This window comes from Deltaproteobacteria bacterium, from assembly GCA_021737785.1.
Taxonomy (GTDB): domain Bacteria; phylum Desulfobacterota; class DSM-4660; order Desulfatiglandales; family Desulfatiglandaceae; genus AUK324.
This window is the reverse complement of record JAIPDI010000033.1, coordinates 1-57,671: the sequence shown is the minus strand read 5'-3', so window position 1 is coordinate 57,671 and position 57,671 is coordinate 1. Positions and strand designations below refer to the sequence as shown.

Genomic DNA, 57,671 nt, shown 5'->3' with positions numbered 1-57,671 from the left:
AATAGTAACGGCATCCGGCGCGAACCGCCGCTTCTCCCACTGTTTGGGAGCCGTTCATTAACATCTTTTCACTTGGCACGATACACCTCGATAGCTACATCAGGGCAGACCGTTGCGCACTGGGCACACCCAGTGCAGCCCTTCTCGCCCTCATTGACGGTTTCCTTGAATCGGGCCGGAGAGTAACCCTTCTTATTGAGCGACGCATCGACTTCGATTCGTTTGCTGGGACAGACGTCGATGCACAGATGACACCCTTTGCACCGCTCCCTGTCGATAACTATTTTTCCCTTTTTTGTATTCTTGGCCATGTTCTTTGTACCGTTTCCCCGTTGATTTTCCCCATTCGGATGACCCCGCCGTCTCAAACGGAAGGGATATGCGAAATCCGGGAATTGCAAATTGAGACCCCCGTGAAATCATATGAAAACCTGACCTTCACAAGGGAGCATGGTGACCTTCGGCCGCGGAACTTAGAGGGCCCTTGAGAAATTCCCCTTCATTCGATGGAATGAATTGTAATCTTCTCTGAGCGTCTCGATACCGTGTTGTTAAGGATTCATGCGCCCTGCGTGAAACGGGGGAGTCCGAAACGAATGCCTGAAAAACTAAAGATAATATCCATGCTTCTATTTTCTGTCAAGATTTTTTTTGTATTCTTCAAGCGCTTCTCTCTCACCGGACAAAGCTGTCTGTCCCCTTAAAAGGCGCCTATCCTTCCCCTCTTCCCGGCACAACGCATATGAACTCGAAGGATTCATTGCCCCGGTTTTTGAAGCAGTGGGGCTGGTCGTCGTGAATATACACGTAATCCCCCGGTTCTAACGGATGTTCCTTGCCTTGGGGATCAATGACGATCCCCTTTCCGGATTCCACCCTGACCAGATGAGGAAAATCGTGGTGATGATGCGGGCTGGATCCTCCCGGGGCCACCTTAAAATAGCGCAGAACAATTTCTTCGGAATTATCGTCCGGGCCGATGACGATCTGCTTGGTAATATTATCGAAGCCTGTCATGTCTGCAAAAGGGATGTCAGCAAGTTTTTTGATGATCATAATCTCCTCCATTCGGCACGTGAGGTGCGGGATTGGTCTATCCAAAGATGATCAATAAAATAAAAAAGTACTCCTACAGCCGTGCAAGAAAAGGCCTGTCGGCTGTGAGGTTCGGCGGGCCTCCGGGGGTTAAGTAGTACCCGAACGGAAACCCGGAAAATCAAGAAACAGTGAAATATGAGAAGAGGTTCTGTTAATGTAAATTTTGTTCCATCAATTTTCAATTCTTGAATATTCAATTGTGCCTGAATCACGCCAAGGCGTGATTTTCGTTCAGGCACTGCTAAGTATCGCCGAATACCCGTCTTAACAGGTCCGTGGTGCGTTTGGCGGGGTTTGTTCGGATCGCCGCCTCTTCCTCGGCAACGTAATAAAAGATTCCATCCATCCCTTTTTCCACAACATAATCCGTCAAGTCCGCCTTCACGTCCGGCACAAACGGAACAGAGCGATATTTATTCATCAGGCTGTCGTACGCCTGAACAGCCTCCACTTGTTGGAGGCTGTTTTCAACAATGGGTTCCATCTCTCTTGCCAGGGTTGGAGACATCTTGCTTCTGAAATATTGGGTGGCCGCATCCTTGGGGCCGTTATAAATGGTCTTCACATCATCAAAGCGCATTTCCGTGATGGCCTGGATAAACAGCTCCTTTGCCTTTGGGGTTGCCGCTTCCGCTGCCCTGTTGAGTTTCAGCTCGAGATCTTCAAGCTGAGCGGACATGCCGATTTTACCCATTATCGACTTTACGGCCTCCAGCTGTTTCGGCAACGGGATATGAATGACCGGATCGCTATTAAACCCATCCACACGTCCCAATCGGCTCACCACATTTTCGGTACCCACGCGCAATGCATCTTTGAGGCCCCCGCCGATTTCTTCAACGCTCAAACTGGAATGCCCGGCGCCCTTACTGTAATTATTCAGTAATCCTTTTCCTTTATCCCACCAGTTATTCCCGGCGTGAGTCAGGTCCGAGCTCAAAAAAATTGCGGCAGAACAGATGGCCCACGCCATCAAAGAAAAATAAACAGAAGTTCTCAAGGGCTTTTTTTTCATCAACCTGACCTCCCCTCAAATATGGCGAGCACCAAAATTTGACGGAGTGTCTGAATGTTCCGGAAGACTGCGTGAATCTGTATACCATTTTGTAGTGATATTGCCCCCTGATGTCAAGGAGATCGACAAAAGGGCGGCCCGTGGGATATGGATCTGATCTTGATCGGGGGTTGTCTTGAGCGCCATGTGGGGAGCCGGACATGCCCGGAGACCAGCGGAAACAGGGAACTCGCACGGAAATAATATCTTGCCTCCTTACCTCTATCGGACTAAAATGATGGATATTGTTATTAAGCAAGGAGGGTGAAAATATGAAATCCATCCCATACCACATCCATCTGCTCGTGTTTATGATCTTCCTGTTGGCGTCATGCAGTACGGTCCCTGTGACCGGGAGGAAACAGCTGGCCCTGATTCCCAGTTCGACCATGCTTTCCATGAGTTTCCAGCAGTATGATGCGTTCCTGGAAGAAAATAAACTCAGTACGAATCAGGAACAGACCCGAATGGTCAAGCGGGTGGGCCACAATATTCAGAAGGCCGTGGAACAGTATATGGCCGACAACAACCGTTCCGATGCCCTCAAGAACTACCATTGGGAATTCAACCTGGTGGAGAGTTCGGAAGTCAATGCCTGGTGCATGCCCGGCGGCAAGGTGGTCATCTATTCGGGAATCCTTCCCATTACCCAAGACGAGGCCGGATTGGCCGTGGTGATGGGTCACGAGATCGCCCATGCAGTGGCGCGGCATGGGGATGAGCGAATGAGCCAGGGCCTCCTTGTCCAGACCGGCGGACTGGCCCTCTCCACAGCCCTGGCCACCAAACCGGAAACCACCCGCCAGCTATGGATGGCCGCCTTCGGTCTGGGTGCTTCTGTAGGGGTGATGCTTCCCTACAGTCGCCTGCACGAGAATGAGGCGGATCGCCTGGGACTGATATTCATGGCCATGGCTGGATATGATCCCCGCGTGGCGGTGGAGTTCTGGAAACGGATGTCCCAAGAGAAAAAGGGGGGCGCTCCGCCCGAATTTCTGAGCACCCACCCGGCCGATGAGACCCGGATACAGAACATCACGGCTCGGCTCCCGGAGGCTATGAAATATTATCGAAAAGCAGACGGGTAGGGCACCCTTATAGGTGCTGTCCCTTCGGCTGCGGGATCGCCTTTGCAGGGACCATGGCGGTGATTCGTAACCCTTGAACCTTCTGAATCCTTGGACCTTTCCTGGAAGATCACCTCTGGCCGGAAAAAGGACGGTCAGCCCGGGCGAAACCTTTCCGACGGACGAATATTGAATTGCCCTCGCGGCGGGGGATGTCCAGCAACCAATCAAAGCGGTGAAATGGGCCGGCTGACGACATGAGAAGCCGGAGATGGGTGGTCTGAAGCCAAGGGGTCGGGAGGGGCCCTTTTCCCGGCCCGTCGAAACCATGATTGCTCTTCGGAGCGCTAGATGATCCTGCTGAACACGAACGCTTCGACCGGCAATCAGTCGATGTTTCATATGAGTTGTCATAATTTTGTTGTTGTGGTAATGGACGGGTGGTCGGTTTAGCGTGAAGTGAAGGAGGACCCTTACCATTCGGCCCCGATACCCTCTAAGACCCGCTGCCTTATGCGCGATCGTAGTCCTGTGTCTGCTCTTGAGTGCGGGCAACCTCTTTGCACAGAACCTGCAAACAAAAAGGGGGCTGCTGGACGATGATGCGATTCCCTGGAATATCACTGCCAACTCCCTGACCTATAATGAAAAGGAAGGCACTTACCTTGCGGAAGGGGATGTGGTGATTACCAAGGCGGGGCAGACCCTCTTTACAGAGCATGCCGAGTTCAATGTGAAGACGGGGATCGCCAGGGTCTCCGGCGGCTTGCGGTTGGAGACAGAGGGGGACGTGGTGACGGGTAGGGAAGGGACTTTCAATCTCAATACCCGGACCGGAGAAATCGTGGACGCCTCACTTTTCCTGAGGGCCAATCATTATTACATCCGGGGGAGTCACATGGAGAAGGTGGGGGAGGATACCTATGTGGTCCAGGAATGCAGCCTGACCACCTGCGACGGCGCCAATCCCGACTGGACCATCACCGGTTCCGAGGTCAAGGTAACCATCGAGGGCTACGGTGCGGTCAAGCATTCTGCATTCCGTGTGAAAGGCCTGCCGATTATTTATGTCCCTTACATGATTTTTCCCGCCAAAACCAAACGCCAGTCCGGGTTGCTCCCTCCCCGTGTGGGCTACTCCACCCTCAACGGCGGTGAACTGGAGATCCCCTTTTATTGGGCGATTTCAGACCAGACCGATGCCACCTTTTATGGCCGCTTCATGAGCAGCAGGGGATATATGCAGGGGGTGGAATTCCGTTATATTGAAGATGAGGATTCAGAGGGCGTTTTGGAGTTCGATATCCTTTCGGATATGGAAAAAACCAAGAACATGACGGATAAGGATGCCTTGGAGATCAGCCCGTTTGCCCGCACCAACAGCACGCGGTACTGGCTGAGGGGCTGGGCTGACCAGGCGCTCCCGTTCGATGTGTCGGCGCGGCTCGACGCGGATTATGTGAGCGATCAGGACTATCTGAGGGAATTTGAAGAGAAACTTTTCGGGTTTTCCTCCAGGACGAATATGGATGAGAAATCCAATCGTCCGTTTCAGGAAAAGCGATCGCCCACTCGGAGGTCCGCTCTCAGGCTCAGTCGTGACGGCGAATCCTACAGCCTTCAGGGCATTGGGAGTTATTATCAGCCATCGGAAGATCCTGCCGACAAAAATATGATGCAGGAACCTGTGGGAGGTCTCAATTTCATGCTCCTCCCCGAGCAGATCAGAAGCTTGCCCGTATTTTTCAATCTTGAATCCAATTATGATTACGTATGGAGCGATGAGGCGAATAAGGGCCACAGCATCTCTATTTCTCCCCAGGTAAACTTTCCGTTGTGGATCGGACCCTATGTCCAGTTTGAGCCGTCCTTCAGTTATACATATAACGGCCTATGGGCCGAAGACAATGAGGGGAAGAGGGAGAACCAATACCAGACGGTCTATGAGGCAAGCACAAGGCTGGCCACCAATGTGGAGCGGGTTTACGATCTTCAATGGTTCAATGCCGATAGAGTGCGGCACAAGATCTCTCCGGTGCTCACCTACCTGTACAGGGGATACCGAACAAATGGAGATAATATCCCATGGTTTTCTCCTATTGACAGGGGCGGATATGAAAGTCCGTGGTTTGATTCCATCCACCAGGAGGACGATGAGGATAAGAGCAGAAACCGTATCGCCTTTGCCCTCGAAAATTTCCTGGATGCCCGTTTTAAAGACAAGAAGGGAAGAGTCACTTACAGTCAATGGGGTACCTTTAAACTGTACCAGGGCTATGATATTGATACCGCGCGCCAGGGCGATGAAGGTAGACCTTTCACCCCCCTTTTGGCAGAACTGATCGTGAGACCTTTCTCGTCTCTGGACCTGCGGGGGAGCGCAGGGTGGGATCACTACGACAATACGTTTTCCCGTTCCACCCTCTCAGGGAGTCTCTCTTTCAGCCGGGCCGGGGGGAGAACGGATACCTACGAGGTGAACTATCAGTATTTTAAAGATGCTCAAGACGGCCAGACAAACATCAACTTCCGTGCCGACGTGAACCTTTTCCATGGGTTTTCCGTGGGAGGCTCCTTTCAAAGGGATATGGAGGCGGGGCAGACCATCTCGAGTGCCGGGTGGATAGGATACCAGAGTCAGTGCTGGGGCCTGAAATTGGGTGCTGCAAAAGAGGACGGCGACACCAATGTTATGGTTCTCATACGCCTGGTCGGGCTGGGAGACACAGGGCGTTGGTAGGCGTTTCAGACATTTTGTTCAGGATGATGTTCCAGAAAGGAGGGAGTAGGGATGAAAAACAATCAAATGAGGTCTGCTCTTTTTTGGGGACTTCTATTCGTCAATATCCTGATGTGGGCGTCCTGGTGCCCGGCCGAGACCTATTATGTGCGGACTGACGGGGGTACGGCGGGCCAGTGTACGGGACTGTCCGATGCCCCCTACCCGGGATCGGGCGAGAACCAGGCCTGTGCCTGGTCCCACCCTTTCTGGGCGCTGGATGCATCCGGCAACTGGAAGATCCAGGGGGGGGATACGGTCCTGATCCATTCGGGGAGCTATCGGATGGGTTTCGGCGCCCCCAATACAGGATGGTGTGATGCATCGGGGGCCTATGAATGCCACCTGCCCCCGCTCCCTTCAGGGCAGGACACGTCACACCCGACGCGCATCCTGGGGGTCGGCTGGGAACAGGGATGCACCAACCCCCCGGAGTTGTGGGGGGCGGAGAGGCCATGGCAGATCCTGAGCCTGGATGGTACGTCCCACGCAGTTATCGGGTGTCTTGAAATCACGGACCATTCCGGCTGCGTGGAAGGCCATCCGGATCCGGCCATGAGGTGTGAGAGGGATACCGATCCTTTCGGCGATTGGGCGCCTGTTGGGATATACGCGGCAGATTCTTCACAGGTGGTCCTGTCCCACCTCAATATCCACGGCCTGGCATGGGCCGGGGTGCATGCCGGGCGCATCTCGGACTGGACCGTGGAGAACGTGAGGATCGCGGCCAATGGCGGGGTCGGATGGGACGGAGATGTGGGGGAGAGCACCAGCGCCGGGAATTTGATCTTTCGCAGTCTCACGGTTGAATGGAACGGATGTGGAGAGACCTACCCGCAAGGGGAGCCAAACGGCTGCTGGGGACAGACGGCCGGCGGCTACGGCGACGGCGTGGGTCTGGGCGCCACGGGCGGGAACTGGGTCTTTGAAGACGCGATCTTTCGGTACAACACATCGGACGGCCTGGACATGCTGTACGTGCGGCTCCCTCCTTCCAACATCCAGATCAGGAGAACCCGGTCCTATGGAAATGCAGGAGATCAGATCAAGGTCAATGGGCCGACCCGCATCGAAAACACCCTCATGGCAAGCAGCTGTGGCTTTTTTGAGGGAAAGCCCTTCACCTATCACGTAGACAACTGTCGCGCCGGAGGGAGCGCACTGGCCCTCAACGCGAGGAGAGGCAGCCAGGTCTCGGTGGTCAATTCCACCATTGTCGGCCAGGGGGATTGCCTGTGCCTCATTGAATGCGACAGCGGGGACTGTGACGGCTCCGAAACCATTATTTTGCAGAACAACATCTTCATGGGCTACCCTGAATTCCATGATCCTTCGGACAATGCCTGTTACATCTGGTTCGAGCCGGCCGTTTTCGGCTCGGTCAATACGGATTACAATGTGGTTTTTAACGCCAAGATGGGGAATGTGGGGCTTTCGGCCCATGACCTGGAACAGAACCCACTCTTTGTCAATTCAAACCTGGATGCCTTCGATGGGCACCTTCAAGTGGGCAGCCCGGCCATGGACAGCGGCCTGGCAGTGGGAAGTTTGGGCGGTCTCGTGCCTGACCATGACCTGGAAAACAATCCGCGGCCCGGGGGTCCGGGCGTGGATCGGGGGGCCTATGAACATGGGGGTCAGCCGACTCAGGACCCGGTTCCCGACATCAAGGCAAACGGCTCGGATGGGCCCCTAACCCTTTCCTCGTCCCAGGCCCTTTCCGTAAGGGTGGCCCTTGATCCCGGAATACATGGAGGTGACCCTGCAGACTGGTGGGTGGCCGCCTCAAGCCCCTTCGGCTGGTTCCATTATGATGTCACGGGGGGGGCCTGGACCTGGGTCCCCGGCCTTTCCGTCACCTACCAGGGTCCATTATTCAGCATCCCGGGAACGGCCATATTGAGCCTGCCGCAAAGCATCCCCGGGACCTATGTGTTCTATTTCGGGATTGACATGGCGGTGAACGGTTCAATCGATTTTGACCGGTTGACCTATGACAGCGTGCAGGTGGATGTAAAATAAAAGAGGCAAAAGAGAGAGAAGATGCGGATTCAACCGGAATGCATTCCCTGTATCTTGACCATGTCCATCACCGCCATGAGGGAACTGGGACTCCAGGGTGACGCAGAAAAAGAACTGTATGGCAATATCTTGGACATCCCGTGGTTGAGGGGCCGGTCGTGGGATATCACCAGCCCTGAAGTCCTTGAGAGGGTCATGCATGTGATGATGGATGCGACCGGGAGAAGGGATCCCTTTCAAGAGGTCAAGACCCTTCAGAACAGGCGGATCATGGGGATCGTCCCGTTTCTGAAAAGCATGCTGAAAGCGGCCTCTGATCCGCTTCATACGGCCGTAAAACTGGCCATTCTGGGAAATACCATCGATCTTATGATGGGAAACCGGCCCACCGACATTGAAAACTCTATTGCCGAGAGGCTGAGAGAGCCTGTCTCCGATATAGAGTATCAGAAATTCCGAAGGCGGCTGGACAAGTGTCGTTTTCTGGTCTATCTGGGAGACAATGCCGGTGAGATTGTCTTTGACAGACTCCTCATGGAAACCATCAGGGGGCTGCGGGATATGGATATCGTCTTTATCGTGAGGAGCGTGCCCGCGCTCAATGATGCCACCATGGATGAGGCGCGGTCGGTGGGAATCCACGAGATCTCAACCATCGTGGAAAATGGAATTGACGGGCCGTGCCCGGGGACGGTCCTTTGCAGATGTTCTCAAGAGGTGACGGAATTGATCCACCGGGCCGACATGGTCATCTCCAAGGGCGGGGGCAACTTCGACGCCCTGGAAGAGGAAAAGGGGGCGGTAAGAGACAAGATCACCTTCATGCTCCTCTCCAAATGCACGCCGTACTGCAATTTCTTCGGTGTGAACCTTCACCAGCCCATATTGGCCCATCTGGGCAAGGTCTGTTCGGGCAATCCCTGACTCCGGCAATCCCTCCATGAAAATCAGGGGTGTTCATCGAGCACTCCCTGGCCCTGTTTCCTCGACCTTGTTGCGTATTGTGTGGACAGTCGGGGAGGGTCAGCGGTCGACGATCCCGGTTATTGACTTTTGGAGGCATTAACGATAAAGATGAATCAGGTAATCGCGAGCTGAGGTCATTATTTGGATCCAAGGAGGGAAGCGTTTTTGAAAATGGTGATGTGGCGAACAAGGCCTTTTATTTTCGGAGCGGCAGCCATTATTTGGGTATTGTTCTGTGCCCATTCCGCATGGGCCTTGAGAGCCTTCGTACTGTCCCCTGACAGGACCTTATATGGCGCCGCGCGCTGGGTAAAAGCGAATGAAAAGGACACGCTCCTGGATATCGCACGTGACTTTGACCTTGGATACAATCAGATCATTGCTGCGAACCCGGGGGTTGATCCCTGGGTGCCGCCCAAGGAGGGTCTTGTGCTTGTCCCGTCGGCCGTTATACTCCCTCGAGAGCGTATAAGCTCGGGTATCGTTGTAAATCTGGCGGAGATGCGCCTTTACTACTTCTTTTCGGACGGCGGCAACCAATACTTTCTCACTGCCCCCATTGGCATCGGCACAGAAGGCTTTCTCACCGAATTGGGTGTCTATACAGTACAAAGCAAGACCGCTAACCCAACCTGGGTGGTGCCGGAGTCAATCAAGGAAATGGAACCGGATCTCCCGGCCGAGGTGCCGCCGGGGCCGGAGAACCCGCTGGGCGACTATGTTTTTCGTCTTTCCCAAAGGCAATATGCAATACATGGTACAAATCAGCCATGGGGAATCGGGCGGAGAGTAAGCCACGGCTGTATCCGCATGTACCCTGAAGACGTAAGCATACTCTATCCGCTCATATCCGTGGGGACGATCGTCCATGTCGTCTATGAACCGATCAATGTGGGATGGGGAGGTGGGAAGTGCTGGATACAGGTATTTGACGATTTTGATAACCGGATCGACGATCTGCGTTCAAAGGCGATGGGCGAACTCTCTCGCTGGGAAACAGCCGTAGGCCCCCTTGACGTCGATGTCGAGACCCTGGACAGGGCGTTGAAGGACAAAACCGGGGTGCCTGCGGCTGTTGCGCGCCCCAAAAAACCTTAACCAGGGCGGCTACTTCTTAAGGGATTTTTCGAAGATGCGTTCTGTCTTTTTGGCTACGGCCTCTGCACGCTCTGCGGCATCCATCGCCTTGGTGGCGGCCATGTCGGCCCTGTTTGCAGTCTGCTCAGCACTGAAAGCGGCCTTTTCGAGGCGTGCGACCATGTCTTCAAGTTTTTTGTTGACGGCCTCGGCCCTGGCCGCGGCGGCCTCGGCTTTGGCGGCCGCAGCCCTGGCCTCTTCGGCCGATTGCTTGGTCCCCTCCAAAAAGGCCCTGTCTTCTTTGGTGAGGGTGGCACAGCCCCCAAAGCCCAAGAGGCATAAGAGACCGCCAAAGGCAATCGTTTTGGAAAACATCCTGTTCATTCTTTGCATCAACATCTTCTATCCTCCTTTCCGGGTATATGGTTCGACACGCTTATGTTATCAAATTTTGCGTTGAAAAATCAATTCATAATATTTCTGGTTCTGATTTTTTCAACCGTAAATGCCCGATCGGAAACCCCGCCACTCAACACCGGACGAATCATAATTATAGACAAGGCCAGGAAGAAATTGGTCGTGGTTGCGGATGGGGAACAGGCCGCCGAATTTCCGGCCGCATTCGGCATAGACCCTGATTCAGACAAATACAAGTCATTTGACGGCGCGACCCCTGAAGGCCTTTATGTCATCACTTATAAGAAATACAAAAGCGAATTCCACCGGTTCCTGGGCATCTCTTACCCCAATCTTGCCGACGCGGCCAGGGGTTTGGCCCAAGGTGTGATATCTCTCAAGGAATATAAAAAAATATATCAAGACATTCGGAAGTCAGGCCATACACCCTGCGGTACCGGCCTGGGCTGCGGCATCGGGATCCATGGCGGAGGGGTTTTCAGATATTTCGGCAAGAACAAAGAGACCGACTGGACCGAGGGCTGCATCGCATTGGACAATCCGGCCATGGAAAAGCTATTCAATCTCTGCAGGCCCGGAGACCCCGTCATCATATTCAACAGTCGCAGAAATCTTTGCGGCATCATCAGACCGTTTACCCATATAAAGGATATGGACGAGAACGGGGTGCCGATCTGCCCGGACGGTATCTGCACCTACCAGGTCGAGGTCCCTGTCTCTTGGGGCCGAATGATCATAATCATCAAGGAAGGAAAAGACTACGGCAGGTCCATGAAGGTCATGGGGTATAAAGACGATGTTCAGAAGCCGTTTTTTATTCTTGTTGACCGCAATGCGGACGGCTATTTATCGACTGTTGACAGCATAAGCGGTTCTATAGCAGATGAGAAAAGGCCCGATGCAACATACGAACGGATAAGAGAAGCGGTTGTCAGCGCCCTTTCCAGGGGCGACATTTTGGATTCAGTCGACGGTCGATAGCCTCCTGCAGACGCCATTACCCTTTGCGGTGTCATAATATCTTCCTTCCATCCATTTGCGGTGTATCCCTCCTTTACAGATACAGACAGCCGCTCATTTTTTCCTGTTGACTTTCAGTTTAATTTACAGTATTCTCCATCCATACCAGGATCAAGGAGAGTTGCGGTGGGAATGCGGCCCGTTATCCAACCGCCGCTCCCGCTTCTAGGGTGAGGAGGAGCCGATGAAATTGACGGATAAACAAAAGGACTTTCTGGATTATATCTCCAGGTATGTGGAATCGTGGGGAACGGCCCCTTCCTTTGACGAGATCTGCGCCCATTTCGGTTTTGCCTCATATAACACGGTCACCACCTATCTCAAGATCCTGGAGCGGAAGGGCTATATCCGGCTGCCGAAGGAAAAAAACCGGAAACGGGCCATGGAGATCATCAGCCCGGTGGAGAACAGGCGGTTCGAATTCCCCCTGTTGGGACGGGTGGCGGCGGGGCGGCCGATCGAGGCCATCGAAGACCGAAGCGTGGTGGAGGTCCCGCCCTCCATGGCCGACAGCGGAGAGTGTTTTGTGCTCCAGGTGGCAGGGGATTCCATGGAAGAGGATGGGATCCTGGACGGGGATTTCGTGGTGGTGAGACGACAACCCGTGGCACAGAACGGAGATATTGTGGTGGCGCTCATCAATAACGAAGCAACGGTCAAAAGGTATTACCGGGGAAAGGGTCACATCGAACTCCGGCCTGCCCATGCAGGGATGGAATCCATACGGGTCAACAGGGGGGATCTTTGCATCGAGGGAAAGGTGGTGGGGGTGATGAGGTATCTGTAGGATTGTCGATTGAAGATTGAAGATTGAAGAACTCACACCAACAACCCAACAACCCAACAAACGCAACAACCCAATAAACCCAACAAACCGATGCCCCGCCACATCATCCATTTTCATGTACCCGCCCTCCCCATTGCCGTGGCCCGGATCTCCCGGCCGGAGTTGAGATACCGGCCCGTGGCCATGGCCGCGGGCCGGTCAGGGCGCTCCCTGGTCCTGTCTGTTTCCCGGGAGGCCCGTAGCGAGGGGGTGTTCAAGGGGATGTCGCTTCAAAAGGCCCGGACATGCTGTCCGGGCCTGACAATCCTTTCCCCGGATCCGCGGGCCGCGGAACAGGCCTGCCGGGAGCTTGCCCGGGTCGCGGCCCGATACACGCCCCGATATGAACCCTGCGGGCCGGGGCACATGTATCTGGATCTTACCGGTACAGAGCGGCTCTGGGGAAAGGCCAGAGACGCGGCATGTCGTCTCAGGAACGAGATCCGGGAGCGCTTGGGTCTCATGGGGACTGCCGGGGTTGCCGGCAATAAAATGGTCTCCAGCATCGCGTCCCGGACCGTTCCCTCCGAGGGGGTGCTGAACGTGGATCATGGCCGGGAGGCCGGTTTCATGGCCCCCCTGAAGGTCGGACTGATGCCCGGCATCGGCCCTGTACGCCGGAAACTCCTCGCAGAGGAGCTGAACATCGTCCGCATTCGACAGTTGGCGGCCCTGGATCTGAACCGTCTGGCACTCATCTTTGGCCGGCAGGCCTATATGATCCATGAGAGGGCCTTGGGGATCGATCCCACGCCGGTGTATCCCTTGTCCAGGGTGCCGGTGATCGCCGAAGTGATCACCCTCCCCCAGGAAGAGGTCGATGATCCAAGGCTCTTGGGATATCTCTATCGGCTGGTGGAGACATGCGGCCGGCGGATGCGAAAACAGGGGCTGATCCCCCGGAAGGCCGGATTGCGCATCCGGTATGCCGACCATGTGGAAACAGGAGGGCGGTTGAAACTGCCCCGGCCCGGTTTCCAGGATCATGATCTCTACGCCCCGTTGGAAGCATTATTTTTTAAGCAATGCACCCGGCGGGTCCGGGTGGGATTCATCAAGGCATGGTTCTGGGAATTTTCCCGGCCCGACCCGCAACTGACCCTCTTTGACGCCCCGTCTCCGGATGAAGAAAGACGATCCGTGCTCACCCGGACCCTGGACCGCATTCGGGACCGGTATGGAGAAAATGGTATTATGTATGGAAAAAGCAAGGCGTGAGGCACAAGGCGCAAGGGCAGCCCCGACGGCCACACTGCCAACAACGATCAGAGACGCGTCCGGCCACTTCTTTGGTGGATGCTTTGAGCTTTTGGCTTCTTCCTCACGCCTAACGCCCTGCGCCTAACGCCTAATGCCTTGTGCCTAACGCCTACATCATGTCCTTCATCCATCTGAATGTTCATTCCGATTATTCCAGGGGCTGGGGGCTCGCCACCATCGAGGAACTCTGTGGAGCGGCCCAGGGCCTGGGCATAAAACGGCTTGCCCTGACCGATACCAACGGCATCTACGGAACGGTCTTTTTTGTGAGGATGGCCAAAGAGGCGGGCATTGCGCCGATCGTGGGGAGCGAACTCCTGCACGATGGTCGACGGGCGGTGGCGATCGTCAAGGACCGGGAGGGGTATGCCAACCTGTGCCACCTCCTCTCGGCCCTTCACTGCCATGACGATTTTGACCTGGTTCGGTCCCTCAGGGAACGACGTCGGGGGCTCATTGTCTTTTCCGACGATTTCAGCCTGCTCAAGGCCCTTAAACGGGATGCCCTCCGGGATCTCTTTGTGGAGATGTCCCCTGGCTGGCAGATGGCCCGCTGCCATGCCTTTTCCCGCCAGACCGGCATCCCTCCCCTGGCTACCAACCGGGTCTATATGCTCAGAAAAGACCAGTTCCGGCTCCACCGGATCCTGAGGTCCGTCTTCCTGAACACCAAGCTCTCCAGACTTTCGACTGAAGACACCTGCCGGGAACACAGCTTTTTAAACGCCCCCCAGGACATGATCGACCAGTATCCCCACGCCCCTGCGGCCATCGCCAACACCGTGAAGGCGGCGGAGTCGGCCCTTGTGGACTGGGATATGGACCGGATCATCTTTCCGGCCTTTGACGGCCTAGACCCGGACGAGGCGTATCATCGACTCTATGGGGCTGCCATGGACGGGTGCCGGCGGCGATACGGCAGCATGACCCCTGAGGTGACGGCGCGACTGGCGCATGAGATGCGAATCATCCGGGAAAAGGAATTCGCCTCGTATTTTCTGGTGGTTGAGAACATCACAAAAATGGCGGGTCGGTCCTGCGGCCGGGGGAGCGCCGCGGCCTCCATTGTCTCCTATGCATTGGGGATCACCCATGTGGACCCGATCCAACACCATCTTTTCTTCGAGCGGTTCCTGAATCCCGGCCGGATGGACCCCCCGGATATCGATGTGGATGTACCCTGGGATGAGCGGGATCAGGTGTTTGACACGGTCTTTGCCCGATACGGCAACCGCTGCACGGCCATGGTGGCGAATCACAATACCCTCGGCCCCCGATCAGCTATCCGGGAGGTGGCCAGGGTCTTTGGCCTGACCGATGCGGAGATCGGTCGGGTGACCCGTCAGGTCGGGTTTGGATGGCATCTGAGCGGGGCATGGGAGGAACTGGCCCGTCATCCCAAGATGAGAGGGGTGGCCTTTGGCAAACCGTGGGACGAGATCCTGACCGCGGCCTTTCAGTTGCAGGGACATTTCAATCACCTTGCCACGCACTGCGGCGGGGTGGTGATCGTTCCGGATGAGATCCGGAGGCACTGTCCGGTGGAGATTGCCCATAACGGCCGGCAGGTCCTCCAGTGGGAAAAGGATTCGGTGGAGGAGGCAGGCCTCGTCAAGATCGACATCCTGGGAAACCGGAGTCTGTCGGTCATTCGGGACGCCCTCGGCCTGGTGGAGCGAAATTACGGCCAGCGCATCGATTATGCCTCCCTGAACCCCCTCAGCGACCCAAAGACCATACGGATCTTTTATGAAGGGGATACGTTCGGGGTTTTTTATTTTGAAAGCCCTGCCACCCGGCAGGTCCTGAGCAAGCTCAGATCCGGGTTTACCTTTGACCGGTATATGGCCCTGGACCACTTTCTTCTCAATGTGATCGTCACCTCCATTATCCGACCCGGCGCCAATCAGAGCATCCACACCTGGATATCCAGACTTCACGGGGAACCCTGGTCCCCGCCCCACCCCCTGCTGGGGCCGGTCCTGAAAGAGACCCTGGGGGTGATGGTGTTTCAGGAACAACTGAGCCAGGCTGCGGTTCACCTGGCCGGATTCGACCCCGGCGAGGCCGATACCCTCAGAAAGACGGTCAGCAAGAAGCATAAGGAAAAACGGCTGAGGGATTTTTATGCCCGGTTTGTCCAGGGGGCCTCTGACCGGGGGGTGGACCGGGGGGTCATTGAGGCGGTCTGGCAGATGATGATCGGCTTTGACGGGTACAGCTTCTGCAAACCCCATTCCGCCAGCTACACCCTGGTGGCCTATAAGTCGGCCTGGCTCAGGGCCCATTACCCGGCCGAATTCATGGCAGCGGTCATCTCCAACCAGGGGGGCTACTACACCACCCTCAGCTATATATCCGAGGCGAGGCGTATGGGGATACAGGTCCTCCCCCCGGATATCAACCGCAGCGAGATTCCCTATATCGGCAGAGACCGGCAGATCCGGGTCGGTCTGATGCAGTTGAAGGGCCTTTCTCAGGAGACCAGGGAAGCCGTTGTCCATGAACGGATGAAGCGGGGACCCTTTGTCTCCCTTGACAGTTTTCTCTATCGAACCACACCCCATCTCCATCTTCAGGACGTCAAGGCCCTCATCAAGGGGGGCTGTTTTGACGGCGTTGCCCGGGATACCTCCAGACCCGGACTCATGTGGGAGGCGCTCCGGTTTTTTGCCCGGGAAACGGGAAAACACTCGGACAGTCTGTTTCGCCATTTGCAGGCCCCTGCCCCGGGGCCCGGCGCCGCCGGATCCCGGGCGCCATATCCCAGGCAGGTCATGCTGCAGCATGAGGCCGAGGTCTTCGGCTTTGTCCTTTCGGTCCACCCCCTTGCCCTTTATGGGGATATCCTGAACAGCCTCGATTATGTCCGGGCCCGGGACCTTTCTTCCCGGATCGGCAGGGAGGTCACCCTCATCGGATGGCCTGTCACCGGAAAGACGGTGCATACGCAAAAGGGGGAACCGATGAAATTTATGACCTTTGAGGACCTTACCGCCCCTTATGAGGCCGTATTTTTCCCCAAGGTGTACCACAGATATTGCCATATGTTGAACGCGGCACGTCCTTATATCCTCAAAGGGAAGGTGGAAGAAACATTCAATACCGTAACCATAACGGTGAGCGCGGTTGGGTTGCTGAACAGGGGACAGAACAAAACGCGTCCGCCCTGCTAATTTTACTTGAATTTTTAAAAATTTTCATATATATGGGTCGTAACATGTTGCAGAAATCTGCACCCCGCTCCAGGTGTAGTGCTCTATTATGCGGGATTTTTTATAACTGTGTTTTTCTGGGTCTCTGTTAGGGTAGTTGTTGCCTGGCCGGGGCTCAGAAGCCGAGTGTATACCCTGTTGCACCAGCTTCAGCAGGACGCATCACAGGAAGAGGGACAGCATTTTGAGATGTAAATTCGAACGAAACGGAAAGATTGTCCGAATGGGTCTTTCTTTTAATAGCTCGAGGGGTGATCAGATGGTGACGGCGCTATTTCTTAATGAAGCAGTTGAGGCGAGTGAATGAAACAGAGTATTCGTACAGCGCTCAAGGCCTTTACCACCTCAAAAAGAGCTCCGCGTCCCACCCACGAATCTGCCCCTGTCCCGGAGGCCGCTGCAAAAGCGGCGGCGCCCACAACCTCTTTGTTCGCAGTCAAACGACTGGATGAGGTCATCGAGAGGGCAAGGGAACGGTTTCTGTCTATCCAGAACGCCAGAGGATACTGGGTTTTCGACGTGGAGGCAGACACGACTATCCCGTCGGAATACATCCTGCTTCAGCGATTTCTGGGCCGCAAGACCACCCCTGAACTCAGAGCAAAGATCGGCCGGTATCTGCGCCACAGACAGCTCGAAGACGGCGGCTGGCCCCTCTACTATGGGGGCGCGGGCGATATCAGCGCCTCGGTCAAGGCCTATTTTGCCTTGAAACAGTTGGGAGACTCGCCGGACGCCCCCCATATGGTCAGGGCGCGGGAGTTTATTCTGGGCCTGGGGGGCGCCGCCAGGGTAAACGTCTTCACCCGGATCACCCTGGCCCTGTTCGGTCAGGTCCTCTGGCGGACGACCCCTGCCATGCCGGTGGAGATCATGCTCCTGCCGAAGTGGTTCTTTTTTCATCTTCGGAAAGTCTCGTATTGGTCCCGGACCGTGATCGTCCCTCTTCTGATCCTCAATGCCAAGCACCCGGTCTGTGAGCTGCGGCCGGAGGAAGGCGTATCCGAGTTGTTCGTGGAATCGCCCCAGGACCTCCGTCACCTGGATCACCTGATCCCCCGCCATCTGATCAAAAACCTGTTTATCTTTCTGGACCGCATCCTCAAAATGGCCGATCCCCTGATCGCCAGGCCCTCACGGGAAAGGGCCATCCGGCTTGCCGAACGCTGGACCGTGGAGCGGATGCAGGGCGTGGGGGGCATCGGCGCCATCTTTCCGGCCATGGCCAATGCGGTGATGGCCCTCAGGGTGCTGGGGTATCCGGATCATCACCCCGATGTTGTCCGGGGGCTGAAGGCCATCGACGATCTTCTGGTGGATCACGGAGAGGAGGCCTGTTGCCAGCCGTGCGTCTCTCCCGTATGGGATACGTGCCTGAGTCTATCGGCGATGCTCGAGGCCGGCACGGCCCCTGAAGATGAGGCGGTCCAAAAGGCCATAGACTGGCTCTTTGAGAACCTTATACGGGTCCCCGGGGACTGGAGCTATCGGGCCCCTGATCTGGAACCGGCAGGCTGGGCCTTTCAGTTTGAAAACACCCTTTACCCGGATGTCGACGACACGCCGATGGTCCTTATGGCGCTGCTTCGGGCAGGGGCCTTGAATCAGGGTGCCCATCGGGAAAACATCAGAAAGGCGGTCAACTGGGTGATCGGCATGCAGAGTTCTGACGGGGGATGGGGGGCCTTTGATATCGACAACAACTACCTGTACCTGAACAACATCCCCTTTGCCGATCATGGGGCGCTCCTGGATCCGAGCACATCCGATCTGACAGGGCGCTGCATCGAGATGTTGGCCATGCTCGGATATGGTCGTGATTTCCCGCCGGTTGCCAGGGGGCTCGAGTTTCTCCGCAGAGAACAGGAGACATTCGGGGGCTGGTTCGGCCGGTGGGGCGTCAACTACATCTACGGCACCTGGTCTGTGCTCAAAGGCCTCGGCCGTCTGGGCGAGGATGTATCCCAACCGTATATTCAAAAGGCGGTGGACTGGTTGAAATCGTGCCAGAATCCCGACAACGGGTGGGGAGAAACCTGCTACAGCTACAAAGATCCCTCCCTGGCCGGCAAAGGGGAGAGTACGCCATCCCAGACCGCGTGGGCCTTGCTGGGGCTCATGGCCGTTGGCGAAGTGGAGAGTTCGGCGGTTCAGCGCGGGATCCATTACCTTCTCACCCATCAGGACAGTGATGGGAGGTGGGACGAACAGATCTTCACCGGTACCGGTTTCCCCAATGTCTTTTATCTGCGCTATCACGGCTATGCTCAGTTTTTCCCTCTCTGGGCCCTGGGCGAATACCGGAGACTTCGTGCCGGGAGATCCACCCGGCAGGAAGAGGTAAGCCTTGCATCGCCGGCCGGTTGGTCCTTCCCTGCATTAAAAATCAGATCATGAATCCGGCCGTAGGCCTGGTCGTTGCGTTGAATGCCGAGGCAAGGGCCCTGATCGGGCACGGCCGGTGGCAGCAGGCCGGAGGGTGTCTCTTCCGGCGTTCCCGCCTCACCGACAGCACCCATCTCATTGTTGTGCGCTCAGGCATGGGGTCGAAAAACGCCTCAACGGCCTCGAAGTGGCTGATCGGCGAAGGGGTGTCGGGATTGGCCGTTTCAGGGGTCTCAGGGGGGCTCTGTCCGGACCTTGCGCCCGGAGACCTGGTTCTTGCCGACTCGGTGATTCAAGACGATGGCAATCCGATAAATGAGACGCGGGAAGTGAGTTTTGCAGGTGTGGACAAGGCGTATGGGGCGCTCACGGACAGAAGATTCCCTGTATATCGCGGCCCCATCATTACCGTTCAAAGGCCTGTCCTTTCGACAGGGGAGAAACAGGCGCTCTTCACAAAGACCCGGGCACTGGCCGTGGACATGGAGAGTGCGGCCGTAGCCGCGGCCGCGGGGAACGCGGGTCTCCCCTTTTTTGCCTTTCGGGCCGTGAGTGATCCGGCCGCTTGTTCGATTCCCCACGATCTCTTCGACTGCATCGATCAGAACGCGCGTGTACGCCCTTTCCATCTTTTGAAAATGCTGTTGCTGAAGCGGGTCCTTATGTCCGAGCTGGTTCGAACCAAACGGGATTTTGATGCTGCCCTGGAAGGTGTGGGACGGGCATGGCACCTGGCGATCAGGGGCATCCTGCCGTCCTTGCTTGCCCCGACCGGCATGCTCGACCTGTAAATGGGCACTGGAACCGAAACGAAGCGACAACCGCCTTAACCCATTTGCGTACTTGAAGCAGATATTTTTGGGGTCAGCCTTTTTCCAAACTGTTATTCAATCGACAACCACACATCGACCATCACAAATCCTATTCGGAGGGGATATGGACCTTGAGATCTTTGATGAGATGGAGGCCCCTGAGCTCAGAAAATATATTGAGTTTCTCCTGTGGCACTACCGGGTGACCGATGCCTTTTGGTTTATTTATGTGGCCCAACACTTTGACCAGCCGACTGCTGAACGCCTCAATGAACAGGTCTGGAGTCGGGTGGCCGGCATGGCGGCAAAGGACCTTGTGCCCAGATTTGATATCCAGGAAAAGGGGCTGGAAGGGTTTGTAAAGGCGCTAAGGCTGTTCCCCTGGTGCATCCTGGTGGGGTATGACATCGAAACGTTGGAAAAAGAGGTGATTATATCCGTTAAAACCTGCCCCACCCAGGAGGCGCGGCTCAAGAGGGGATTGGAGGAGTACGTGTGCAAAGAGATGCACCGGGGGGAGTTTGAAGGGTTCGCCCGTGCAGTCGACGATCGGATTCAGGTCGAATGTCTGTTTGCGCCCCCGGATCCCCATCCTGAAGACATGTTCTGCAAGTGGCGGTTCTTCCTGAAAGAAGAGGGAAAAAACCAATAAGGGTTACGCGGTCTGCGATCTCCCGGCCCCGGTAATATATGTGTCATCCAGTGCCCCTTCAATGATGGGCCGCGTCTTTAGCGGGGGCGGAGTGAAGCTGAAAACAAGTTCCAGGAAGAGCATGGTGATCCGATAGGTGGCGCCCCAGAGGACTTCCCGTTCGTCGGGCAGTTGATGCACAAAACAGGGGAAGTCCCGGGTGACCCGCGGTGATCCCTGATTGCCCCCGATCTGCGGTCCGGGCCCCATCTGCAGACGATAACAGCCATAGCCATCCGGGTTCAACAGATCCCGGAACGGGATATAGATAATTTTTTTCACCTCCCAGTTGGGGAAGAAGCGTTTTTGATCTGTCCAGCCCGCCATGGGGTAGATGACCCGATCGAACATCTCGAGCTTCTGGCGGGGGAGGGGGCCGAGGAAGGTCACTCTCAGGGGGTTTAGGCGCATCTCCTCGATCCCTTCACGGAGGCTGGCCGCAAGAAGGAAGGAGAGTCTTCGGGCCTCTGTGGGCCGGAGGCCCTTCCAGTGCTGCCAGTAAGGCCAGCGGGCCAGGGGAAAGAGGGGAAGGCGGAGTATCCTGGCCAGATAGATGTCCAAACCCGGGGCCATCCGGCCGCCGGGGAAGCAGAGATCTCCCGGCTGCTTCACCTCTATGGATCGTTTGTTCAAAATGAGACAGGGTTCGGGAGTCACCCCCGGCCGGACGGGTTCCCTGCCTAACAGGAGCAGGACGGCAGAGGCGGCCGGGGACGCGGAGACCCCATCGGGAAAAAGGGGCGCATCGCTGTTTTTCTCCTGAAGCACGCGCAATATGTGTGCGCGCAGGGACGAAGCATTTCCCCGCAGATGAGGCATCTCTTATGACCCCTGGCAGAGACTTTGGATTCTCTATTGACGATTGATGATTGACATCGAGTTGCCGATTGCTGGTGAATGGCGAATGGTTCATAGCTCTGGCTGACGGCCGATGGACCTAAGCCCTTGTGCCTCATGCCTTGCGCCTACACTACCATAACAACCTTTGGCCCCTGTTTGCAAGAGGGCATCCGGGATGCCGGCAATTCTCATTATAAAGCAGCCTTGGAGCGCCAATCCTGTGTGAGCGGCATCTTGCCACGATGTTTGGCGGCTGGGAAGCCTCTCTTGCAGGGTAATCTTTCCATAACACAATGAGAATTGCCGTTGCGGTGCTTTCGCACGGATCCGCCAGGCTGTTTCAACTATCGGGAAAATGTCATGCCGCCAAACCCTGTTAAAGGATATCTTTATGTCGTCGGGGCCGCGGTCCTCTGGGCCTCGTCAGGGGTGGCCGGAAAGTCCCTCTTCTCCGGGGGCATCACCCCTTTTGAACTGGTGCAGATCCGGGTAACGGTATCGACGGTCCTGTTGGCCGTGGGGTTCTTCTTTTCAGACAGGACACTGTTCAGAATTCGCGGCAGAGACCTTTTCTATTTCCTTTTATTGGGCGGGGTCGCCATGGCCCTGGTCCAGATCACCTATTTTTACGCAGTCAGCAAGATACAGGTGGCTGCGGCCATCCTTCTCCAGTATCTGGCACCGATCCTGGTGGCTTTTTACGCGGTCTGCTTCTGGAGTGAACGCCTGACCCCGACCAAATTCGTGGCTCTTCTTTTTTCCCTGATGGGGTGCTGCCTCGTGGTGGGGGGATATAATCTTGATCTGCTCAGGATGAACTGGTTGGGGATTGTTTCGGCCCTGGCCTCGGCGGTTTGCTTTGCCGCCTATACCCTTTTGGGTGAGAAGGGGATGCACCGGTACACCCCCTGGACCGTGCTCTTTTATGCATTCCTCTTTGCAGCCCTTTCCTGGCACATCTTCTACCCCCCCTTTCACTATCTTCATGCAGGATACACCCTGGGTCAGTGGGCATGGATGCTCTATGTTTCGGTCATGGGGACCGTCCTTCCCTTTGCCCTCTTCTTTATGGGGATCAATCTGATCCGGTCCACCCGCGCCAGCATCACGGCAACGCTGGAGCCGATCTCCGCCGGACTCTTTGCCTATCTTTTTCTGGGGGAAGGGCTGGCGCCGCTTCAGATGGTCGGAGGGGCCATGGTGGTGGGCGCCATTGTCATGCTGCAGGTGAGGCAGGAGCGGGATGCGCTGGCCCCCGCCCTCATCAGGGCACGTCCCAACGGGACGACTCCTTGAAGGCCTTTAACCGAGACCATGATAGGCTCTTCATACAGCCTCGCCATGCTTTCCGGCTCTGTCCTGATTTCCTCCCTGATAGCTCGGGTTCCAGAACCTCAGCCTTTGACCCCCATGTCACGATCCAGAAGCGGATCTCGTCGGTGCCGGCCACCTTGAGCTTACTACGTTCATTCGAGTTTCCAGGGTTTCACAGGGTTCAAAACTGCTACCCTGCGGCTTTCTATTTTGGGCAGCATTTGGCCCAAAAAAGAAAAAAGGACCCAGGTTTTATCACCTAAGTCCTTTGTATTGCTGGTGGGCCGTGCGCGAGTCGAACGCGCGACCAACGGATTAAAAGTCCGCTGCTCTACCAAACTGAGCTAACGGCCCGATCACAAACCCTTACCTTAATACCTCCGGATCTTTCTGTCAAAGTGTTTTTCAGGAAATCAGACGGTTGTCCTGAAAATATTCAGGCGGATCAGATCCGTCTCTTCCTGATTGGGAAGATAGGGATAGTTCCATTGCCTAACGTCCGGGAGGCAATTGCCGAACGGACGGTTGCAGGCCACTTTGCCGTCCGGGCCCAGGCATCCGGTGGTCATGAAGGGTGTGCCCGATGCCACGATCTCATCGATTCTGCCGGGGGAAAGCCCGAAGTCAAGGATTTGTCCTGCCGCATCAAAATCGATGTCGTTGAAATTTATCACGCCCTCTTCAATCAGGTAACGGGCCAACTGTATCCTCAGATAGGCGGACCAGGGGGGGTGGGACATGTGGGCCAGACTGGAGCCCTCCTCGGCAAAGAAAGAGAAGAGATGACTGACGATCCCCATTCGCCACAGCCGGTCCATGAGCGATGTCATCTCCTGCTCGGTCTCTCCCATGCCCACCATGAGGTGGGCGCCCACGTGGCCGGCTCCGAAGACCTCCAGCCCTGCCTCGGCAATTGCCCAATATTTTTTCCATTTATGGGGGCCTGAAACCCCTTTTCCCCTGAATTTGTCAAAGAGCTCCGGGGTAGCGAGGTCTATGGCTACCCCGATCTTATCCGCCCCGCAGTCCTTCATTTCTGTCAGGTCCTGTTTCTCCAGGAGGGTGGGGCTGATGAGGATGGAGACGGGGATCGCCGTCTCTTGCGTGAGGCGGCGGGTCATTTGCAGGGTGTGGGCCCTGCATTTGCCATTGGTGATCATGGAGATGCAGGTCCGCGTCACGTAAGCCGGGGCCTTGTTGATGGCGTCGATAATCGTTTCCATCGAGTAGAGGGGCCATTCCACATGGATGAAGCTCTTCTCCGCATAGGTCCCGGGCCGTTTCTTGGCGAGCCCGCAGTAGGCGCAGTTGGCCGAGCATCCTTCGGGATAATGGACCAGGAGGTTGACGCACCGGTTGACCGCGCCCCGGTACATCCGTCCCCTCATCAGACCGAGGGAGAGGGCGCTGGCATGGCTCATCTTGGCATAATCAGGGCTTTGTTCTTTAGGCATGGGTACTGGTTGCTCGTTGCGCATTACTGGTTGCGGGTTCTTTGGGTTTATTGAGTTAGTTGAGTTTGTCGGGCAAATTCGCTGACTCCATGGTGTTGTCTCTTCAGATAACCGATAACTGATAACCGATTCCGCCTTTTCCTGTTGGGCTTTCAGCCTTCAGCCCCTCACGTCTTGTGTCTGATGCCTTGCGCCTTGTCACAGTCTCACCTGATTCTGTTTGGCCAACAGGATGGCTTCGGTGAGCGTTGATACATCCAGTCCATAGATCATATCGTCGTGCCACACAGCGGCGATGTTGGATTCGATGCTCTCCCTGCGGGCCGATGTCCACTTGAGGGCGTTTTCGATGCGATGCAGGTCTTCACTGGTGGAAAAAAAATCCCCTGTAATAAGGACGTGTTCAATGGAAGCGCCAGAGAGGGAGAGATAGATCTCCAGAAGACCGGCCCGGGTCTTGAGCTTTCCGACGCCCATCCTCGCCCTGGGATGCCGGTGGGAAAATATCCATTCGTCCTGGGTGTACCTTTCTTCAATCAGTCGGCGGATGGAATCCTGTTCCCATTCATCCGGGCTGTCTTCCCGGAAGGCGATGCCGAATCCCTCTTCAAAGGCGGTCTTGATCGCCTCCATCATTTCTGCGACCGGGAGGCCGCGGCCCAGTTCATCGCGAACCGTGGTCATGCGCTGGCTGAAGCAGTTATAGCCCTTGTCTTCCAGTTTGATGACCGGGGTATTCATAATGTCGGTCATCAGGCCGATATCAAAATCCACCAGGAGGCTGGTATGAAACAAGAGACAGGTGTCTGCCTCGGACGCGGCGGACAACCCCGCAATCTTTTTACCGTTTACCTCCAGATCATTTTTGGGCTGAAAACGGGCCTGGATGCCCACATGGTCCAGTGCGCCTATGAGAACCCGGCTGAGAGATTCAAATACACCCCCGACACCCTTTTTGAGCCCCGGATAATCCACGTTAATCCCCAGGCCCAGGGCCACGATCTCCGGCCCCATGATGACGGTCCCGCCGCCCGTGCTCCTTCGATTATATTGGATTTTCCGGGCCCTGCACCGATCTATCTTGAGGGCCGCCTCGATATCCTGGTATTTTCCCACAATACCGGAGGGGACAAAGGTGTACAGATGGAGGATCGGGGGCGAACCGTGCTGCGCAACAGACTGGGGGAGGGTGTCATCCACTGCCAGACCTTCGGCAGTGGAGACCGACCTCTCGAGATTTCTGAAAAGCCGCCACTCTCGGGACATGGTCTTATCCGATATCCACTGCATGGCGAAAAGACGCACGATGCACAGAAAGGAGCGTCGAAAGCCTGCAGTTCCCATGGCTGCAACAGCATACCGGTGGATTTTGACGCTTTACGAGATCATCACTATTCATTTTTCCATATTCAATACGCAATGATCATCCCTGCTCGGCCTTGGCCCGTTCTTCCTCTGTTCTGGCGATTTCCCGGTCCACAAAGTCTGAAACCGCATCGCCGTGGATCAGGTTTTTAAGCTCTGCCTGAAGATCGTCTTCATCCTCTGCGTTGATCACCAGGATCCACCCCTCCCCGTAGGGATCCGAATTGATCAGACTGGTGTCTTCCTCCAGGTCCTCATTGATTTCCGCAATTTCACCGGAAACAGGGGCCACTAATTTGCCGATCCATTTCCTGGACTGGATTTTTCCGCAGGTCTCGCCCTGGCTGACGTCATCTTCCTCTTCGGGGAGATCCACAAAGACAATATCCCCGGCCTCTTTCTGGAACATGTCGGTCATCCCGACCGTCACCTTGGTGCCCTCCACCCTGGCCCAACTGTGTTCCTCATGATAGTACAGCTCGTCCGGCATGTTGTATCCCTTGATTTCAGCCATTTTTAACACCTCCCTCAGTGATTAAAATAATTGTTCCAAAATAAAAGCCTATATGTTTCAGATTGCACCAGAGCGTCTGATACATGCTGGGTTTCTATTCAAATCGGGCCTTGACCGCCCGGGCATGAATCGGAAGTCCTTCGGCCTCGGCCAGGGTTACGACCGTGTCTTTGAGACTGGCGAGCCCTTCTTTGCTCAGATACTGGAAGGTGGGCTTCTTGATAAAGTCATCCACCGAAAGACCCGAAAACATGCGGGCGCATTGGCCGGTGGGGAGGACATGGTTGGTTCCGGAAGCATAGTCGCCCACCGGGACCGGTGCGTAGGGCCCCATGAAGATGGATCCTGCATGTCTGATCCGGTTGAGGGTGATAAACGGATCCTGGGTCAGGATCTGAAGGTGCTCTGCGGCATACTCATTGGTAAACTCGACGGCCTGCTCCATATCCCTGGCAATCAGCACATAGGAATGCCTGGAAAGAGAGGACTCGAAGATCTCCTTGCGGGGGAGGGCCTCATATTCCCGTTCGATGATCTCGCAGACGGCCGAGGCCAGTGCTTCGGATGGGGTCACCAGCACGGCCGCAGAGTCGGGATCGTGTTCTATCTGGGAGAGAAAGTCAACCGCGATCCATTCGGCATCGGCTGTATCGTCCGCCAGGATGAGGGCCTCGCTGGGTCCGGCAGGCGAGTCAATGTCCACCTGTCCGTAAACCAGCATCTTTGCCGCCGTGACATATTTGTTTCCCGGGCCGACGATCTTGTGGACCCTCGGCATGGTCTCGGTCCCGAATGCCAGGCCTGCGACCCCCCAGGGCCCCCCGACCTTGAAGATCTGATCGCAGCCGGCAATATCAGCGGCTACCAGGGTGGCGGGATTGGCGGTCATCCCTTTACCTGGCGGGGTGACGGCCACGATCCTGGCGACGCCCGCCACCTTGGCCGGAAGAACGGTCATGAGGATGGAACTGGGATATGCTGCCGTACCCCCCGGGATATAACAACCGACGATATCCATGGCCCTGCTGACCCGGCCCGCTAAAATACCCTCCGACACCTCAATCGCCCACATCTCTCGCTCCAGTTGGGCGGTGTGGAATCGGGTAATATTTTGTGCAGCGGTTTTAAGCGAGTCAACAACCCTCGAATCCACACTGTCATAGGCCTCCCTTATTTCAGCCGGGGAGACCTCCAGGTCCGCAATGGCGATATCCGACTTATGTTTCCGGTAATGGGCCAGGGCGACCGCGTTGCCATGTTTTTTTACATCATTCACGATGGTGCGCACATCTTCAAATATGGACGAGATATCCTCCATGGATCGCTCCATGACCGATTTTCGTCTTTCAGGGCTTAAGTCATCTATCTTTTCCGGTGCTATTTTCATTTTTGTCTTTTTCTCCCAGGTTTCGTAATTTCATGGTTAGGTGGCCGTGCCTCCCGGCGGAACATCCACTTGTCAACCAGGCGTAGTCCGCCATGTTATTATTGAGGATCAATCGTTCTGTCAAGGGATATAACAGGATGGTCGCCATTTTTGCCGGCATGCGGCCCAGGACTCGGTCCGGGATCCCGAATCTGTGGATGATGTGGCCGTTTCCGGTAAACACCACCATCTTACCGGGATTTTCTTTCAGGTGTCGGGCAATGTTTCGGGCCATGGTGTCTTCCCACAGGCACTGGGCCTGATAAAAAAAGTCGAAATTTTCCAATTCACCATGGGAATGGTGGGTGAATACCTCGCTCAGGTACTGACGATGGGCCTCATTATTGAGATCGATCTCCTCTGCCGCGTGGCCGCGTTCTTCCGGAGTGAGACTCTCGAGACCTGACCTGGCCACCTTTCGGACGACCCTGTGGGGAAGGTTGATCCCGATGAGACGGTTTCCCCTTTCTCGGGCCGGGACCACGAGGGGCCGGTAAAAATGATAGGGGAAGGACCATCCCTTGGCCCACCCCACCTCGTTGAGGAATTCGGGCTCATTGCTATCTTTATTAATATACCGGTCCAATGCCGGTTGCTGCGTGGTGTCGAAAAACTCCATGGCCACGGTCAGCGGACCGTAACGGCTCGTGAGGGCCTGAAGAATCTGGACCTCTATCAGGTGGTGCTCGGGGTTGTCATGCACCTCGCCGACAAAGATCAGATCGATTTCCTGTAAATTGTCCATAAGCGCTTCAAAGGATATGGAATTCCCCCTGTTGAGGTCGATGATGCGGCCTTCGGCGAAATGCCCTGGAACGCCTTCAACGGAGGCCAGGGGCGGCATTTTGGGTCCCATTACGGAACACCCGCCCATGATGAGGGAAAAGGCGATAAAGAAGAAGGGGATCGGAAGAGATTTCATATTTGAACACACCGGTGTAGGGAAATGACAATGATGTTGACTGAAGATATAGGTATCATTTACCCTTAAAAATTGCAACCCGTTACAGGTGAAGCGCGAAAGGTGACGGCTTGCGCGATCAGAAACAGAGGAATATGAGATCCATTCGCAGTGCCTGAACGAAAATCACGCCTTGGCGTGATTCAGGCACAACTGCGAATTGAGGAATTGCGAATTCCGAATTGATGGAATAGAGTTGAAATTCATAAAACCAAGTTTTCGATTCCACCCTTTTTGGATTTCCGGGTTTTCGTTCAGACACTATTTAAGTACTTGAGTTCATTTCAGGCACGCCTCAATATGAAATCCACGGATCACGCCCAATATGAACTGGACCCCAAGGTGCTGCGCAACACATTACCGGATGCGCCGGGGGTTTATCTTTTCATCAACCATGAGGGGAGGGCCATCTATGTGGGCAAGGCCAAAAGCCTCCGCAAACGGGTCCTCTCCTATTTCAGGACCAACGGTGACGCCTCGGCAAAGACCGCCAGGATGATGAAGCGGGCCAGTGCCCTGGACGTCATCCTCACCGATACCGAACAGGAGGCCTTCATTCTCGAGGGTCATCTCATCAAGAAACACATGCCCCGCTACAACATCATCCTGCGGGACGACAAACAGTATCCCTGCCTCTGTCTGGATGTGAAAACGCCTTTTCCGCGACTGGCCATTGTCAGGAAGATCAAGAAAGACGGGGCCCTCTATTTTGGACCCTTTTCCTCAGCCAATTCGGTGCGGAGCACCAAAAAGCTGATCGACAGGGTGTTCAAGCTGCGCAAGTGCAAGAACCAGGTCCTGCGCAAACGGAACCGGCCATGCCTTAATTTTCAAATGAATCAATGTCTTGCGCCATGCACCTACGAAATCCCTTTAGAGGAATATAAAGAGATCGTTCAACGGGTCCGGCTTTTTCTGGAAGGCCGCAGTCAAGAACTCATTGCGGCCCTCGAAGGAGACATGGCTGAGGCGGCCAGGAACCTGGATTTTGAAAAGGCCGCCGGTATACGGGATCAGATCCGGTCGATAAGAAAGACCGTGGAACGCCAGTATGTCGTGTCCCACCAACTGGAGGACCAGGATGTGATCGGGCTGGCGCAAAAAGACGGGATGTGCCAGGTGGTGGTCCTCTTTATCCGAAGTGGCTATCTGACAGGAACCCGAGACTTTCTCATCAAAGAAGCGAATGCGCTTTCTCCTGAGGTCATGGAGGCCTTTCTGAAACAATACTACGGAAGGGAGACCTTCATTCCAAAAAGGATTCTCATTTCCGAGCCCATCGAGGATCTCGTCCCCATTAGGGCCTGGCTCTCCGGACTGATCGGAAAGCGGGTGGTCATCCAGAGACCGCTGAGGGGCGAAAAGCGAAAGCTTACCGGGATGGCCGTCACGAATGCCGAAAATCTCCTTGTCGGCCATGCAGCAGCTCAAACACAGGACCTCCTGGCCGCCGCCGAATCCGTTCTGGGACTTGCACACCCCCCGAGGCGGATCGAGGGGCTCGACATCTCCAATTTTCAGGGGGGGTTGGCGGTTGGGACCATTGTCTCTTTTGTAGAGGGGGCACCCCACCGGGCCGGATATCGGAACTTCAGGATCAGGCAGGCCGGGATCATCGACGATTACGGCATGATGGCCGAGGTGATGAAAAGAAGAATCGCTAAAGGTCCATTGCCGGACCTCTTTCTGGTGGACGGGGGTAGAGGACATCTTGCCACGATCCGGCGTGTCTTGGAGGAACAGGCCTATGTTCGTGCTAAGACGGAAGGTTCCAAGAAAATGCGCGGCGATTTTCCAATGCCCGAAGTCATATCCATTGCCAAGCCGGACGACCCTGCCCGCGACCCGCGGGACAAGATTTATCTCCCCGGAAGAAAAAATCCCCTCATGCTGAAGGCCGGGCATCCGGTGTTGCTGCTGATGATGCGGATCCGGGATGAGGCACACCGGCGGGCGGTCACCTACCACCGGAAGTTGAGGAAAACACATATGACACAGTCTGAACTGGATCAAATTCCCGGCATCGGTAAGGAGAGAAAGGCCCGGTTACTCCGGTATTTCAAGGGGATCAACGCTATCGCTGATGCCACAATAGAGGATCTGGCGCAGGCACCGGGGATCAGCCGGGGCCTGGCAGAGGCCGTATTCTTGCATTTTCACAGCGACTGAGTGGATGGAAAAGAGATGCGACACAAAGACTGTTTCGCCCCCATTATTGAGGGAATACGTCCAGGTCATTGATCAGAAAATGACCGTCGCCGTTAAACCGGAGCGCGCAGAAAGAGGGTCACCAGGCCCAGGTAGATCAGGAGGCTGAAGATATCGTTTGTGGTGGTGACAAACGGTCCTGAGGCCAGGGCCGGATCGATATTCATCTTCTTGAGTAATAAGGGGATTGCAGAACCGATCAGACCTGAAAGGAGGATAATGGCGATAAGGGCGATGGTTACGATCAAAGCGAGCCGGAAATTCTTGAGCCAGAGTCCCACAATCACTCCAAGAATCAGCCCGCATATGACGCCGTTGATGAGGGCGACCCGCATTTCCATAAAGAGCCGCTTTCCCACATTCACGAGACCGATGTCGCCCGTGGCAAGCCCCCTGACCACCACCGTGGCCGCCTGGGTGCCCGTATTGCCTCCCATGGCCATGATGACCGGGAAGAAAAAGGAGAGGGCGATCAGCTTTTCCAGAGAGGATTGGAACTGGTCGATGACCAACGCGGCAAACACGCCTCCGAAAAGGGCCGCCACCAGCCAGGGCAGCCGTGCCCTGGATATTTTCAGGGTGGAGGCCTCTGTAATTTCCTGATCGATGACCCCGGCCATGAGTGAGATATCCTCATTCACCTCATCTTCGATCGCTTCGATGATATCGTCATAGGTAATCCGGCCCACCAGGCGATAAGAATCGTCCACCACCGGTATATTGACAAGGTCATATCGCCTGACCAGGTGAATCACCTCCTCCTGATCGGCCCTGACATTAACGGATATCACCTCCGGATTCATGATCTCGCTGATCTGCCTGTCAGGGGGTTCCAGCACCAGGTCTTTCAGCGAAATGAGCCCCACCAGTTTTTGATAGGTGTCCGTCACCCAGATATAATAAAGATTTTCCACCTCCTCCCGTTTTTCCCTGATGGATTCAATGGCATCCCTTACCGTGGCGCTGGCCTTGACAGCCACAAATTCCAGGGCCATGATGCCGCCGGCCGTGTCCTCAGGATAGGTGAGGAGTTTCTTAAGCTCCTCGGTGACCTGATCTCCGACCGCTTCAATGACCTCTCTTGCCCGATCCGCCGGGAGATTTCCCACCACGTCGGCTGCATCGTCAGAGTTGAGCACCTCGACAATTTGGGATATGGCCTTGCTGTCAAGATCCTTCAGGATACGTTCCCGAACAGGTGCCTCGATTTCCATGAGGACCTCGCCGGCCCCTTCGGGCTCCAGGAGACGGAATATGAGCAGCCCTTCCTCCCTGCCTGAATGCTCGATAACATCGGCGACGTCAGCGGGCCTCATCTGATCGAGGAGCGTTTTCAGCGTCAGGCTGTCCTGCTGATCAACGAGTCGCTTGACTTCCTCAAGCAGTCTGCCGTCGACGGGCCTTGCTTCAAAAACGGTCAAGATTGATCTCCCTCGGTTGCGACATGTTTCAATCGCTTTAATTCCTTTAAGACCAGTCGGTTCGGCAGGGACCGGTCATTTGTCTCTCCTATCATATTCTTCAAAGGGATTTCAGCCCGGCTGGCACTCTTATGACCGCCGGCAGATCCCCCCCAGGGTTTAAAGAGGCGCTGGACCATCTTGCCTGCATCGCCCCTGAATCCTGCATTTCTCAGAATGGCGATAAATCTGTCTTCATATGTGCCGGCCGCGATGCTCCATTCGGCTTCGGCCAGTTTCATGAAAAAATCGGCAATCATGACCAGGACATCCGGGCGGGTTATTTCTTCCATGTTGATATAGGCAATATCCTTTATAAAGATCACGTGTTCCATCGCAAACCGGAAGTCATTCAGCGTTTCCGTACTCATCTCCGAAGATTCGATCTTCTTTATGGTATTCATGTTGGCGAGGGGGTAGAGATACCGGAATGCATTCATATCATTGGGCGCTGATTCCCTGACAAAGTTGTCGGTATCCGTCTTGATGCCATAGAAGAGGGCGGTGGCCAGACGCGGGGAAGGGGTGATCTTGGACGCCCTGAGGTACTCGGTCAGAATCGTGGAATTGGCGCCGTAGTCCTCTTTTATGTCGATAAAGGCCGCCTCCGATGGAGGGCCCAGCGGGTGATGATCGATAATGATGTCAAAGGGATGGCTCATAAACCGTTTATGATGGTGCGGCTGGGAGTCTACAATGGCCCATCGATGAATTTTTCTCCCTCTCATGGACCGGATCCGCTGCATATTGATTTTGAGGCAGCTGATCAAGGCCAGATTGTCGGCCCGTTCAATGGGATTGATATGGAAAAGCGTTACCTTTCTCACCTTCCGCCAAAAGAGGCGCTTGAGAGCGAGGGCGCTGGCAATGGCATCTGGATCAGCGTTCATGATGATGCCCCATGTCTCGTCCGGAGACAAGATCTCCATCAGACGCTTGCATTTCTCTGCGGAGGTAACCGATTTGGGGAACGGACGATCCATAACGTTATGATAATCTCGTATTTGGTGCCTGAACGAAAATCACGCCTTGGCGTGATTCAGGCACAATTGCGAATTGAGGAATTGCGAATTCCGAATTGATGGAATAGAGTTGAAATTAATAAAATCAAGTTTTCGATTCCACCTTTTTGGATTTCCGGGTTTTCGTTCAGCCACAATTTAGGAATTCAGGAATTGAGGCATCCTGAGCGCCTGCAAGCGCATAAAACAGGGTATCGGTTATCCTGGTCGCTTTGAGCTTTCTGCTTCCAGCCTTACGCCGCCCACTGCTTTTCTGCCTTTTACGCTCCCTACGCCTTGCGCCTTATACCTTAAAAGGCTACCGCAAATATCCTTAAAATTCAATAAAAAACCGGGAAGCCCCCGCGGTTACCATGGCCATATTTTGTCAAGGTATTTCAAACTGGGCCACAATTCCTCTTCTCTGTGGGGTTCGAGGGTGACCACCGGACGGATGGGGGAGACCGCCGTAAGAAGTTTGAATAAATGGTCGAAATCGATACGCCCCTGTCCCAGAGCCAGGTGTTCGTCCTGCTTGCCGGAGTTGTCGTGCAGGTGCAATTGTCCCAGATAAGGTCCCAGAGAGGCGATCCATTCATCCATGGGAGCTTTGCCGAAAACCGCCTGGTGCCCGGTATCCAGACAAAAACCGACCCCATCATCCCTCAGATTCTCCAATAAATCGATCATGTCGTCCGGGGATTGCTCATAGACATTTTCCAGCATCATTGCAGCGCCCTCAGACCGTATGTGCCCAGCAATTTCGGACCATATGCCAAGGCTGTTCTTGAGCCAACGATCCCGGATGTGCCAGTATCGCCTGTGATCATATCCGGTGTGGCAGACCACGGTCTTTGGTCTGAAAAGGGGAATCAACCGGGTGACCTGCTCCAGTCGCTTTCGGGTAAGGTCCCTGATTTTGGGGTCCGGTGAGCCGGGAGAGAGATCCATGAAAGGCGCATGAAACGTGATGGCAAGGCCTGCCTCCTGAAGTCGTTCTGCCGCCGCCTCCATATGGGAAAGGGGGAATGCGTCCAGGGCCTGGGCGTCAAACCCGATTTCGGGATTGAGCCGGTTCGCAACGAACCGATCCAGGTAGGATTCAGAAAGCATGGTGAAGGGGATATTGATCTGGAGAAGGTCAGTCAGCGGGTGCATCATACAACGTCCTCAAGCCGCATTGACACTGCGGGTGTATTTGGATATAAGGGGATTGCATCGAAATCTTGACAATCCAATTTTTACGGGTTTTAGCTGATGAAAAAGGCACTCATGTCACCCCTCTGTTCCGGTCTCGTTATTCCGGGGTTGGGACAGATTATAAATCAGGATCTGAAAAAAGGGGGCCTGCTCTTGGGCGGGGTTTTCCTCCTTTTTATCGCGGGAATCATCAAACTGGCACACCTCGTCCATTCTATCTTCGGATCAGCAAATATGGACATCTCAGATCCTGAAATGTTAATGGCCAGGCTCAGGGCGGAAAATCTGACCCTCCTGTGGGCCATGGCGGGGCTGTTCATCCTCCTCTGGGTCTATTCCGTGGTGGATGCTTACATGGGAGGCAGGAGAATCGATGAGATGGAAGAGAGGGATCTCCCGTCATGAGGGCATACCTGATTGATGAGATTCCTGTCCAGGGGATGGCGCTGATTCGAGGATTTCTTAAAAAACACGCCATCAGCTCCAGTCTCGAGCAGATCTTCTGGGTCCGGATACCCGATGATCTCCTCAATGAAACCCAATATCTGCACACGCAGTGCCAACCCCATGTGTTTGCCGTGGAACTGGGCCAGGACTGGATCAAGCTGGAACTGTTTGTGCGCACCCTGAAAAGCATGCGATGCGACTGCCCGTCCTACTGCACGCCCAGCCAGCGGGACTTCATATTCAGGTTTGCCGACGGGATCATCGATCAACTGAACATCCGCACATAACGGGATTATTTTGGCACTGCCCCTGGAAGAATCTTCCCGATGTCACCCTTTTATTCCTTTCTTTGTTCTTGCCTGTCTCCCACTGGAAGGGCTCCTCGTGAATTTCCTGTCAAAACCTTTAACACACCCATACTCCTGTTTCAACCACAAACCCATGGATGCCGATGGGATTAGGCTTGTGGGCAAGCAAAGAAATGGCGGAATTCCCTGGTGTGGGCGACGAACTGCTGATATGCTGATACATTCTGAAGAGCGAACCCCAAAACGCCTGTCAATTCGGGATCCATCAGGAGGAAGCCTAATGATATATTATATCTATTTCGATAGTTACGGGCATGCAACAGCGGTTATCAGCGAGTTGGAATTGGGGGAAAAATACCATGGCGACCCGGAAGCCTTTTCCAGGGCGTGCGCCGATTCAGCGGCGGGTTGTCCTGTTGAACATGCCACCGGCCACGTGGGCGTCATGAGATTCGACGAGGAACACGAACTGGAGGAGTTTCTTGAATCACTCGGAGACGAGATAACCGGCTTTTACAGGTGCCAGTCAGACAGCCGGCCGTATAATTTCTGAGTCTTTTTTTACCTTTTCTTTTGACGCCTCGATGATGTCTATGATCTTTTTCCCCTGGATGTAATCCATGCTTTCACAAAGAGTGATCCCCTCGATTTTCTGGGTAATTGATGTGATCCGGTCGCACTGTTTTTTGATTTCCTTCAGGTTTTCGTTTTCCGGATCGTCCTTCAAGACCTCATCGAGAAGCAGGCACATATACTGGAGAGGTTGGTTGACTTCGTGGCATGTGGCGCCTGCGATTTCCAAGATCCCCTGAAGCTTCTCCCGCTTGAGTTGCTCCATCTGGGCGCGATGGCGGGCGGTAACATCGCGGGTGACCGCAATAAGGCATTTCTCTTCTCCATAGTCGATCACTTCCGCAGACCAGAGCACATTGCGAATCTCCCCGGATTTCATGCGAAAGTCAACCTCCATGTTCCTGACGGCGCCTTCTTTCTTGAGGGTTTCGAGCATCTGCGATCTCTTCTCGCGCTGGGCCCAGATGCCTAATTCCACTGAGCTCTTGCCGATTACCTCATGCCGTTCATAACCGGTGGTTCGCAAAAAGGCCTCGTTTACGTCGACATAAAACCCATCCTCAAGGGTGCTGATGACAAACCAGTCCGGGCTCGAACGAAAGACCTTTTTGAACTTGTCCTCGGAAATGAGCAGCGCCTCTTTAGTGAGTACGTTCTGGGTGTTATCCATAAAATAGCCCAGGGCCGCCCTGCGGCCGCCATAGGTAATGGAGGTAACTGTCTCGATGATCCAGCGGATCTCCCCATTCTTGGTGATCACCCGGTGATCATAGGTGCCCATGCTCTTTTTTTTCAACATCTGGATGGATTTTTCTCTTACAAAATCCCTCTCCTCAGGATGCACGATGCCTAATGAGTCCGTCCCCAGCAATTCATGCTCTTCATAGCCGGAAATTCTCAAGAATTCCGGATTCAGAAATCTAAACTTCCCATCTTGAACAATATAGATGCCGATAGGTGAGTTGATGAATAGGCTGGCATAAAAGTCAGGGCCTTGTTCGCAATCGTTCTCGGATTTAACGAACCGATTCCGTGCGTGTTTTCCTATTTTCATTTTTCCACATATCTCCTTCATTCAAGATTTTCTGGATTGTCCTGGTCAATAAATCAGGTTCAATCGGCTTTTCCATCAGGCCTTCCGGTGAGTTTGGGCGAGGACCGACGCTGTTCAGCGAGGGATCCGAGTGCCTGCCGATGAGGGTGCTGAGATCGGATGCAACCTGTGGCATATTGCTCACAATGACCACCGGGATGTGCTGCAGCTCAGGGTCCTTCCGGAGTTCCTTGAACAGACGGATTCCGCTCTTTTCCGGCATAAGAAGGTCCAGGAGAATAAGGTCCGGTTTTTCGGACCGGGCCATGGCAATGGCGGTGGCGCTGGACAAGGACCAGATGGTGTCATAGTCATGTGCTTTCAGAATGCACCGGAGAAAGCTGATTGAATCGGGATCATCGTCAATGATAAATATTTTCTTTGACATAGGGGTTTTTCTCTCAGGTCCACGAAAATCAGTACCACCCTGGTTACCGCCCGGGCGGCCCCATCAGCGGGGGGTAACATACCACAAGCCTGATAGGTTTGAAAGTGCAAATCCATTCCTGTGGGGAGGTCGCCCCATATATCCAGAGGACGCGAAAGGACGGAGGAGAGAGGGATATGCCCTCCGCGTGCGGCTGGGATGAAGATCTGTTGGTGCATCTTCCTGAATTTTCAAGGAAGATCGATGGTGGCGTGTGAGAACCTGGAGGGAGGAATTATGGTCTTTCCGGATGTATGGCAGGAGTGCGGTATGATACACAGGCAAGGGAAAAAGGTCTCCTGATCCGCTCATTCAGCGGTGAGGGAGCGCAGGACCCTGGCATATGTCTCCCTATTCCCCGAAAGATCTTCAGGGGCATTGAGACCATACAGAGGTGATCCCCTCCATGTTCATCCGGCATGGACCGTTATCTTCTTGATGCTTTCGCGGGCAGCGGGCGACTTGGGCAATGTTATAGACAAGACACCGTCCTTGAAAGAAGCCTCCGCACCGTCGGGTTCCACCTCGCAGGGGAGATAAAAACTTCGTTTAAAAGACCCATAAAAGCGTTCAGACGTATAATAGTCTCCCTTCTTCTGCTCTTGTTGCATCTTTTTTTCTCCCCGGATGGTGATCCTGTCATCCGTCAGGGAGACATCGAGGTCGTCCTTATCCACACCGGGCAATTCCGCTGTGAGTCGAAGGGCCTCATCGGTTTCATCCATATCCACACGAGGCCAGTTCATCCCCGAAACACCCATTGCCGGGTCCCACGCACCTTTGCCTCCGGTGAAAGGCATTGGGTAACTTCTGAAGAAGTCTTCGAAGAGGCGATCCGTGGCGTTACGGAGTTCCAGGAACGGCCGCTCCCATTCATCCGGCGGATATTCCGGATACCTGTCAACGCGCACAGGGAGGGAAGAACGCCTTCTCCTACCCTTTGGAATGATATCCTTGACCCGCTCCGAGAGATGTTTGAACTCCTGAAGGAGTTCCTGGGCAGAATCGCGCACCTCCTCCCCGCTGCCCTTGAGTTTATCCCTGACCTTATGGGTGAGTTCGGTGACTTCCTTTCTGAGGCTGTCAACGGCTTCCCGGATCTCTTTGCCCGCCTCGTCCAGCCTTTCCTTTGCCTTTTCAGATACAGCCATTACACTCACCTCCTTTCGACAGTATATAAGCGTTAAAGGAGACGTTTTTTCATGTGAGCGGCTTATCCCTAGAGCGGCGATCGCATAAGGCATGACACGAATGTGATGCATTAAGTCGCCGCTCTGAGGAATTGCCGGGTTCATCAACTCTTAACCGCGATCCTGCGGGGCGTTGCCGCCTCGACCTTGGGAAGCTGCAACCGAAGGACCCCGTCCTTGAGTTCAGCAGCAATCTTTGCCTGATCAATGAGCTGCGACAGGGTGAATTGCCGGTAATATTTCCCGGTCCGGTACTCCCGAATCACATCAACCTCGTCCGTCCCTTCAGGGGGCTTGACGTCGCCATCCAGGGTCAGCATGTTGTCCCGAAGGTCAATGTCCAGGTCTGCAGATTTCACGCCGGGCATATCGGCCAGGAGGGTGATCTCCTTTTCGGTTTCAAAGATATCCACCGCAGGCGTGAAAACCAACCCCGGCCGCGTTTGCTCGGCAGGCGTGGTCAGTTCTGATTTTTCCTTTACCTGAATCGATTTGCTCTCCGTATCCGTCATGTCGTATCCCTCCTTTCTATGTCAGGATGCCTTTACGGCGATCTGCCTCGGTTTTGCCTCTTCCGCTTTCGGCAGGGTTACCGTGAGGACGCCGTCCTTACAGCTCGCCTCCACCTTACCCGTATCCAGTTGGGCAGGGAGGCTGACGATCCGGCTGAATTTTCCGGCATCCCTCTCTCTTCGATGATACTGTGCCTTTTCATCTTCAGCAGGGATCTTCCTCTCACCGGAGACAGAAAGGGTATCCCCTGTCACAGAGAGTTCCAAGTCATCTGCGTTGAGACCGGGAAGCTCGGCGCGGACATAGTAATTGTCTTTATCCTCGGTGATGTTCATGAGAGGAAAGACACCGGCTGCAGGCGTGCTCCACAACCGTTCGCCTGCGCGCCCACCGGAAAGCAGTTCCATCTGCCTTCTCAGCCGTTCCATCTCTTCAAATGGACTCGTCCAATCCCATGTAGGCCAACTCGCTGTTCTTCTCAATAACATGGATCATCCCTCCTTTCATCTTACAATTGGTTAGTTTGGTTGATGGTGAAAAGCCCCAAAAACAGCATCGTCTTCAAGACTCTTCCGAAGCTGCACCGATCCATGAATGTTACAAAATAAGTAATTCGAAATTCGAAACTGTCAAGAGGAAGTGTGAAAAATTTTTGACCTCCATGGCTGAATAAAAGGGTCAAAACGATTCGAACGAGACCTTACAGAGGACGCATCTCTCCATACGGGCAATCGGACATATCTTGGAGCGGGAAGTGCTCATTGCTTCCAAAAGTCTTTCCGATGGTTCTTTTCAGTTCCCTGAGGTTGGAACATTTTTCCAGAAGACAATCATTAACCGTCAACCCCCGATCGGGCTGACCGTTCGAATAGAGTGTGGACAGAATAACCGGCAGATCATCGCAAAGGTTCCGGATGTCCTGGAAGAGATCACTCCCGTCGTTTTTTCGGGGAGTGATATCCACCACCACGAGATCAGGTCTCTTTGTTTCAATCAGTTCCAGAAGTCCCGGTCCGCCCTGCCTCGTTCTCACATCGTATCCTTCCTCGGCGAGTTCATCTGTATAGAGCAGCCGGATAGCGACGTCATCGTCGTCGACAACAAGAATCCTGTTCACCTCACCCTCCCGTGGAGCACGCTCAAGCGCATCGATAAATCATTGGCGTTCAACCCAACCCGTTCTCTGGCCCCTGATAGGTGAATATCCTCTGCGAATCTGCGTTCACTCCCATCTACCTTGCAAATGCATAGAATGGACCCAAGAAGAAGATAGGATGTTTTGATGTTTTAACCTATCGAGATATCTTAAGAAGTTTTAACCGGAGATACGTTTTCAGCGGAGAGGGTCGCGGTCTCCCCTGTCGAAAATTTTTACGAAGTGTAAAATTGAAATAAAGACATGCTAACCATCGGTTCAGGATCATTTCCAGAAGACGCGGGCGTCAGGAAACAGGCCGCTTTCTTGCCTGAGGAGGGATTGTTTGGAGAGAAGCCCGTATGCACAATTCGAGGAAACGGAAGAGGGCCGTCGTAAGTGGTCACAGGGGGCCTTTCAGGGCTTACCCTTGAACCATCGATAGAGGGCCTGCTCCAATTCCCATCCGGCCGCAAGCTCTTGTCCAACGGCAGCGAGCGTGAGGTTCATCACGCCGGACCCGAGTCGTATCTTAAGCGTGGGGCAGAAATAGTTGAGGCAGAACGAATAGCGGGCCCGCAATCGACATCCTTCTTTTCCCAGGAAGAAACACTGACCCGGCAGCTCCCGGGATCGGGGGAGATCGGCGGTCAGCAGGAGATTGGTGAGAAGGAGCATCGGATCGTACCATGTCTCCACCTCCTCAAAACAGCAACTCCCCGTTTTTCCGGCGCAGAGACTGCAGGCGGCAGCCACTCCGGTCTGTCGCACCGTCTCCTGGCTATGTTCTATGGCGGAATTATAGCGGTCCAGGAGCCGCTGCATCCCGGACATGGCGAGAACAGCCTCTCCATGTTCCTGATAGAGGCCAAAAGCCTCGTCCATGCGACGACAGACGATATTTTCATCCTTTTTCTGGATTACCACCATCCGGGTTAACGACCCCACCTGCTGTCCGGGGACAGCATCAACTGCAGAAGTCCAGTGTTTACAGGCTTCAACATCCTCAGTGTCTCACACCTTGAATCCCGCTGCCGAGGGATATCTTTGCCTTTACGCCACCTTAACCGAAAGGGGCCCACAGCCGCAATCAAAAAGGCAATGGCGCAACTCCCGGAAGTTTTACAGGCACTTACCCATAGGGCACCAACTTCTCGGCAGGTTGTGGGGGATTATTTTCAAAGGGCCTAATCTCTTCCAAACGCAATTGGATTCAGCTGATAACGACCCCTGCGCGGGATGGCGTCAATCATGGTGAAGAGCGTATTGGCCTTTCACAGTTGTTTTAGAGAATCGATCGAGATGCACCTTTTTTGTTTTCGGGAAAGTCAAACTGGGGTACTATCGGCTATTGTCAATCCGCCGGACCCTGTTCCTTTCCAACCCAACCCATAAGGAGCACTTGAAGATGGAAGAGATGAAGAGACTGCTGATGGTGACCGCGGCCGGACCTGACCGGCCCGGAATCACCGCGACCTTGACAGGTGTCCTGGTAAGGCACGGAGCTGAAGTGGTGGATATAGAACAGGCATCGCTGCAGAGCCATCTGGGACTCTACTTCCTCCTTGACCTGAGTCGCGTTGAAATCGGCGAGGACAGCGTCATCAAGGATCTTCTTTTCGAGGCAAACAAGCTTCAGCTGACACTGAATTTCCGGCTGTTTTCAGAGGCTGAAGTCCGGGCCGTCAATGAGCGCAATCTGTTTGTCCTGACGCACTTCGGCGGCACCCGGGGGCTCTACGCGCTCTCCAGTATACTGGGTGAGGAAAGGGTCAATATCCAAACCATATCCACGGTCACCCACCATGGTGAAACATCCATGGAGATGGTCATCAATGTAAACGAAGCCCCGAACCTGAGCCGTCTCAAAGAAAGGATCATGCTTACGAGCCGGGATTTGGGAATTGACCTTGCCCTTCAGAAGATGGAGGCGTACCGGAAAAACAAGCGGCTCGTGTTTTTTGATATGGATAGCACCCTGGTAGACATGGAAATTATTGATGAAATGGCCCGCAGGGCAGGGGTGTATAATGAGGTAAGTCGGATTACTGAAAAGGCCATGAGGGGAGAATTTGACTTTGAGGAATCGCTGAGGCAGCGTGTGGCGCTGCTGAAGGGATTAAAGGTTGAAGCTCTCAACGAAATGAAGAGCCACATCCCTTTATCAGATGGTGTGGAGGAACTGGTCGCTACCTTGAAGTGGCTGGGTTACAAGCTGGGCGTGGTTACCGGGGGATTTGATTTTTTTGCAGACCCTCTCAAGGAGCAATTGGGATTTCATTTTTGTTATTCCAACCGCCTTGAGATCAAGGACGGGGTCCTGACCGGAGCAGTTGCAGGCGAGGTCATTGATTCGGCATGGAAGGCCAGGATCGTCAATCAGACCGCCTGCGACGAAAAGATTCTTCTGGACCAGACCGTGGTAGTGGGAGACGGGGCCAATGACGCCCTGATGCTGGGTCAGGCCGGACTCAGCATCGCCTACAACGCCAAGAAAGGTCTTGAGCAGTCGGCCGGGGCATCGATCGGAAAATCACGAATGAAAAACATCCTTCACTTCCTGGGGATCACCGAGGAGGACGTCACAGAGGCCTTAAGCTGCCGGCCGTAATCGGCATGTATTGAAATTTTACTTAATTTCGTTGAAAATGATGGTGATTTTCGGTACAAGGACATGCAGGAGCTCTTATGGCGGTATGGGGGCCAGGGGTTGGATTGTCCGATGCCGCCCAAAGCGTGTGGAGCGGACCCTAATTGATGGAACAAAATTTACATTAACAGAACCTCTTCTCATATTTCACTGTTTCTGATTTCCCGGGTTTCCGTTCGGGTACTAATTATTCCACGGGGGGGGGACATGATCCAAGTTACGGTTGCCGGTGCTGCCGGCCGGATGGGGCAACGAATCATTCATATGATTCACCAGAATCCGGAAACAACCCTGAGCGGCGCATTTGAACATGCCGGGCACCCGTGTGTCGGCCAGGATGCGGGCCTGGTGGCCGGTGCTGGAAAACTGGGCATCACCATAGGAGATGCGATGCAGAAATCGATCGGGAAGGCGGATGTGCTGATCGATTTCACCGCGCCCCAGGCGACCCTCGATAATATGAGGGTTGCCGCCGATAATGATCTGGCCATGGTGGTCGGGACCACCGGTATCACCGGAGACCTGTTGAAGGAGGTGGAGGCCCTTGCCGGAACACTCCGATGTGTCCTGGCCCCCAACATGAGCGTGGGCGTCAATGTCATGTTCAAGATTGCCGGGGAGATGGCCCGGATCCTGGGATCAGATTATGACATGGAGATTCTGGAGGTGCATCACCGGCTGAAAAAGGATGCGCCGAGCGGAACGGCCATGCGGCTGGCCCGGATATTGGCCGATGCCTCCCACAGGGACCTGGAAAAGGTGGGGGTGTACGAACGTAAAGGGATGATCGGTGAACGGACCGATGAGGAAATCGGCATTCAGACCTGGCGGGCCGGAGATATTACCGGAGAGCACACAGTGATGTTCGGCGGGATCGGTGAGAGACTGGAACTGACCCACAGGGCCCATAACCGGGATAATTTCGCCAGGGGGGCGGTAAGGGCGGCCCTATGGGTGGTCCGGCAACCCCGGGGCCTTTATGACATGCAGGATGTGTTAGGGTTGAAGTGACAAATGTTAAGTGACTCACGCGGATAACCGCCGCCAATCCCGCCCAAGCGGGACTCACACCCCAGTACCATTTTCCGAAGCTACGGGGTAAACAAAGACACAAAGCACACAAAGGATTTTTTTGAAAATAAACGGGAACATGCCCTTTTCTCTGTGTTCTTTGCCTGCCCCGTGAAACCTTTTCTGTGTTGTTTCACTCGGGGTGGCTCCGCCTGCCCTGTGAAACCATTTTTTGCTCTTGTTTCACCGGGGTGTGAGTCTATAGAATAAGGCGTACTGAGATACAAACAGATTTTCTTGTTTTTTGTGCCAGAAAAATTGGCGATAAGGTACTAAAGTTGCGCAAATTAGGGAATGAATAATATGAAACTGTTTGAGAAGGCCCAACGATTAAAACAACTCCCACCCTATCTGTTTAAGGAGATTGACCGGAAAAAGGCCGAGGTCAAGGCTAAAGGGGTTGACATTATCGATCTGGGGGTGGGAGATCCTGATCTGCCTACCCCTCAGCACATTATTGAGGAGATGAAGCATGCCATAGATGACCCGGCAAACCACAGGTATCCGTCCTATTCGGGCATGAACGATTTCAAGGATGCGGTCGCCGGGTGGTACCGGGAGCGGTTTGGCGTGAATCTGGATCCGGAAAAAGAGGTGGTCTCGGCTATCGGAAGCAAAGAGGGGTTGGCCCATCTTCCCTTGGCCTTTATCGATCCCGGCGATGTCGCCCTGGTTCCCACCCCCGCCTATCCGGTGTACCATATTGCCACGCTCTTTGCCGGGGGAGACTCTTTTTTTATGCCGCTGTTGCACAAGAATAACTATCTCCCCGATTTAACGGCCATCCCAGAATCTATTGCAGAGCGTGCTCGGATCCTGTTCATCAACTATCCCAATAACCCGACTTCCGCTGTCGCGGACATGTCATTCTTTGAAGCGGTGGTGGCCTTTGCGCGGAAGTACAATATCATGGTCTGCCATGACGCGGCCTACACGGAAATGGCCTTTGATGATCACCGACCCCCCAGTTTCTTACAGGCAGAGGGGGCCAAAGAGGTGGGCATGGAGTTTCATTCCCTATCCAAGACCTATAATATGACCGGATGGCGCATCGGGTTTGCTGTGGGGAACCGGGAAGGGATGGAGGGTCTGGGGGCAATCAAGAGCAACATCGATTCGGGTGTGTTTCAGGCGGTTCAACGGGCCGGGATAGCGGCCCTAAAGGGGGGTGATACCTGTGTGAGGGAGATGACACAGGTTTACCAGGGGCGTCGGGACATTATGGTTCAGGGCCTAAGAGATGCGGGATTCGAGGTGATGTCTCCCAGGGCGACCTTCTATCTGTGGGTAAACGTGCCGCAGGGGTACACCTCTACGCAGTTGGCGACCCGGTTATTGGAAGAGGCAGGGGTTGTGGTGACCCCGGGCAATGGGTTTGGTGACCCCGGAGAGGGATATTTCCGGATCGCACTGACCCAGAAGAAGGAGAGACTGTCAGAGGCCCTGGGCCGGGTGAAGGGAATGAGGTTTTAAGTGATCCAAGACCCTTCATTCGCGATTGAGACGGCCTATATCGGGATCGGCTCGAATGTGGGAGACACATTGAACAACTGCCGTAAAGCAATTGAATTGATTCATCAAATCAATGGATGTACGGTGACGGGCAGGTCCGCCTTTTATCGGACGGAGCCGGTGGGTGCAACATCGCAGGACTGGTATGTCAATGGCGTTATCCGGATTGAAACAATTCTCGGCCCCCATGAACTGCTGAAATCCCTGCTATCCATTGAGTCCGCCATGGGGAGGATCCGACGACAGAAATGGGAACCCCGAGTCATCGATCTGGATATTCTTCTCTATGGGGACAAGATAATAGAGGAGAGTAACCTGAGGATACCGCACCCGTTGATGCATCAAAGAAGGTTCGTCCTCATGCCCATGGCTCAATTGAATCCGGGATTGATCCATCCGGTAGAGGGGAGGAGCATGTCTGAACTGATGGACGATCTGAGCGTGGCAGGGCAGACCGTTATCCTGTTGAGCGACAACTGATGCGATTTCTGATTCTCATACTTCTGGCCTATGTGGCATATCGCCTGGTTAGAAGATTTCTGGGCCCGGTTCAACACCCGCCGGATCAACATACTGAACCGTCTCCTGAAGGCGGATTGATCGACGAAATGGTCCAGGACCCGTATTGTAAGACCTATATTCCAAAGCGAACCGCGGTCAGACGGGTCGTGGCCGGCAGGGAATATTTTTTTTGCAGCGAGGCGTGCGCGGACCGGTTTGAAATAGAGGCGGAAGCGCATAGCGAAAATTGATAAATTGAGAATGTGGGAATTGAAGGATTTGGAATATTAAAACAGGGGGATATATGAAATTTTTTATAGATACGGCAAATATCGAAGAGATCAGACAGGCCAGTGCATTGGGCATGGTGGACGGCGTGACCACCAATCCGAGTCTGGTGGCCAAAGAGGGAAGAGAATTCAACGGACTCATCAGGGAAATATGTGACATGGTTGAAGGCCCGGTGAGCGCAGAGGTGGTGGGCCTTGATGCGGAAGGGATGGTGAAGGAGGCCCGGGACCTGGCCGGGATCGCCGAAAATATAGTGGTAAAAATCCCTTTGATTGAAGAAGGTCTGAAGGCCGTTGCCGTATTGGCGCGGGAAGGGATCAAGACCAATGTGACCCTCTGTTTTTCACCAATCCAGGCGTTGATGGCCGCCAAGGCCGGGGCCGCTTACATCAGCCCTTTTGTCGGGAGGCTGGATGACATCAGCCACGTGGGAATGGATCTGGTTGAGCAGATCCTGACGATCTATGAAAACTACGGATTTGATACGGAGGTGATCGTTGCCAGCATTCGCAATCCGATCCACGTGTTGGATGCGGCCCTCATGGGCGCCGACATCGCCACCATTCCCTTCAAGGTGATTCAGCAGTTGGTCCGGCACCCGTTGACAGAGATCGGACTGGAAAAGTTCCTTGCAGACTGGAAGAAACTAGGGTGAAATCATTTTCTTCACAGATATGCCTGGCCGTCGCCCTGGCCCTTGCGGCGTCGCTCTCTATGGCTGTACCCGCCCAGGGGGAGATCTACCGATATGTGGACAAGAACGGGGTATGGCATTTTACCAACATTAAGACCGACAGCCGCTACCGCATCTTTGTCCCGAGGTCCCGAAAGGCCCTTGGCAAATATCTTGATGATTATCGGGGAATTATTCATCAGGCCTCCACGCAGTTCGGAATTGAGCCGCACTTCATCCAGGCCATTATCAGGGCCGAATCGGGGTTCGATCATCAGGCGGTTTCTTCCAAGGGGGCCCAGGGACTCATGCAGCTGATGCCCGGCACAGCCGGGGATATGGAGGTGTCGGACCCCTTTGACCCGGAAGACAATATATTTGGCGGCGTGCGGTATCTCAGCCTCCTCCTGAAGCGATTTAATGATGACAAGATCCTGACCCTGGCTGCCTACAATGCAGGGCCGAATTGCGTGGAATCTCATAAGGGGGTCCCCCCGTTTCCCGAGACCCGGGAATTTATAAAGCGGGTGATGCGGTATTATGAAACCTACCAGGCAAAGACCCGATAAATTCCATGTCAGGCCCCCTGTTGAAACCCCCCTCCAAAATCGGCTGTGCCTTTGCCCGCTATGGAAGGAAAACCCTGCGGGCGATCGGACTGGGGATGGCGCTCACAGGGGTCTTCCTTGTTCAGCCCCCTTTTGCCGGCAGTAAACAGAGCCTCCCCTGCCTGGCAAACATCACCGCAACAGATGCCTTCCTGATTGCAGACCCGCGTGGAAGGATTCTCCACCGGAAGAACGAAAAGAAGAAGTTCATTCCGGCATCGACCCTCAAGGTGTTGACCGCCCTCGCAGCCCTCGAACAGCTCGGGCCGTCCTACAGGTTCCGAACGGAATTCTATACGGACGTTTTTCACAACCTCAAAGTGAAAGGATACGGCGATCCCCTCCTGGTCTCGGAGGTCTTAGAGGAACTGGCCCATGTCCTTTCGTCGAAAATTCACAGATGTCGATCGGTGATTCTGGATGGGAGCTATTTTTCCACGGAAATCGCCATACCGGGCTGCAACGGGACAACCAACCCCTATGATGCCCCGGTCGGGGCCATCTGTGCAAATTTCAATACCGTCGGATTTCAACGGGACAGAAATGGAAAGATTGTCTCTTCAGAAAAACAGACGCCACTGATTCCCTTTGCCAGGGATCGGATACGGTCTCTGGGCCTGAAGCCGGGTCGCCACACGTTTTTGTACGATTCCCAAAGTGCGGCCTGTTATGCAGGGGAATTGCTCCTTCATTTTTTGAGAGAGAAGGGAGTTGCGTGCGACGGTTCCGTCCGTTCTGGGAGGGTGGGGCCTGACGATTTGCTGGTGTATACCTACGAGTCGGTCTTCCCCTTGGAAACGGTTGTTCAGAAGATGCTGAAATCATCGAGCAATTTCATGGCCAATGAACTCTTTCTGGTCCTGGGCGCTGCAACATACGGGCCGCCGGCGAGCTTGACCAAGGGGATTGAGGCGGTCACGGATTTTGCCGGAACAAAGATCGGACTGCAGAACATGAAGATCGTGGAGGGATCAGGGATTTCGAGGCAGAACCGCCTCTCCGCCCTAGACATGCTGGCTGTCTTGAAGCGATTCAAGCCCTACAGACGTCTCCTCACGGAGAAGGATCAGGTTTACTATAAGACCGGTTCACTCAGGGGAATCCGCACCAGGGTGGGGTACGTAGACGATGGTCTGGGCGAGTATTACTATTTCGTCATATTTTTCAACCGGCCCCACGACAAAATGAATGCCATGCTGGATTGCGTAAAAAAAACGGTCGCTCGTCAGCGTTGAATATGGCTTACACATAAAGGCCCCAAACAGATGCCACTATTTTCTGAAAAGCGCTTCGAGTGCTTCTCTGGCATCCGCTGCCCTGTCCGGGATGGAAAGGGAAGAGCCTCTGGGTACAAAATAGTTGCAGAAGTTGGCCCGTTCCTTATCGATGACCCGTTCGGCCATCACCTCTTTGCACTCGTTGTAGGCGTGATGGTCATAGAAGTTGCACTGCCTGCAACACCTGAGATCTCTCGAACAGTGAGGACAGATGTCCCTCCTCATCACCTTGTCCTCAACAGTCACTTTATGTCCACAAAAGGCGCATTGCATGGTTCTTCCCTCCATTCTTGGGTGTCCGAACAAAACGACCGGACAAGATTTTGACAATTCAACCGTTAAAAACTAATATGGATGCGTATACCAAAAGGACTTTTAATTTTACAGGGGCCGTCAGAGCACCCCGTCAGCGTAGAGACAGCCGTTTCAGATGACTTTAAACAAGGCACGCTTCACCTTGCTGGACCATACCGCCGATATGGGGATAAGGGTGACAGGCCCGACCCTCAGCCACCTGTTCGAGAATGCGGCCCAATCACTGATGCAGATAATGATCAAAGAGAGGCCGGCTGCAAACACATCTGTTCTCAGGCTTTCAGTCAGCGGAGAAGACCTCTCCGATCTGATGGTGCGATGGCTGGGCGAAATCCATTATCTCCTAGAGGGCGACAACACGGTGGTCATGGATATCGATATCGATTCCATCACGGAAACCCGGGTTGAAGCCACGCTGCATGTTGTTTCCTTCAACCCGGAGCAGCACGAGGTCGTAACCGAAATCAAGGCGGTTACCTATCATCAGATCGAGGTCGCCCGCAGGGGAAACAGCTGGCAGGCAACTGTCATTTTTGACCTGTAACCCCGTGGCCTCTGCAGGCGGATGGGGCCAACACCCAATAATCCACTTACGGCGTCATGAAAATCACACTTGAAAAAATAGACGATTACCGTTGGCTGATCCCACAGACCGGGGCCATGCGCGTCCCGGGGCTCGTCTTCGCGAACAGCGAATTGATACGGTCGATCCAGGAGGATCAAAGTCTTACACAGGTGGCAAACGTGGCCATGTTGCCCGGCATTGTGGGCCATTCACTGGCAATGCCGGACATTCACTGGGGATATGGCTTTCCCATCGGCGGGGTCGCGGCCTTTGACCTGGACGAAGGCATTGTTTCACCCGGGGGCGTCGGGTATGATATCAATTGCGGGTGCAGGCTCATGACCACCCTGCTCCACGGCCATGACATCCATCCCCTGATGAAAGACCTCGTCTCTGCCCTGTTCAGGAATATTCCAAGCGGCGTCGGATCGAGGAGCCCCATACACCTCTCCAGATCGGAAGAAAACCAGGTCGCTGTAACCGGGGCTGGCTGGGCCGTTAAGAGGGGCCTGGGCACACCGGAAGACCTGGAGAGGACCGAAGACCATGGCACCCTGGAGGGGGCGGATCCATCGGTCCTGAGCGATCGGGCCGTCAAAAGGGGAGCCGATCAGCTGGGGACCCTGGGGGCCGGGAATCATTTTCTCGAGATTCAAGTAGTCGATCAGATCTTTGACCGGGAAAAGGCCCGGCAATATCATCTTTTTGAAGGCCAGGTGACGGTTTTCATCCATACCGGTTCACGCGGATTCGGGCACCAGATATGCGACGACTTCTTGAAGGAGATGAGTAAGAGCGCTCATGGAGGACGCGCGTCTTTCCAGCTTCCGGACCGACAGTTGGCCTGCGCCCCCTTGACATCGGACATCGGCCGGCGCTACCTGGCGGCCATGGCATGTGCGGCCAATTACGCCTGGGCCAACCGCCAGATCCTGATGCACTGGACCATGGAGACAATTCTGAAGACACTCTCCCTTCGCCCTGAGGAGCTGGGTATGAACCTTCTCTATGATGTCTGCCACAATATTGCCAAGGAAGAGGTTCATCTGGTGTCCGGAGAGGCGACCAGGGTCTGCGTGCATCGGAAGGGTGCTACCCGGTCCCTCCCGCCCGGCCATCCTCTCCTCCCCGAAATCTACAGGGCTACGGGCCAGCCGGTACTCATACCCGGAGACATGGGGACCCATTCCTATGTCATGGCTGGGGCGCCGGGGGCAATGGAGCGCAGTTTTGGCTCCAGTTGCCATGGGGCCGGCCGGGTGCTGAGCCGGACTCAGGCCGTGAAACAGGCAAAAGGGCGCGCCATTCACCGCGAGTTGGAAGATAGAGGCATTATTGTTCAATCCAGAGGCATACGAACACTTAAAGAAGAAATGCCGGAGGCCTACAAGGAAATATCACAGGTGGTTGACGTGGTTGAGGGCGCCAACCTGGCTACAAAAGTCGCCCGGGTGAGACCTGTGGGTGTCATCAAGGGGTGAACTTGTCATCGGGAGCACGATGGATAGTGCAACAGTGCTCTTGGATGTTCGATTAAAATCATATAACAGGATATTCTTTCAGGTCAAGCACAAAGTGCAGAACGCCGGGCCGTAAGGGTTTCCTGTTTTCGACCGTCAGACCCATGAAAAGGGGCGCAGGGATGTTGCTGATGGATGGGGCCGACGGACTGCAGGGGAGGAATTCATGCCAGTTGAGGTCATAAACGGAATAGACATCTACTATGAATGTCACGGTGACAATAAAAATCAAGATGCGATCGTGCTTCTTCACCACGGCTTCGGTTGCACCAAGATCTGGAAGGAAATCTACCCCGCTCTTGCGGACAGCGGCTATCGGATCCTTATGTACGACCGGAGGGGGTACGGGCGATCAGAAGAAGGTCCCGGTTTCATGGATTTTTATGTGAGCGATCGTTTCCGGAGCGAGAGCGTCGCGGAAATGAGGGCCCTGGTCTCTGCCGTCGGCATGGAGCGGTTTCATGTCATTGGTCAGTGCGAGGGCGGCGTGGTGGCTGCGGATTATGCATTAATGCACCCGGAACAGGTCAAGAGCATGGTCATTTCGAGCACCCAGTGCTTTAGCACCGTCCCGATGACGCAGAAAAACGCGTTGGATTTCCCTAAGCCCTTCAGTGAGTTGGAATCGGAACTTCAGGCGAAGGTGAAAGAATGGCACGGCGACAAGGCGGCGCCGCTCTTCGATCAGTTCCGTCGATTCGGAGGGGCCTATGGACGGGATATCTTTGATTTGAGGCCTGTTTTGTCTTCAATCGAATGCCCGACCCTGGTGCTGTATCCGGATCGCAGTTCCATTTTTGAGGTGGAACAGGGGGTGGCCATGTATCGCAGTCTGCCCAAAGGAGAATTATCCGTACTCCCGCGCTGCGGTCACAATACCTATCAATACCGCCCTGAAGACTATGTCCGTATCACCCTCGATTTTTTTGACAGGCATGATGCCCAAGGCAAAAAGCCTCCCTTTGAAATGGCCGGCATGTCGTGCCTGGCAGTGAAGACACCTTCGGGGAATTGAAGGTGTGCGAATCTGAACGCGGAACTCGGAACGCGGAGCGGGGAATGGTGAAGGGTCCAGACCGAACGCCCTGGAATCAAAAAAGGCCCTGAAAGGCTCCCCTGAGATGGCTTGCGAAATTCCATGGGAGCGTTGCGTATGGCTGGCAACAAGGCGGTCGGATCAGGCACAGGGAACGAACATGGAATGTCCAACGTCCAATAAGTTAGTATCCAGTATCCAGAATCAAGTATCCAGAATCCAGTTTCACACGAGAAGGGGAGACAACCATGGACACATCAGAACTCGTGGACAAAGCGGAATTCGTCTATAACCAATTGAGACTGAAGACACTTCCGGTCGGGGTAAAGTTTTTAAAGCATCAGGCGGACTTGCCCGAAAAGGCCCGACGCCCCGCGCTGTTTTTAAAAAAGAAGATTACGATCTGTCAGGCGATGACCATGGCGAGACTATACGGCTGGCAGATGGGGATTACCGGCGAAGACGTCGTCTGCATCCTGGCCTCACTGGCCTTCGGATTTACCTCCGCGAAGGATCCGCGAAAGGAGATGGCCGAATCCTTCTTTGAATCCATGTATAAAAGCGATATGGAAAAGACCGTCAAGGAGGTGGATCAGATGTGTTTTCTTGACAGGAACGAATATCAGGCACTCCTCCTCGCCCCCCTTCGGAAAATCAGCATGGTCCCGGATACGATTGTCCTTTATGGCAACCCTGCCCAGATGTCACGAATATTGCAGGCAGCCACCTTTGACAGGGAAGAAAAGATCCAAGGTCTTTTCGGGGGCAAGGTGGAATGCCCGGAATACCTGATCCGGCCCCTGAAATCAGGGAACCCGAGGATCGTCATCCCGGGACCGGGGGACCGCATATTCTCCATGACCGGTGATGATGAGATGATTTTCGCCATGCCCTTTTCTTTCCTGGACAGGTTTATGTTGGGCCTTCGGGAATCAGGAAAAAAGGCGGGCGCCCGCTATCCCATCCCCTATTATCAGAATTTCCAGCCGGAGTTTCCAGCCCATTACCGGGCATTGGGCGAAAAGTACGGGGTATAGCCCGGGTGTTCGATCGGCCATCACCGGGATGGGACGGACCGTCTACTCTCTTTCACCTGGAAACAGAATGCGGAACGGAACGTGAGCCAGGACTATCACACCTTTAAAGGTCCGAACGGCGAGTTCAGTTACATCGACTGGGGAGGTTCGGGACCCCTGGCCCACTTCTCCCATGCGACCGGGTTTTGCGCGGAAACCTATACTCCCATTGCAGAGAAATTGTGCCAGCGGCTCAGAGTCGTGGGCATGGATGATCGAGGGCATGGAAGAACACCCGCAGCCGCGCATCCTCAAGATCTGAAAGACTGGAATGTCTTTGCAGATGATCTGGAACGATTCTTGAGCCATTTAAAAGCGCCGGTGATTGCCATCGGTCACTCGCGGGGGGCCGTAGCCGGCCTTCTTCTGGCGTTGAAGCGGCCGGACATGATCCGTGCCCTTATTCTCATGGATCCCACGATTCTTCCCTTTTCATGGATGTGGTGGTGGTTTCTGGCCAAAAAGACCGGCCTGGCCCGGTTTGTCCCCATTGCGGCCCGGGCAGCCCGAAGGAATCCGTTTTGGCCCGACAGGGACACCCTCTTCAATACCTATAAGGCAAAGCATCCGTTCAGTTCCTGGAAAAAGGGTTTTCTTGAAGGCTACATTCGGGGGGGAACAGCGGAGACGGAGGATGGGGCTATCCGCCTGTCCTGCGATCCTGCATGGGAATCTCGCTGTTTTTCGGTCTGCCCCCACACTATCTGGCGACATATCCCTCATATCCATCAGCCCATTCTACTTATTTACGGCGCCGCATCAGACACCTTTCTGGCCCCGGCGGTGAAGCGATTCCACAAAAAGGCGCCGCACGCGGTGATCCGGTGTTTGGACAACACCAGCCATTTCGTGCCAATGGAGCGACCCGACCAAACAGTGGAGGCCGTATTCAGGTTCTTGGAGGAAGAGAGGCTTCTGTGACGCGTGAGATGCAGGAGTAACTCCCTTATGCCTCCGGCCGCTTCAAAGAAGAGGGGTTCCGGAAGGAAAATTTGACTCCCGGTCTTCATGTGGAGAACGGTTCTTGTCATTGACAATCTTCTCGTTATGTGTCACATCCTTCCCGGGTCAGGCAGCAGGGGAGGGAAACACGGTTTTCCAGCCCCATTCGTAAATTCAATGGGAAGAGCGATATCACCCATTCTACGGGTGCCGGCTGTCATCAGGAACAACAGGATGATGAAAAAGGGCATATTCCAACTCATTCTCCTCTTGTCATTGGCTTGCCTCTGTACCGGGGGAGTTCTGTTTGGAAAGTATGTGCTTCAACTTCCGTTCCGGGCTTCTAATGATGTCCTCCACCGGGAAGAGGCGCCGTTTACCCTCGATTTTATGATTCCCGGTGGCGTCTACGTGGACGAGAAGGCCACTATCGGCGACGTGCTCAAAATGAAGGTGAAAAGGACCGGTGGACTTTTTGAGAGATTGCTCGGCACGGTTTCCGACCAGATCCCTGCCCGTTACAGGCATCTGGGAAATGTGTTGCTCTTCTTTTTCTGGAGCCTTTGTGTCCTGACTTTTCTAAGGGTTTTTACGTTTATGGGATATGGGAGGGCTCTCAGGGTCAGCCTGTTATTCGGGGGCATTGTCTATTATTTCATGCCGGATCTCGCGCCCGGACCCGGCGATGACATCGTATTTGTCCTGTGCCCGATCCTGGTGATCCTGATAAGATTTTATCTGGGTCAAAGGAAAAGGGACAAAAAAATGGCATCACTTTAGCATTGTCCCACCTTTTGCCGTGTTTCAGAAGCGTGAAGGCTGCCGGGGGGCGAAGCCCGTCATCCTGGAGAAACTGACCCGGAATCGTATTGCCTTTCCGGCCTGGACATGGACCTAAAATGGCGCAGTGACATCAATCGATCTGAATCCGGTTTCCCGCTCACCCACGAGAAGCGTGGCCGCGGATGCCGACATCATGCGTAAAGGGATTGTCAGATGGTAAAAAATGTGGCCCATGAAGCCTTGCAGCATCGCATCAAAGCGCTTGAGGAATCCAATAAAAATCTGGCCTTCAGAAACAAGCAGTTGACCTCACTGATCGATAACAGCCAGATGGGTATTGTCGTTCTTGATAAAGATATGCGGATCGTTGAATGCAATGAGGCATTTGAACGGCTCTTTCTGTACGAACTGGATGAGATGAAAGGCGTGCTGTTGGATGATCTTATGGCGGATCAGAATCACCCTGAAGAGGCCGTCTCCTATACCACTACGACCCTGACCGGCAAGCCTGTTCAGGGGACGGGACGGCGCAGACGGAAAGACGGTGCATTTATCGAAGTCAGATTCAATGGCGTGCCGGTAACCGTCGACGGAGAAGTGGTGGGCACTTACGGCCTGTATGAGGATATGACGGCGCTAAAGGCGGCGGAAAAAGCCTTGACGGAAACCGAACAGGCCTTCCGGGCCCTCCTGAATGCGGCTACGGATCCGGCCTTTCTGTTGGACCCCGCCTACAGGATTCTTGCGGTCAACGACGCTGCTGCGAAAAGGATCGGATACCGCCCGGATGAACTTATTGGAAGGCATCTCCCTGACCTCTTTTCCCCTGAGATCGCCGGAATCAGAACTGCCAACCTGGAGAAGGTGAGGAAGACCGGAAAACCAGTCAGGTTCTTTGAAAGTCGGGACAACATGTATTTTGACAGCCATTTTTTCCCGATTACCGACGAAAACGGAGAGGTATCGAAGATTGCCATCTTTGCACGGGATATTACCGGGCAACATGAGGCCGAAAAGGCCTTGAAGGAGAGCGAGGAGAAATACCGGACGATCCTTGAAAGTATTGAAGAGGGATATTATGAGACCAATCTGGCCGGCGACTTTACTTTTTTTAACGCGTCGTTGTGCAGGATCTTCGGCATCCCGGAGAATATATTGAAGGACATGAATTATCAGGAAAACACGGGTGAGGAGTTTGCCAAGAGTCTGTATCGCGTATTCCATGAAGTGTATGCGACAGGGAGGCCGGACAAGGGGGCGGAGTACGAGATTTTACGGGATGACGGAACGCATTTGTATGTGGAGGTGTCCGCATCCCTTTTAAAGGATCATGGAGGGAATCCAATAGGCTTTCGAGGCATTATCCGGGACATCATGGAACGAAAGAATGCCGAACGGGAAAGAAAGCGACTGGAAGCTCAATTTCATCAGGCCCAGAGGATGGAGGCCATCGGCACCCTTGCGGGCGGGATCGCCCATGATTTCAACAATCTCCTGATGGGCTTGCAGGGGAATACTTCCCTGATGCTCCTGGACAAAGATCCGGATCATCCCGATCACGACAGACTGAAAAATATGGAACAGTACATACGGGATGCGGCCGATCTCACCAGGCAGCTGCTGGGCTTTGCACGGAGGGGGCAATATGTGGTGAAGTCCACCAACCTGAACGAGCTCATGGACAAGAGTGCAAAGATGCTGGGCCGAACAAAGAAGGAGATCTCCATCCATACGAAATACCAGGAGGACCTCTGGCCGGTGGCGGTGGACCAGGGACAGATCGAGCAGGTCCTGATAAATCTCTTTATCAATGCCTGGCAGGCTATGCCCGGAGGCGGGGACCTTTATCTTGAAACGGAAAATGTTGTCCTGGACCAGAACGATGTCAATGCGCTTGCCCCGGTTCCGGGCCGGTATGTAAAGATGACGGTTACGGATACGGGGGTGGGGATGGATCAGAAAACGCTCCGGCGAATATTCGAACCCTTCTTTACGACAAAGGGGATGCGGAGGGGCACAGGTCTGGGCCTTGCGTCGGCCTACGGTATTGTAAAAAATCATGGCGGTTTCATCAAGGCCTACAGCGAACTGGGGACCGGGGCGTCCTTTACCATCTTTCTGCCGGTCGGTGAGGAAGAGATCGCCACCCGTTCGGCCCAGGACCATGACCGGGATGAGATGCTGAGGGGAACCGAGACGGTGCTGCTGGTGGATGACGAGGATACGATCCTTAAAATCGGGGCGGAGCTTCTGAAGAAACTGGGATACACGGTGATCCTCGCCAATAGCGGAAAGGCGGCAGTGGAGATGTTGGAAAACACAGGGGCCCTGATCCCTGACCTGGTCATCCTCGACATGATCATGCCGGAAATGGGAGGGGGCGAGACATTTGATCAGCTCAAGGCGATCGACCCTGGTCTGAAGGTCCTCCTCTCCAGCGGATACAGCATCAACGGTCAGGCCAGGGAGATATTGAGGCGGGGATGCGACGGCTTTATACAGAAACCCTTTAACATCTATAAACTTTCCCGTACACTTCGAGAGATCCTGGATAGAGGTTAATACCTTATCGCCAGGTTTTCTGTCGCGAAAAGCAAGAAGATGATTGTGAGAGGGTGACGTCTTTAATTTGGAATAATGGAAGTATGGAATGATGGAATAATGGGTTTAAGGAAAAAAACCTTTTCTGGGTGATCCAGGTTCCTTTCCCAACCTTCCATTATTCCAGTATTC

Annotated in this window: 54 protein-coding genes and 1 tRNA gene (1 of these 55 running past the window's edge); 32 read left to right on the top strand and 23 right to left on the bottom strand. The window is 54.4% G+C overall.

What is annotated here, in order from left to right:
* From vorB to K9N21_16165, 4 genes are all read right to left on the bottom strand, one after another.
* Positions 1 to 64, bottom strand: partial view of a 3-methyl-2-oxobutanoate dehydrogenase subunit VorB gene (gene vorB / locus K9N21_16180; protein ID MCF8145455.1) — the 5' portion only. The gene continues 1,016 nt to the left of window position 1, outside the view; only the first 64 of its 1,080 coding nucleotides appear in the window; it begins with the start codon at positions 62 to 64; its stop codon lies off the left edge, out of view.
* Between the two features lie 4 nt (positions 65 to 68).
* Entirely contained in the window at positions 69 to 311 is a 243-nt protein-coding gene (locus K9N21_16175; protein ID MCF8145454.1) for a 4Fe-4S dicluster domain-containing protein, read from the bottom strand.
* A gap of 400 nt (positions 312 to 711) precedes the next feature.
* Positions 712 to 1,056, bottom strand: coding sequence for a cupin domain-containing protein (locus tag K9N21_16170; protein MCF8145453.1), 345 nt, complete (start codon positions 1,054 to 1,056; stop codon positions 712 to 714).
* Between the two features lie 283 nt (positions 1,057 to 1,339).
* On the bottom strand, positions 1,340 to 2,071 hold the full coding sequence (locus tag K9N21_16165; GenBank protein ID MCF8145452.1) for a DUF4197 domain-containing protein: 732 nt from the start codon (positions 2,069 to 2,071) through the stop codon (positions 1,340 to 1,342).
* Between the two features lie 353 nt (positions 2,072 to 2,424).
* Between K9N21_16165 and K9N21_16160 the strand changes: the two genes are divergently transcribed.
* The 5 genes from K9N21_16160 to K9N21_16140 all read left to right on the top strand — a co-directional run bounded on the left by K9N21_16160 (position 2,425) and on the right by K9N21_16140 (position 10,084).
* Positions 2,425 to 3,240, top strand: coding sequence for a M48 family metallopeptidase (locus K9N21_16160; GenBank protein ID MCF8145451.1), 816 nt, complete (start codon positions 2,425 to 2,427; stop codon positions 3,238 to 3,240).
* Between the two features lie 520 nt (positions 3,241 to 3,760).
* A complete protein-coding gene (gene lptD / locus K9N21_16155; GenBank protein ID MCF8145450.1) occupies positions 3,761 to 5,959 on the top strand; it encodes an LPS assembly protein LptD in 2,199 nt (732 codons plus the stop codon).
* A gap of 51 nt (positions 5,960 to 6,010) precedes the next feature.
* A complete protein-coding gene (locus K9N21_16150) occupies positions 6,011 to 8,020 on the top strand; it encodes a hypothetical protein (protein ID MCF8145449.1) in 2,010 nt (669 codons plus the stop codon).
* A gap of 21 nt (positions 8,021 to 8,041) precedes the next feature.
* Positions 8,042 to 8,944: an ARMT1-like domain-containing protein gene (locus K9N21_16145; GenBank protein ID MCF8145448.1), complete on the top strand. Its 903-nt coding sequence runs from the start codon at positions 8,042 to 8,044 to the stop codon at positions 8,942 to 8,944.
* Between the two features lie 312 nt (positions 8,945 to 9,256).
* Positions 9,257 to 10,084 (top strand): L,D-transpeptidase family protein, encoded by an 828-nt coding sequence (locus K9N21_16140; protein MCF8145447.1) that lies wholly within the window; start codon positions 9,257 to 9,259, stop codon positions 10,082 to 10,084.
* A 9-nt stretch (positions 10,085 to 10,093) separates the two neighbouring features.
* On the opposite strand, the gene K9N21_16135 is transcribed toward K9N21_16140, so the two are convergent.
* Positions 10,094 to 10,462, bottom strand: a complete 369-nt coding sequence (locus K9N21_16135) for a hypothetical protein (GenBank protein ID MCF8145446.1) — start codon at positions 10,460 to 10,462, stop codon at positions 10,094 to 10,096.
* 180 nt (positions 10,463 to 10,642) lie between these two features.
* Here K9N21_16135 and K9N21_16130 point away from each other — a divergent pair, with 180 nt between their 5' ends.
* The 7 genes from K9N21_16130 (at position 10,643) to K9N21_16100 (ending at position 20,650) form a co-directional block, all read left to right on the top strand.
* Positions 10,643 to 11,461 carry a L,D-transpeptidase gene (locus K9N21_16130; GenBank protein ID MCF8145445.1) on the top strand — a complete coding sequence of 273 codons (819 nt, stop codon included), beginning with the start codon at positions 10,643 to 10,645 and terminating at the stop codon, positions 11,459 to 11,461.
* Positions 11,462 to 11,684: 223 nt separating this feature from the next.
* The gene (lexA, locus tag K9N21_16125) at positions 11,685 to 12,287 is read left to right on the top strand and encodes a transcriptional repressor LexA (GenBank protein ID MCF8145444.1); all 603 of its coding nucleotides are present in this window, start codon (positions 11,685 to 11,687) and stop codon (positions 12,285 to 12,287) included.
* A 90-nt stretch (positions 12,288 to 12,377) separates the two neighbouring features.
* A complete protein-coding gene (locus tag K9N21_16120; protein ID MCF8145443.1) occupies positions 12,378 to 13,544 on the top strand; it encodes a DNA polymerase IV in 1,167 nt (388 codons plus the stop codon).
* 158 nt (positions 13,545 to 13,702) lie between these two features.
* Positions 13,703 to 16,762, top strand: a complete 3,060-nt coding sequence (locus tag K9N21_16115; GenBank protein MCF8145442.1) for a DNA polymerase III subunit alpha — start codon at positions 13,703 to 13,705, stop codon at positions 16,760 to 16,762.
* 342 nt (positions 16,763 to 17,104) lie between these two features.
* Positions 17,105 to 19,198, top strand: a complete 2,094-nt coding sequence (gene shc / locus K9N21_16110; protein MCF8145441.1) for a squalene--hopene cyclase — start codon at positions 17,105 to 17,107, stop codon at positions 19,196 to 19,198.
* Entirely contained in the window at positions 19,195 to 19,977 is a 783-nt protein-coding gene (locus tag K9N21_16105; protein ID MCF8145440.1) for a hypothetical protein, read from the top strand. The genes shc and K9N21_16105 overlap by 4 nt, the downstream gene beginning before the upstream one ends.
* A 145-nt stretch (positions 19,978 to 20,122) precedes the next feature.
* The gene (locus K9N21_16100; protein MCF8145439.1) at positions 20,123 to 20,650 is read left to right on the top strand and encodes a DUF6125 family protein; all 528 of its coding nucleotides are present in this window, start codon (positions 20,123 to 20,125) and stop codon (positions 20,648 to 20,650) included.
* A gap of 3 nt (positions 20,651 to 20,653) precedes the next feature.
* Here K9N21_16100 and K9N21_16095 read toward each other — a convergent pair whose 3' ends face one another.
* Positions 20,654 to 21,508 (bottom strand): CoA pyrophosphatase, encoded by an 855-nt coding sequence (locus K9N21_16095; GenBank protein MCF8145438.1) that lies wholly within the window; start codon positions 21,506 to 21,508, stop codon positions 20,654 to 20,656.
* Positions 21,509 to 21,889: 381 nt separating this feature from the next.
* Here K9N21_16095 and K9N21_16090 point away from each other — a divergent pair, with 381 nt between their 5' ends.
* The gene (locus K9N21_16090) at positions 21,890 to 22,825 is read left to right on the top strand and encodes an EamA family transporter (protein MCF8145437.1); all 936 of its coding nucleotides are present in this window, start codon (positions 21,890 to 21,892) and stop codon (positions 22,823 to 22,825) included.
* A 295-nt stretch (positions 22,826 to 23,120) separates the two neighbouring features.
* Here K9N21_16090 and K9N21_16085 read toward each other — a convergent pair.
* The 6 genes from K9N21_16085 to K9N21_16060 form a co-directional block, all read right to left on the bottom strand.
* A tRNA-Lys gene (locus K9N21_16085) sits at positions 23,121 to 23,197 on the bottom strand.
* A 59-nt stretch (positions 23,198 to 23,256) separates the two neighbouring features.
* Entirely contained in the window at positions 23,257 to 24,297 is a 1,041-nt protein-coding gene (locus tag K9N21_16080) for a radical SAM protein (protein MCF8145436.1), read from the bottom strand.
* 198 nt (positions 24,298 to 24,495) lie between these two features.
* Positions 24,496 to 25,641 carry a hypothetical protein gene (locus K9N21_16075; GenBank protein ID MCF8145435.1) on the bottom strand — a complete coding sequence of 382 codons (1,146 nt, stop codon included), beginning with the start codon at positions 25,639 to 25,641 and terminating at the stop codon, positions 24,496 to 24,498.
* Between the two features lie 79 nt (positions 25,642 to 25,720).
* The gene (gene gcvH, locus K9N21_16070) at positions 25,721 to 26,176 is read right to left on the bottom strand and encodes a glycine cleavage system protein GcvH (GenBank protein MCF8145434.1); all 456 of its coding nucleotides are present in this window, start codon (positions 26,174 to 26,176) and stop codon (positions 25,721 to 25,723) included.
* Between the two features lie 94 nt (positions 26,177 to 26,270).
* A complete protein-coding gene (hisD, locus tag K9N21_16065) occupies positions 26,271 to 27,563 on the bottom strand; it encodes a histidinol dehydrogenase (GenBank protein MCF8145433.1) in 1,293 nt (430 codons plus the stop codon).
* Positions 27,535 to 28,524, bottom strand: a complete 990-nt coding sequence (locus K9N21_16060; GenBank protein ID MCF8145432.1) for a ChaN family lipoprotein — start codon at positions 28,522 to 28,524, stop codon at positions 27,535 to 27,537. Before K9N21_16060 ends, hisD begins: the two co-directional genes overlap by 29 nt.
* Before the next feature lie 339 nt (positions 28,525 to 28,863).
* Here K9N21_16060 and uvrC point away from each other — a divergent pair, with 339 nt between their 5' ends.
* Positions 28,864 to 30,732, top strand: a complete 1,869-nt coding sequence (gene uvrC / locus K9N21_16055) for an excinuclease ABC subunit UvrC (protein MCF8145431.1) — start codon at positions 28,864 to 28,866, stop codon at positions 30,730 to 30,732.
* A gap of 92 nt (positions 30,733 to 30,824) precedes the next feature.
* Here uvrC and mgtE read toward each other — a convergent pair whose 3' ends face one another.
* The 3 genes from mgtE to K9N21_16040 form a co-directional block, all read right to left on the bottom strand.
* Positions 30,825 to 32,192, bottom strand: a complete 1,368-nt coding sequence (gene mgtE, locus K9N21_16050) for a magnesium transporter (protein MCF8145430.1) — start codon at positions 32,190 to 32,192, stop codon at positions 30,825 to 30,827.
* A complete protein-coding gene (locus K9N21_16045) occupies positions 32,189 to 33,214 on the bottom strand; it encodes a DHH family phosphoesterase (protein MCF8145429.1) in 1,026 nt (341 codons plus the stop codon). Before K9N21_16045 ends, mgtE begins: the two co-directional genes overlap by 4 nt.
* 387 nt (positions 33,215 to 33,601) lie before the next feature.
* Entirely contained in the window at positions 33,602 to 34,393 is a 792-nt protein-coding gene (locus K9N21_16040; protein ID MCF8145428.1) for a sugar phosphate isomerase/epimerase, read from the bottom strand.
* Between the two features lie 96 nt (positions 34,394 to 34,489).
* On the opposite strand from K9N21_16040, the gene K9N21_16035 reads away from it, so the two are divergent.
* From K9N21_16035 to K9N21_16025, 3 genes are all read left to right on the top strand, one after another.
* A complete protein-coding gene (locus K9N21_16035; protein ID MCF8145427.1) occupies positions 34,490 to 34,837 on the top strand; it encodes a hypothetical protein in 348 nt (115 codons plus the stop codon).
* Complete coding sequence (locus tag K9N21_16030) at positions 34,834 to 35,166, top strand: hypothetical protein (GenBank protein ID MCF8145426.1); 333 nt, start codon at positions 34,834 to 34,836, stop codon at positions 35,164 to 35,166. Before K9N21_16035 ends, K9N21_16030 begins: the two co-directional genes overlap by 4 nt.
* A gap of 301 nt (positions 35,167 to 35,467) precedes the next feature.
* Complete coding sequence (locus tag K9N21_16025) at positions 35,468 to 35,740, top strand: hypothetical protein (GenBank protein ID MCF8145425.1); 273 nt, start codon at positions 35,468 to 35,470, stop codon at positions 35,738 to 35,740.
* On the opposite strand, the gene K9N21_16020 is transcribed toward K9N21_16025, so the two are convergent.
* From K9N21_16020 to K9N21_15990, 7 genes are all read right to left on the bottom strand, one after another.
* On the bottom strand, positions 35,714 to 36,814 hold the full coding sequence (locus K9N21_16020; GenBank protein MCF8145424.1) for a PAS domain-containing protein: 1,101 nt from the start codon (positions 36,812 to 36,814) through the stop codon (positions 35,714 to 35,716). The two genes, K9N21_16025 and K9N21_16020, sit on opposite strands and share 27 nt — an antisense overlap.
* The gene (locus tag K9N21_16015; GenBank protein ID MCF8145423.1) at positions 36,777 to 37,241 is read right to left on the bottom strand and encodes a response regulator; all 465 of its coding nucleotides are present in this window, start codon (positions 37,239 to 37,241) and stop codon (positions 36,777 to 36,779) included. The genes K9N21_16020 and K9N21_16015 overlap by 38 nt, the downstream gene beginning before the upstream one ends.
* Before the next feature lie 449 nt (positions 37,242 to 37,690).
* Positions 37,691 to 38,431 (bottom strand): Hsp20 family protein, encoded by a 741-nt coding sequence (locus K9N21_16010; GenBank protein ID MCF8145422.1) that lies wholly within the window; start codon positions 38,429 to 38,431, stop codon positions 37,691 to 37,693.
* A gap of 143 nt (positions 38,432 to 38,574) precedes the next feature.
* A complete protein-coding gene (locus tag K9N21_16005; GenBank protein MCF8145421.1) occupies positions 38,575 to 38,982 on the bottom strand; it encodes an Hsp20/alpha crystallin family protein in 408 nt (135 codons plus the stop codon).
* Positions 38,983 to 39,003: 21 nt separating this feature from the next.
* Positions 39,004 to 39,471 carry an Hsp20/alpha crystallin family protein gene (locus K9N21_16000; protein ID MCF8145420.1) on the bottom strand — a complete coding sequence of 156 codons (468 nt, stop codon included), beginning with the start codon at positions 39,469 to 39,471 and terminating at the stop codon, positions 39,004 to 39,006.
* Positions 39,472 to 39,683: 212 nt separating this feature from the next.
* Positions 39,684 to 40,100, bottom strand: coding sequence for a response regulator (locus tag K9N21_15995; protein ID MCF8145419.1), 417 nt, complete (start codon positions 40,098 to 40,100; stop codon positions 39,684 to 39,686).
* 435 nt (positions 40,101 to 40,535) lie between these two features.
* Positions 40,536 to 41,048: a hypothetical protein gene (locus K9N21_15990; protein ID MCF8145418.1), complete on the bottom strand. Its 513-nt coding sequence runs from the start codon at positions 41,046 to 41,048 to the stop codon at positions 40,536 to 40,538.
* A gap of 478 nt (positions 41,049 to 41,526) precedes the next feature.
* Between K9N21_15990 and serB the strand changes: the two genes are divergently transcribed.
* From serB to K9N21_15950, 8 genes are all read left to right on the top strand, one after another.
* On the top strand, positions 41,527 to 42,729 hold the full coding sequence (serB, locus tag K9N21_15985) for a phosphoserine phosphatase SerB (GenBank protein ID MCF8145417.1): 1,203 nt from the start codon (positions 41,527 to 41,529) through the stop codon (positions 42,727 to 42,729).
* 246 nt (positions 42,730 to 42,975) lie between these two features.
* On the top strand, positions 42,976 to 43,779 hold the full coding sequence (dapB, locus tag K9N21_15980; protein MCF8145416.1) for a 4-hydroxy-tetrahydrodipicolinate reductase: 804 nt from the start codon (positions 42,976 to 42,978) through the stop codon (positions 43,777 to 43,779).
* A gap of 363 nt (positions 43,780 to 44,142) precedes the next feature.
* Positions 44,143 to 45,312, top strand: coding sequence for an LL-diaminopimelate aminotransferase (locus K9N21_15975; GenBank protein ID MCF8145415.1), 1,170 nt, complete (start codon positions 44,143 to 44,145; stop codon positions 45,310 to 45,312).
* Positions 45,313 to 45,831 (top strand): 2-amino-4-hydroxy-6-hydroxymethyldihydropteridine diphosphokinase, encoded by a 519-nt coding sequence (gene folK / locus K9N21_15970; GenBank protein ID MCF8145414.1) that lies wholly within the window; start codon positions 45,313 to 45,315, stop codon positions 45,829 to 45,831.
* Positions 45,831 to 46,103: a YHS domain-containing protein gene (locus K9N21_15965; GenBank protein MCF8145413.1), complete on the top strand. Its 273-nt coding sequence runs from the start codon at positions 45,831 to 45,833 to the stop codon at positions 46,101 to 46,103. The genes folK and K9N21_15965 overlap by 1 nt, the downstream gene beginning before the upstream one ends.
* Positions 46,104 to 46,156: 53 nt before the next feature.
* Entirely contained in the window at positions 46,157 to 46,798 is a 642-nt protein-coding gene (gene fsa, locus K9N21_15960; GenBank protein MCF8145412.1) for a fructose-6-phosphate aldolase, read from the top strand.
* Positions 46,795 to 47,385 carry a lytic transglycosylase domain-containing protein gene (locus K9N21_15955; protein ID MCF8145411.1) on the top strand — a complete coding sequence of 197 codons (591 nt, stop codon included), beginning with the start codon at positions 46,795 to 46,797 and terminating at the stop codon, positions 47,383 to 47,385. Before fsa ends, K9N21_15955 begins: the two co-directional genes overlap by 4 nt.
* A 5-nt stretch (positions 47,386 to 47,390) precedes the next feature.
* Positions 47,391 to 48,659, top strand: coding sequence for a D-alanyl-D-alanine carboxypeptidase (locus K9N21_15950; GenBank protein MCF8145410.1), 1,269 nt, complete (start codon positions 47,391 to 47,393; stop codon positions 48,657 to 48,659).
* Positions 48,660 to 48,695: 36 nt separating this feature from the next.
* On the opposite strand, the gene K9N21_15945 is transcribed toward K9N21_15950, so the two are convergent.
* A complete protein-coding gene (locus K9N21_15945; GenBank protein MCF8145409.1) occupies positions 48,696 to 48,974 on the bottom strand; it encodes a hypothetical protein in 279 nt (92 codons plus the stop codon).
* A gap of 157 nt (positions 48,975 to 49,131) precedes the next feature.
* Between K9N21_15945 and K9N21_15940 the strand changes: the two genes are divergently transcribed.
* The 7 genes from K9N21_15940 to K9N21_15910 all read left to right on the top strand — a co-directional run bounded on the left by K9N21_15940 (position 49,132) and on the right by K9N21_15910 (position 57,500).
* Complete coding sequence (locus K9N21_15940) at positions 49,132 to 49,560, top strand: archease (GenBank protein MCF8145408.1); 429 nt, start codon at positions 49,132 to 49,134, stop codon at positions 49,558 to 49,560.
* Between the two features lie 56 nt (positions 49,561 to 49,616).
* Positions 49,617 to 51,062 (top strand): RtcB family protein, encoded by a 1,446-nt coding sequence (locus K9N21_15935; protein ID MCF8145407.1) that lies wholly within the window; start codon positions 49,617 to 49,619, stop codon positions 51,060 to 51,062.
* 205 nt (positions 51,063 to 51,267) lie between these two features.
* Positions 51,268 to 52,116: an alpha/beta hydrolase gene (locus tag K9N21_15930; protein ID MCF8145406.1), complete on the top strand. Its 849-nt coding sequence runs from the start codon at positions 51,268 to 51,270 to the stop codon at positions 52,114 to 52,116.
* 269 nt (positions 52,117 to 52,385) lie between these two features.
* On the top strand, positions 52,386 to 53,174 hold the full coding sequence (locus K9N21_15925; GenBank protein MCF8145405.1) for a DUF169 domain-containing protein: 789 nt from the start codon (positions 52,386 to 52,388) through the stop codon (positions 53,172 to 53,174).
* Positions 53,175 to 53,255: 81 nt separating this feature from the next.
* Positions 53,256 to 54,134, top strand: coding sequence for an alpha/beta hydrolase (locus tag K9N21_15920; GenBank protein ID MCF8145404.1), 879 nt, complete (start codon positions 53,256 to 53,258; stop codon positions 54,132 to 54,134).
* A gap of 255 nt (positions 54,135 to 54,389) precedes the next feature.
* Entirely contained in the window at positions 54,390 to 54,935 is a 546-nt protein-coding gene (locus K9N21_15915) for a hypothetical protein (GenBank protein MCF8145403.1), read from the top strand.
* Positions 54,936 to 55,151: 216 nt separating this feature from the next.
* Complete coding sequence (locus K9N21_15910) at positions 55,152 to 57,500, top strand: PAS domain S-box protein (protein MCF8145402.1); 2,349 nt, start codon at positions 55,152 to 55,154, stop codon at positions 57,498 to 57,500.
* The last annotated feature ends 171 nt before the right edge of the window (positions 57,501 to 57,671 follow it).

Excerpts from the sequence above, each read along its gene's own strand:
- K9N21_16175 (MCF8145454.1), bottom strand. The coding sequence starts at position 311 with ATGGCCAAGAATACAAAAAAGGGAAAAATAGTTATCGACAGGGAGCGG.
- K9N21_16170 (MCF8145453.1), bottom strand. The coding sequence starts at position 1,056 with ATGATCATCAAAAAACTTGCTGACATCCCTTTTGCAGACATGACAGGC.
- K9N21_16165 (MCF8145452.1), bottom strand. The coding sequence starts at position 2,071 with ATGGCGTGGGCCATCTGTTCTGCCGCAATTTTTTTGAGCTCGGACCTG.
- K9N21_16160 (MCF8145451.1), top strand. The coding sequence starts at position 2,425 with ATGAAATCCATCCCATACCACATCCATCTGCTCGTGTTTATGATCTTC.
- K9N21_16150 (MCF8145449.1), top strand. The coding sequence starts at position 6,011 with ATGAAAAACAATCAAATGAGGTCTGCTCTTTTTTGGGGACTTCTATTC.
- K9N21_16145 (MCF8145448.1), top strand. The coding sequence starts at position 8,042 with ATGCGGATTCAACCGGAATGCATTCCCTGTATCTTGACCATGTCCATC.
- K9N21_16135 (MCF8145446.1), bottom strand. The coding sequence starts at position 10,462 with ATGTTGATGCAAAGAATGAACAGGATGTTTTCCAAAACGATTGCCTTT.
- lexA (MCF8145444.1), top strand. The coding sequence starts at position 11,685 with ATGAAATTGACGGATAAACAAAAGGACTTTCTGGATTATATCTCCAGG.
- K9N21_16120 (MCF8145443.1), top strand. The coding sequence starts at position 12,378 with ATGCCCCGCCACATCATCCATTTTCATGTACCCGCCCTCCCCATTGCC.
- K9N21_16115 (MCF8145442.1), top strand. The coding sequence starts at position 13,703 with ATGTCCTTCATCCATCTGAATGTTCATTCCGATTATTCCAGGGGCTGG.
- shc (MCF8145441.1), top strand. The coding sequence starts at position 17,105 with ATGAAACAGAGTATTCGTACAGCGCTCAAGGCCTTTACCACCTCAAAA.
- K9N21_16105 (MCF8145440.1), top strand. The coding sequence starts at position 19,195 with ATGAATCCGGCCGTAGGCCTGGTCGTTGCGTTGAATGCCGAGGCAAGG.
- K9N21_16100 (MCF8145439.1), top strand. The coding sequence starts at position 20,123 with ATGGACCTTGAGATCTTTGATGAGATGGAGGCCCCTGAGCTCAGAAAA.
- K9N21_16095 (MCF8145438.1), bottom strand. The coding sequence starts at position 21,508 with ATGCCTCATCTGCGGGGAAATGCTTCGTCCCTGCGCGCACACATATTG.
- K9N21_16090 (MCF8145437.1), top strand. The coding sequence starts at position 21,890 with ATGCCGCCAAACCCTGTTAAAGGATATCTTTATGTCGTCGGGGCCGCG.
- K9N21_16080 (MCF8145436.1), bottom strand. The coding sequence starts at position 24,297 with ATGCCTAAAGAACAAAGCCCTGATTATGCCAAGATGAGCCATGCCAGC.
- K9N21_16075 (MCF8145435.1), bottom strand. The coding sequence starts at position 25,641 with ATGGGAACTGCAGGCTTTCGACGCTCCTTTCTGTGCATCGTGCGTCTT.
- gcvH (MCF8145434.1), bottom strand. The coding sequence starts at position 26,176 with ATGGCTGAAATCAAGGGATACAACATGCCGGACGAGCTGTACTATCAT.
- hisD (MCF8145433.1), bottom strand. The coding sequence starts at position 27,563 with ATGAAAATAGCACCGGAAAAGATAGATGACTTAAGCCCTGAAAGACGA.
- K9N21_16060 (MCF8145432.1), bottom strand. The coding sequence starts at position 28,524 with ATGAAATCTCTTCCGATCCCCTTCTTCTTTATCGCCTTTTCCCTCATC.
- uvrC (MCF8145431.1), top strand. The coding sequence starts at position 28,864 with ATGAAATCCACGGATCACGCCCAATATGAACTGGACCCCAAGGTGCTG.
- K9N21_16045 (MCF8145429.1), bottom strand. The coding sequence starts at position 33,214 with ATGGATCGTCCGTTCCCCAAATCGGTTACCTCCGCAGAGAAATGCAAG.
- K9N21_16040 (MCF8145428.1), bottom strand. The coding sequence starts at position 34,393 with ATGATGCACCCGCTGACTGACCTTCTCCAGATCAATATCCCCTTCACC.
- K9N21_16035 (MCF8145427.1), top strand. The coding sequence starts at position 34,490 with ATGAAAAAGGCACTCATGTCACCCCTCTGTTCCGGTCTCGTTATTCCG.
- K9N21_16030 (MCF8145426.1), top strand. The coding sequence starts at position 34,834 with ATGAGGGCATACCTGATTGATGAGATTCCTGTCCAGGGGATGGCGCTG.
- K9N21_16025 (MCF8145425.1), top strand. The coding sequence starts at position 35,468 with ATGATATATTATATCTATTTCGATAGTTACGGGCATGCAACAGCGGTT.
- K9N21_16020 (MCF8145424.1), bottom strand. The coding sequence starts at position 36,814 with ATGAAAATAGGAAAACACGCACGGAATCGGTTCGTTAAATCCGAGAAC.
- K9N21_16015 (MCF8145423.1), bottom strand. The coding sequence starts at position 37,241 with ATGTCAAAGAAAATATTTATCATTGACGATGATCCCGATTCAATCAGC.
- K9N21_16010 (MCF8145422.1), bottom strand. The coding sequence starts at position 38,431 with ATGGCTGTATCTGAAAAGGCAAAGGAAAGGCTGGACGAGGCGGGCAAA.
- K9N21_16005 (MCF8145421.1), bottom strand. The coding sequence starts at position 38,982 with ATGACGGATACGGAGAGCAAATCGATTCAGGTAAAGGAAAAATCAGAA.
- K9N21_16000 (MCF8145420.1), bottom strand. The coding sequence starts at position 39,471 with ATGTTATTGAGAAGAACAGCGAGTTGGCCTACATGGGATTGGACGAGT.
- K9N21_15990 (MCF8145418.1), bottom strand. The coding sequence starts at position 41,048 with ATGGTGGTAATCCAGAAAAAGGATGAAAATATCGTCTGTCGTCGCATG.
- serB (MCF8145417.1), top strand. The coding sequence starts at position 41,527 with ATGGAAGAGATGAAGAGACTGCTGATGGTGACCGCGGCCGGACCTGAC.
- dapB (MCF8145416.1), top strand. The coding sequence starts at position 42,976 with ATGATCCAAGTTACGGTTGCCGGTGCTGCCGGCCGGATGGGGCAACGA.
- K9N21_15975 (MCF8145415.1), top strand. The coding sequence starts at position 44,143 with ATGAAACTGTTTGAGAAGGCCCAACGATTAAAACAACTCCCACCCTAT.
- K9N21_15965 (MCF8145413.1), top strand. The coding sequence starts at position 45,831 with ATGCGATTTCTGATTCTCATACTTCTGGCCTATGTGGCATATCGCCTG.
- fsa (MCF8145412.1), top strand. The coding sequence starts at position 46,157 with ATGAAATTTTTTATAGATACGGCAAATATCGAAGAGATCAGACAGGCC.
- K9N21_15950 (MCF8145410.1), top strand. The coding sequence starts at position 47,391 with ATGTCAGGCCCCCTGTTGAAACCCCCCTCCAAAATCGGCTGTGCCTTT.
- K9N21_15945 (MCF8145409.1), bottom strand. The coding sequence starts at position 48,974 with ATGCAATGCGCCTTTTGTGGACATAAAGTGACTGTTGAGGACAAGGTG.
- K9N21_15940 (MCF8145408.1), top strand. The coding sequence starts at position 49,132 with ATGACTTTAAACAAGGCACGCTTCACCTTGCTGGACCATACCGCCGAT.
- K9N21_15935 (MCF8145407.1), top strand. The coding sequence starts at position 49,617 with ATGAAAATCACACTTGAAAAAATAGACGATTACCGTTGGCTGATCCCA.
- K9N21_15930 (MCF8145406.1), top strand. The coding sequence starts at position 51,268 with ATGCCAGTTGAGGTCATAAACGGAATAGACATCTACTATGAATGTCAC.
- K9N21_15925 (MCF8145405.1), top strand. The coding sequence starts at position 52,386 with ATGGACACATCAGAACTCGTGGACAAAGCGGAATTCGTCTATAACCAA.
- K9N21_15915 (MCF8145403.1), top strand. The coding sequence starts at position 54,390 with ATGATGAAAAAGGGCATATTCCAACTCATTCTCCTCTTGTCATTGGCT.
- K9N21_15910 (MCF8145402.1), top strand. The coding sequence starts at position 55,152 with ATGGTAAAAAATGTGGCCCATGAAGCCTTGCAGCATCGCATCAAAGCG.